Consider the following 55,277-nt stretch of genomic DNA (forward strand, 5'->3'; position numbering starts at 1 on the left):
GGCTTGCTCCTCCGAACCGTCCGGGTCGTTGAACAGCATCTTCAAGCCATCCTCCGTGTAGACGAACTTGTTCGCGACGTAGCAATTCCGTCTGCTACGCAGTTGGTCGTACCGGCTACGCGCCGGTTCCGCGATCGCGCCCTGCCAGCCATAGAGCGTCTCCAGCAGCAGCGTGGTGCTGCCGGCCGGACCACCCGTGGCACCGAACTCGACGAAATAGCCGTTCCGCTTCTCGCCGAGTTCAAACAGCACCCAGAGATCCTGCAGCAGCGGGGCGCTCGAAAGCGCCGCTCTGCGGGCCGCGAACATCAGGAACTCGATCGGTTCGGCATGAGCCTCATGGCCCCGACCGATGAAATTCTTGATCTCCGAGATCGATTCTTCGAGTGTATCTCTCACTCCTAGAACCGATCTGAAGATGACCCTGAGTTCATTTTCCACGACCTGACTCCCCCTTGCGATGTTCTGCGATCACCGCGCGCCGGACCCCGTGTGGCCGGTCCCTCGAGACGCGGTTGTTTCTATCCTGCGCGGTGCCGCCCAAGAGCGCTCGTCGACGCCAGTGCGGGCCGTCTCTTCTGCGCAACGACGGCCCGGGCTTGCCAGGACGCTCCCACACCGGGGGGCCGGATCCGCCTTCGGCATTCGGCCGCCGCGGGGTGACCCGGGAACCTTTTCGGCCGACGATCATAGATCGGCGCAACCTTCTGCTTCCCGGCCCGCGCGGTCTCATGCCCGTGGATGGGGGCGGGAGGTCGAGCGACGGGATGCGCGCCAGCCTGGACCATCCGGTGCTCCATCGATCTTGATCCCTACGGTCATCGGCTGGAGCTATCGTTTCTCTCTGTCGGCTACACGCGAAACACCACCCCGCCCGGAAGATCCACCAAACCCAGTTGTTTTTATCTTGTTTTTATCTTGTTTTCGTCAGAATACGAGGCTATTAACGTTTTTTACCAAGCGTTACACGACTAAAATTCAAGTCATTTCAAACTACAAATAAATTTCTAATCAATAGATTTCTCCGACCGAGCGGCGATCTGCGATCGACCTCTTGCAGAGGATTAGGAGCGAGTCAATGATGCAGCGGATCGAGTCAATGTTAACTTTGACAATCCTGGCCGGTCTTGCAGCCGGTCCGGTCCACGCCGCCGATGCGTGCGACGCGCTCACGGCCCGAGTGATCCGCGATACCGGCGCCTCGCTCGCCGGCCGGGCCGGCCCCTACGCGGTGTTCCGGGCCGAGGATGCCGAGCGGATGAGCCTCGATTGCCGGGCGCCGGCGCGGATCACCGTCGCCTCGCGCGACCGGGAGCCGCCACGGGCCTACTTCATCCTGGTCGGCCGCGCGGCCCGTGCCCTCGCCGGGGCGGATGCCGCCGCGGCCGAGGTGCTGACGCTCAACCTCCATCAGGCCAGCTTGCTCGCGCAGGCCCCCCGCCGCGGCAGCTCCGGCCCGGCCTTGATGCTGTGCGAGACCGGCTCGCGGACCGACGCGCTCCGGGACGATCTCACGGTCTGTCGGGTCGCGCCCCGCACCAAGCTCGCGCGGACCCGCCGCGCGGGCTAGGGCGATGGCCCGAGATCGGGATCGGGCCCCGATTGCAAGGCGGCCTGGAACGGCGCTAGACCGGCCGCATGTCGAATCCCGAAACATCCGGCCCCGTGGTCCAGGTCGGCGGCGCGCGCTTCGCCAACCACCTGCCGCTCACGCTGATCGCCGGCCCATGCCAGCTCGAGGGTCGCGGCCACGCCCTGGAGATCGCCTCAGCGCTCAAGGCGATGGCGGCGGATCTCGGGATCGGGCTCGTCTTCAAGACCTCCTTCGACAAGGCCAACCGCACCTCGGGCAGCGCCGCCCGGGGCGTCGGCCTTGACGAGGCGCTGCCGGTCTTCGCGGAGATCCGCGAGAGCCTCGGCCTGCCGGTGCTGACCGACGTGCACGCCGCCGAGCAATGTGCCCGGGTCGCCGAAGCGGTGGACGTGCTCCAGATCCCGGCCTTCCTGTGCCGCCAGACCGACCTGCTCCTGGCCGCCGCCGCGACGGGGCGGGCGGTCAACATCAAGAAGGGCCAGTTCCTGGCGCCCTGGGACATGAAGCACGTGGCCGCCAAGGTGACCGAGGCCGGCAATCCCAACGTCATCGTCACCGAACGGGGCGCCTCGTTCGGCTACAACACCCTGGTCTCGGACATGCGCAGCCTACCGATCATGGCGCAGGTGACGGGCGGCGCGCCGGTCGTGTTCGACGCGACCCATTCGGTTCAGCAGCCCGGCGGCCAGGGCGCCAGTTCGGGCGGCCAGCGGGAATTCGTCGCCGTGCTGGCCCGGGCCGCGGTGGCGGTGGGCGTGGCCGGCGTGTTCATCGAGACCCATCCCGATCCCGACCGGGCGCCCTCCGACGGCCCGAACATGGTGGCGCTGAAGGACCTGCCGGCTCTGCTCGACCAGCTCATCGCCTTCGATCGGCTCGCTAAGAGCCGCGCCGCCTGAAACGGGGTATCCAAAGGGCGTGCCCTTTGGTGGGTCGTCAGGGCAAAGCCCTGACCGATTCCAAGGATCCGCCCTGGACCCGCGAAAGGGCGCGCCCTTTCGAAACCCGGATCAGGCGTGCGTCAGAACGTGGATCCGGAGGGGCTGGATGAGGTCGTAGCCCCCGTCCGCCACCCGCTCGGCCGCCCGATCGAACGCCGCCTCCACGATCGGCCGCTGCGCTGCGATCACCGCCGCACGAGCGGGATCCACCGCGCAGACCCGGGCCAGGAAGGCGTCGAGGGAGGCGAAGCGCTCCCGCCGTTCGATCGTGACCTCGCGGCGGCATGCCAGGGTGCCCCGGGCCAGGGCGGCCGCGATGGCCTCCTGCGCGGCCGCCCGGACCGCGGTCTCGTCCTCGATGGGCCGGAGGGCGTCGAAGAAGCTCCCCGCCGCCAGGGGCTCCACCACGACGAGGCGGCCGCCCGGCGCGAGCACGCGTGCGGCCTCGACGAGGGCGGCCGCGGGGTCGGGCACGTGATGCAGGGCGTTGAGCAGGACGGCGCCGTCGAAGCTGGCATCTGGGAAGGGCAGGGCCTCCCCCGTCGCGGCTTCGAACCGTGCAGCCGGCACCGCGGCCCGGGCCGCGGCGAGCGCCGCCGCGCCGGGATCGATGCCGGTCACCGCCGCGCCGTCTTCCGTCAGCCGCTTCGCGAGGGTCCCCCCGCCGCATCCAATATCGAGGATCCGCTTGTCGGGGAGCGGCGCGAAGGTCTCGCGGATCAGGGTTAGGGCATCCATCGAGCGCTCCTCCACCGAAACCCTCTTACAGCCAGCGCGGGCCGAAGGCGATGTGCGTCGGCCGAAGCCGCCGACCGTCCCCGCACCGCATCAGGCGATGCCGGACCGGACCGGCAACCCTGGTTCGGAAACTCTTCGCAAGGTTTCGGCCCCCGCGCCGGTCGAGGCGGCGAGGCTGCGGTGGCAGCCCCGTGGGGCGTTAAGCATGAACCGGCATTCAGAAAACCGCCTGTGTGCGGATCCGCACGTCAAGACATGCGAGAACTTGGAACTGACGCGGGGTGGCTACGTTATTGGGGCATGTTCGATCGAGGATCGAGAAGGAACATTATGCGCAAGATCGGTATCATCGCCACCGCCGCCGTCCTGGCTCTCGGCAGCGTCGCCGCCACCACGGGCGCTGAGGCGCGTCCCTACGGCTTCCACGGCGGATACGGCGGGTACGGCCACGGCTACTACCGCGGCGGCCGTCGCGGCATCGGCACCGGCGCCGCCATCGGTCTCGGCATCGCCGGCCTTGCCGCCGGTGCGATCGCCGCCGGCGCGGCCCGCGATTCCTACTACGGCGGCGGTTACGGCTACGCCCCGGTCTATGGCGGCTACGCTGCTCCGGCCTACGGTTACGGCGCGCCGGGCTACGCGGCACCGGGCTACGGCTACTACGGCTACGGCTACTGACTTAAGCGGTCCTGACGGGATCGAGGGGCGGCCGGCGCGAGCCGGTCGCCCTTTCTCGTTTGTTCGCCCAATGCGGGAGCCGGCGGTCGCGAGGTCTCTGGCCGATCCCCCGTCAGCGGCCCCGATAGGGCGGCACCCCGGGATCGGGCAGCCAGACCGTCTTGGGCGGTTCGCCCGTCTGCCAGAACACGTCGATCGGTATGCCCCCGCGCGGATACCAGTATCCAGCGATCCGCAGGTAGCGGGGCTCCAGGAGATCGCGGAGCCGCTTGCCGATGGCGACCGTGCAATCCTCGTGGAACGCGCCGTGGTTGCGGAACGACCCGAGATAGAGCTTGAGCGATTTCGACTCCACCAGCCAGTCGCCCGGCACGTAGTCGATCACCAGGATGGCGAAGTCGGGCTGGCCGGTGACCGGGCAGATCGAGGTGAATTCGGGGGCGGTGAAGCGGGCGAGATAGTCGGTATCCGCGTGGGGGTTCGGGACCCGGTCGAGGCGTGCCGCGTCCGGGGATGTCGGAAGCGGCGCCGGCTGGCCGAGCTGTAGAGTCTCAGGTGTCGTCATGGGGCGCGTATAGAACGCCGCGGCGCCCCGCGCATCCCTCGCCGCCGCGGCGATTGCTCCAGGCCGCCGAACGGATGGCGGCCGCAGCGCCGCGTTCGCACCGGAATGGGCCGACTCACAGGCCGACCACCGACCGGTGCTTGCCGCCGAACGCGGCTTGACGGATAAGCCGCCGCGATGCGCCGCAGCCCCACTTTGCGCGCGCGCCGACCCGCGGCCCCGCGAGAGGACGTTCCATGACCGCGATCACCAATATCAGCGCCCGCGAGATCCTCGACAGCCGCGGCAATCCGACGGTCGAGGTCGACGTCATCCTGGAGGACGGGTCCTTCGGCCGCGCCGCCGTGCCGTCCGGGGCCTCCACGGGCGCCCACGAGGCGGTGGAGCTGCGCGACGGCGACATGAACCGCTTCCTCGGCAAGGGCGTGCTGAAGGCGGTCGAGGCGGCGCAGACGGAGATCCTCGACGCGGTCGGCGGCATGGAGGCCGAGGACCAGGTCGCGGTCGACGAGGCGATGATCGAGCTCGACGGCACGCCCAACAAGGCGCGGCTCGGCGCCAACGCCATCCTGGGCGTGTCGCTGGCGGTGGCGAAAGCCGCGGCCGAGGCCTCGGGCCTGCCGCTCTACCGCTACGTCGGCGGCGTCCAGGGCCGGGTGCTGCCGGTGCCGATGATGAACATCATCAACGGCGGCGCGCATGCCGACAACCCGATCGACTTCCAGGAATTCATGATCCTGCCGGTGGGGGCGGACTCGATCGCCGAGGCCGTGCGGATGGGCTCGGAGGTGTTCCACACCCTCAAGGGCAAGCTGAAGAAGGCCGGCCACAACACCAATGTCGGCGACGAGGGCGGCTTCGCCCCGAACCTGCCCTCGGCCGAGGCGGCCCTCGACTTCGTGATGGACGCGATCAGCGCTGCCGGGTTCAAGCCGGGCCAGGACATCGCCCTGGCGCTGGACTGCGCCGCCACCGAGTTCTTCAAGGACGGTGCTTACACCTACGTGGGCGAGGGCACGACCCGCGCCATCGAGGCGCAGGTCGACTACCTCGCCCAGCTCGTCGCCACCTACCCGATCGTGTCGATCGAGGACGGCATGTCGGAGGACGACTGGGCCGGCTGGAAGCTCCTGACCGAGAAGATCGGCGATCGCTGCCAGCTCGTGGGCGACGACCTGTTCGTCACCAATGTCGAGCGCCTGTCCCGGGGCATCGCGGAGGGCACCGCCAACTCGATCCTGATCAAGGTCAACCAGATCGGCTCGCTCACCGAGACCCTGGCGGCGGTCGATATGGCCCAGCGCGCCGGCTACACCGCGGTGATGTCGCACCGCTCCGGCGAGACCGAGGATTCGACCATCGCGGACCTCGCGGTCGCCACCAATTGCGGGCAGATCAAGACCGGCTCGCTGGCCCGCTCGGACAGACTGGCCAAGTACAACCAGCTGATCCGGATCGAGGAGGGCCTCGGCCCGCAGGCGCTCTATGCCGGCGCGGCGGCGCTGAAGCAGCTCGCGCGCCGCTGATCCTGCGGGGCGCGCCCGGCCTCAATCCGGGAGCGTCCAGACCCGCTGGGGCCGCGACAGGCCGCGCAGCTCGATCGTCCCCACCGGCTGGAGCGGCCGGGCGCAGCGCTGGGCGAAGGACTCCGACACGAGGAGCGCGTGGCCGAGCGCCGCGCACTGGCTCTCGATCCGGCTCGCCTCGTTGACCGCCCGCCCGATGATGGTGAAGTCGAGCCGGCGCTCGGTCCCGACGTTGCCGTAGATCACCGTCCCAAAATGCACGACGCATTCGGCCGCGAGTTCCGGCAGCCCCGCGGCGCGGCGGCGGGTGTTGAGCGCCGCGTTGGCGGCGAGCGCGTCGGTCGCGGCCTCGAGGGCAGCGCCGCAGACTGGGCAGGGGAGGGTGCCGGCGTCCGGGACCGGAAAGATCGCCAGGAACCCGTCGCCGAGGAATTTCAGGATCTCGCCGCCGTGTCGCTCCACCGGATCGCCGAGGGCGTCGAAATGCTCGTTGAGCCACGTCACCATGTCGGCGGGATCGGCCCGGTCGGACAGGGCCGTGAAACCGCGCAGGTCGGTGAGCAGGATGGCGGCCGGCACGGCGCGGCCCTCGCCCCGCCGGATCTGACCGTCGAGGACCCGTTCGGCGGTGGAGCGACCGAGATAGGTGGCCGACACCTCCCGCAGGGTGTGTGCCAGGCCGATCTTGGCGATCGCCAGCGTCAGGAACGGCAGGACGCCACTGATGGTGGACAGGTCCGCATCCGTGAAGCCGGCGGGCAGGCGGGTACAGAACGAGATCGCGATTCCCCGCAACGCGGTTCCGGGGGCGAACTCGACGATGTGGAGGGCGTAGTCGACCCCGCCCTGTGACCCGAGGTCCCGCAGGACCGGAAAATCGAGTTCGCGTTCGGGGGCGTCGAGCCGCCAGCGGCCGAACGTCTCGCCCTTCTCCACCAGCGCGTAGACGGGACTGAGCAGCCAGTCGCTCTCCTCGTCGGCGCCGTGCGGACTGGCCACGAAGGACATCCCCTCGCCGGCATGCCAGTTCAGGCTGACGCCGCGCAGCGTCGGGTCGAGGGCCGGGGCCATCACGCTGACGCGCCAGAGGGGGATGCCGGCGCCGGCCAGCGCCTCGCAGAACCGAACCAGCAGGCCGTCGTGGTCGTCGGTCGCCGTGGCGTGTTCGGCGAGCCAGCGGCGCAGATCCGTCATGTCCATCCGTTCGGCTCGCCCTTCGCTCCCACCTGCCGCACCGCGCCCCGGTTCATAGCCGGCCACGACACGCGGGCGAGACGTTCCCTTAACCTTTCCGCCCGAGGATCGCGCCATGGTCGTCCGCCGCCGAGTCAGAATGGTCGTGTTGCCGCTGGGTCTCTGGACCCTGTCGGCGCTCGTGGTCGGCTATTTCGTGTGGCAGGCCGAGAGCGGCAACCGCGGCCTGGAGGCCAAGAAGGCCCTCAAGATCCGGGCCTACGGCCTCAATCAGGACCTGGCGGCCGTGAGGGCCGAGCGCGCCACCTGGGAGCGCCGGGTCGCCCTCCTTAAGAGCGACCAGATCGACCGCGACCTCCTGGAGGAGCGCGCGCGGATCGTCCTCGGCCGGGTCCACGCCAACGACGTGGTCGTCATCACGCCCTGATCGGCCGGCCCGCCGCCTGCGCGGGCCGCGAAACCCCTCTGACAAGAGAGGCTTCCTGTCAGAGCGGCAGCCCTCGCTTTCCATCCGACGCTGTCCTACACCCCCACGCAGTCGCGTGGAATCACGGGGAGAGCGCCGATGGACGCCGCCAAGGAGCCTGCCAGGGACGCTTCGTCCGCGCACCCGCAGGCCGCGAGCCCGCAGGCCGCCGAGGCGCACAAGCCGGCGCCGAACATGCCGCAATTCAGCCGGGAGGATGACCTCCACGCCTATCACGAGATGCTGCTGATCCGGCGCTTCGAGGAGAAGGCCGGCCAGCTCTACGGGATGGGCCTGATCGGCGGCTTCTGCCACCTCTATATCGGCCAGGAGGCCGTGGTGATCGGCATGCAGATGGCCTCGGTCGACGGCGACCAGGTCATCACCGGCTACCGCGACCACGGCCACATGCTCGCCTGCGGCATGGACCCGAAGGGCGTCATGGCCGAGCTGACCGGGCGCCGGGGCGGCTACAGCCGCGGCAAGGGCGGCTCGATGCACATGTTCAGCCGCGAGAAGCAGTTCTTCGGCGGCCACGGCATCGTCGGCGCGCAGGTCTCGCTCGGCACCGGCCTCGCCTTCGCCGACCATTACCGGGAGAACGGCAAGGTCAGCCTGACCTATATGGGCGACGGCGCTGCCAACCAGGGGCAGGTCTACGAGAGCTTCAACATGGCGGCGCTGTGGAAGCTGCCGGTCGTCTACGTGATCGAGAACAACCGCTACGCCATGGGCACCTCGGTGGCCCGGGCCTCGGCGCAGACCGACTTCTCGAAGCGCGGCCTCTCCTTCGGCATCCCGGGCGAGCAGGTCGACGGCATGGACGTGCGTACCGTCCGCGAAGCCGCCACCCGGGCGATCGAGCATGCCCGCACCGGCCAGGGCCCGTACATCCTGGAAATGCAGACCTACCGCTACCGCGGCCATTCCATGTCCGACCCGGCCAAGTACCGGACCAAGGACGAGGTCTCGAAGATGCGCGACGAGCACGACCCGATCGAGATGGTGCGCAAGCGCCTGCTCGAACTGCACGGGGTGCCGGAGGCGGATCTCAAGGCCACCGACGCGAAGGTGCGCGAGGTCGTGAACGCCTCGGCCGAGTTCGCCACCAACGACCCCGAGCCCGATCCCTCCGAGCTCTGGACCGATATTTTGTTGGATGCGCACGCCTAGCGCATCCCCGGAACACTGGCCGCCCCGACCAAATAAACGATCGCAGAGCTGAGCATGGCGACCGACATCCTGATGCCCGCCCTCTCGCCCACCATGGAGGAGGGCAAGCTCGCCAAGTGGCTGAAGAAGGAGGGCGATCCGATCAAGTCCGGCGACGTGCTGGCCGAGATCGAGACCGACAAGGCCACCATGGAGGTCGAGGCGATCGACGAGGGCGTGCTCGCCAAGATCCTGATCGCGGAGGGCACCGAGGGCGTGGCGGTGAACACGCCGATCGCCGTGATCGCCGGCGAGGGCGAGGATCCGGCGAGCGTCCAGTCGGGCGGCGGCGCCAAGCCCAACGGCGCCGGCGGCCATCCGGCGCCGACCCCCGACATGCAGGCCGAGGGCATGGCCGACAAGGCCGCGCCCGCCGCCAAGACCGGCGACGACGCCCCGAGGGCGCCCGCGGCCCCGGCCGTCATCACCACCAAGGCCCAGGAGCCGGTGATGGCGGAGTTCCCGGCCGACACGCCGATGGTCACCCAGACCGTCCGCGAGGCCCTGCGCGACGCCATGGCCGAGGAGATGCGCCGGGACGGCGACGTCTTCGTGATGGGCGAGGAGGTCGCCGAGTACCAGGGCGCCTACAAGGTCACGCAGAACCTGCTGCAGGAATTCGGGCCCCGGCGCGTGGTCGACACCCCGATCACCGAGCACGGCTTTGCCGGCATCGGCGTCGGCGCGGCTTTGTCCGGCCTGAAGCCGATCGTCGAGTTCATGACCTTCAACTTCGCCATGCAGGCGATCGACCACATCATCAACTCGGCGGCCAAGACCCTCTACATGTCCGGCGGTCAGCTCGGCTGCCCGATCGTGTTCCGCGGCCCGAACGGTGCCGCCGCCCGGGTCGGCGCCCAGCACAGCCACGACTATTCCGCCTGGTACTCCAACGTGCCGGGCCTCAAGGTGATCGCCCCGTACACGGCCTCCGACGCCAAGGGCCTGCTCAAGGCCGCGATCCGCGACCCGAACCCGGTGATCTTCCTCGAGAACGAGATCCTGTACGGGCAGAGCTTCCCGGTGCCGCAGCTCGACGACTTCGTGCTGCCGATCGGCAAGGCCAAGGTCCACCGCACCGGCAGCGACGTGACCATCGTGTCCTTCGCCATCGGCATGACCTACGCCCTCAAGGCCGCGCAGGCGCTGGCCGAGCAGGGGATCGAGGCCGAGGTCATCGACCTGCGCACGATCCGCCCGATGGACACCGACACGGTGGTGGAATCGGTCAAGAAGACCGGCCGCTGCATCACCGTGGAGGAGGGTTTCCCGCAATCCGGCATCGGCGCCGAGATCGTGGCCCGCCTGATGGTCGACGCGTTCGACTACCTGGACGCCCCGGTCCTGCGCATCACCGGCAAGGACGTGCCGATGCCCTACGCGGCCAACCTCGAGAAGCTGGCGCTGCCCAACGTGGCGGAGGTCGTCGAGGCAGCCAAGAGCGTCTGCTACAAGTGACCGGCGCGCGGGCGCCGGTCGCCCGCCCCGGCCCGGATCGAGGAACAGCCGGCGCGCCATGAGCCAGGATTCCAGCACCACCTTCGCCGAACTCGCCATCCCGCCCGACGCCCGGGAACAGGGCGGCATCGAAGTGCTGCGCGCGGCCGTGGTCGACGGCGCGGTCAGCGTGGCGCTGCGACGCTCCTTCGACGATCCCGCGACCTGGGGCCGGCTCCTGGCCGACCTCGCCCGGCAGGCCGCCTGCGCCTACGCGCTGGAGACCGACATGTCCGAGGAGGAGGCGGTCGAGCGCATCCGCGCCGGCTGGGAGGCCGAGGGGCTCGACCCCGGCGGCCTCAACTAGCGATGGCACAGGCCCATGGCTGAGGCAGCGATCCGGCAGGCGACCTACGCGGATCTGGAGGCGGTCCCGGACCATCTCGTCGCCGAGATCATCGACGGGGTGCTGGAGACGCATCCGCGGCCGAGGCCGCGGCACGGCATCGCCGCGGCGCGCCTGTCGGGAGAGCTGGATCGGCCGTTCGCGCGCGGCCGTGGCGGTCCCGGCGGCTGGATCTTCATGATCGAGCCGGAACTTCACCTCGGATCCCAGGTGGTCGTGCCCGATCTCGCCGGCTGGCAACGCGCGCGGATGCCGACCGAACCCGAGGAGGCCTTCATCACGACCCCGCCCGACTGGGTCTGCGAGATCCTCTCGCCGTCCACGACCCGCCTCGACCGGGGTCCGAAGCGCCGCATCTATGCCGAGTCCGGGATCGGCCATCTCTGGCTGCTCGATCCGGCGGCGGGCGTGCTGGAAGGCTTCGCCCTCGCGGACGGGCGCTGGGTGCTCCTCGCCACGATCCAGCGCGGCGAGATCGTGGCACTGCCGCCCTTCGACGCCGTGCCGTTCCCCCTCGACGACCTCTTTCCCTTCGCCGATCCGGCCGCCCCGGCCTTGCCCGAGACCTGATGCCATGCCGATCAACGTGCTGATGCCCGCCCTCTCGCCGACCATGGAGAAGGGCAACCTCGCCAAGTGGCTCAAGAAGGAGGGCGATCCGATCAAGTCCGGCGATGTGCTCGCCGAGATCGAGACCGACAAGGCCACCATGGAGGTCGAGGCGATCGACGAGGGCGTGCTCGCCAAGATCCTCGTGCCCGAGGGCACCGCGGACGTGCCGGTCAACGACCTGATCGCCATCATCGCGGGCGAGGGCGAGGACGTGTCGGCGGCCGCCGCCGGCGGTGCGCCGAAGGCGGCCCCCAACGGGGCGGCGCAGGCCGAATCCAAGGCCAAGCCGTCACCGGCCGACCAGAACACCACGCCGGGCGGCGGCCACATGTCCTACGAGCGGGTGAACGAAGCGCCGGAGGGCGCGCAGCCCGGCAGCACTTCGGAGCAGAGCACCGGCGGCCGGGTCTTCGCCTCGCCACTCGCGCGCCGGATCGCCAAGCAGGAGGGCGTCGAACTCGGCGCCGTCCAGGGCAGCGGCCCGCACGGCCGCATCATCGCCCGCGACGTGCAGGCCGCCAAGGCCTCCGGCGCGACCAAGGCGCCCGCGCCCCAGGCCGCCGCCGAGGCGCCGAAGGCGGCCGCCCCCGCCCCGAAACCCGCCCCCGCGGGCGGCGCGCCGGCCGGTCTCACGGTCGATCAGGTCCGGGGCTTCTTCGCCAAGGATTCCTACGAGGAAGTGCCGCTGGACGGCATGCGCAAGACCATCGCCAAGCGTCTGACCGAGGCGATGCAGGTGGCCCCGCACTTCTACCTGACGGTGGATTGCGAGCTCGACGCGCTGATGAAGCTGCGCGAGACGCTGAACGGCTCCGCGGCCAAGGACAAGGACGGCAAGCCGGCCTTCAAGCTCTCGGTGAACGACTTCGTCATCAAGGCGATGGGCCTCGCGCTCACCCGCGTGCCCGCCGCCAACGCGGTCTGGGCCGAGGACCGGATCCTGCGCTTCAAGCAGGCCGAGGTCGGCGTCGCGGTGGCGATCGACGGCGGGCTGTTCACCCCGGTGATCCGGCGGGCGAACGAGAAGACGCTGTCGACCATCTCCAACGAGATGAAGGACTTCGCCGCCCGCGCCCGCGCCAAGAAGCTGAAGCCCGAGGAATACCAGGGCGGCGTCACCTCGGTGTCGAACCTCGGCATGTTCGGCATCAAGCACTTCACCGCGGTGATCAACCCGCCGCAATCGAGCATCCTGGCAGTGGGCGCGGGCGAGAAGCGCGTCGTCGTGAAGGACGGGGCGCCGGCGGTGGTCCAGGTGATGACCGCCACCCTGTCCTGCGACCACCGGGTGCTCGACGGGGCGCTCGGCGCGGAGCTGGTCTCGGCCTTCAAGGGGCTGATCGAGAACCCGATGGGCATGCTGGTGTGACGGGCGACTCTGCTATGATCGCGTGAGCGTTCAAGGGAGCGTCGCGTGTCCGAAATTACGGATCTCATCCTGCCGGTTCTTCAGCGGATGCAGAGCGATATCGCCGAGGTGAAGCGCGATGTCGCAGCGATCCGGACGACGCTGACGGGGCATACCGAGAAGCTCGAAGAGCTGGAGATCTACGTCGCCTACGAGACCGGCCTCGGCACGCAGGCGAAGGCCGATCTCCAGGCGATCAAGAAGACGATCAAGGCCATGGAGCAGCGGCTAGGCGCGCTGGAGACCTCGCCCTGATCGCCGCGTCAACGACGGTGCGGGCGCGCGCCACACAGCGGAGAGCTGAGACACGATGTCCGACACCTACGACGTCCTCATCATCGGCGCCGGCCCCGGCGGCTACGTCACGGCGATCCGCGCGGCGCAGCTCGGCTTCAAGACCGCCGTGGTCGACCGCGAGCATCTCGGCGGCATCTGCCTGAACTGGGGCTGCATCCCCACCAAGGCGCTGCTCCGCTCCGCCGAGATCTACCACTACTTCCAGCACGCCGGCGATTACGGCCTGACCGTGGAGAAGGTCGGGTTCGACACCGCCGCGATCGTGAAGCGCTCCCGCGGGGTCTCGGGCCGGCTCAACGGCGGCGTCGGCATGCTGCTTAAGAAGAACAAGGTCGACGTGATCTGGGGCGAGGCCGCAATCGACAGCGTCGCGAAGGGCAACCAGCCCGGCCAAGTCACCGTCTTGGAGAGCAAGCGCGCCGAGCCGCCGAAGGGCGCCAAGGGCGCCGGCACCTACGGTGCCAAGCACATCATCGTGGCGACCGGCGCCCGCCCCCGCGCCATCCCCGGGATCGAGCCCGACAAGAAGCTGATCTGGACCTACTACGAGGCCATGGTCCCCGAGACGATGCCCAAGAGCCTGCTGGTGATGGGCTCTGGCGCGATCGGCATCGAGTTCGCCTCGTTCTACCGCACCATGGGCGCCGAGGTGACCGTGGTCGAGCTGCTGCCGCAGATCCTGCCGGTGGAGGATTCCGAGATCGCAGGCCTCGCCCGCAAGCGCTTCGAGAAGCAGGGCATCAAGATCCTCACCGGCGCCAAGGTGACCAAGGTCGAGAAGGGCGCGGATGCGGTCACGGCGACGATCGAGGGCGGCGACGGCAAGACTCAGCAGATTACCGCCGAGAAGTTGATTTCGGCGGTGGGCGTCGTCGGCAACATCGAGAAGATCGGCCTGGAGAAGCTCGGGGTTAAGATCGACCGCGGGATCGTGGTGACGGACGGGCTCGGCCGCACCAACGTGCCCGGCCTCTACGCCATCGGCGACGTCGCCGGGCCGCCGATGCTCGCCCACAAGGCCGAGCACGAGGGCGTCCTCTGCATCGAGACCATCAAGGGCCTGCACACCCACCCGATGGACAAGGCCAAGATCCCGGGCTGCACCTATTGCCAGCCGCAGATCGCCAGCGTCGGGCTGACCGAGGCCAAGGCCAAGGAGCAGGGCTTTGCCGTGAAGGTCGGCCGGTTCCCCTTCGCGGGCAACGGCAAGGCGATCGCGCTGGGCGAGCCGGACGGGCTGATCAAGACCGTGTTCGACGCCAAGACCGGCCAGCTGCTCGGCGCCCACATGGTAGGCGCCGAGGTGACCGAGCTGATCCAGGGCTACGTGGTGGCGATGAACCTGGAGAGCACCGAGGAGGAGCTGATGCACACGGTGTTCCCGCACCCGACGCTCAGCGAGATGATGCACGAGAGCGTGTTGGATGCGTATGGGAAGGTGATCCATACGTAGGCTGGATAAGCCTGCTTCAACGGAGCCCTACAGCGCTCAGTTGGCCGTTGGGCTACTGTCAAACTATTGCCTCGGAACCCACAATTGGGGGGCGTTCCGGGGCATTTTTCGTGCAGACTGTGACTACCAACGGACCATAGCCGAAGCCTGAGTCAACGATCCCGATACAATAGAATGCAGATCAGATCAGGCATCTGAACGAAGGACCAGCCGACGATACAGAACGGGCCTATGACCCGTAGAACATCGTTCTAAAATGCTCTGTTCCTAGCCCTCAAGCTGTGAGAACGATGCATCGCAATCTCTACTCGTCGAACGCGAGGAGAGTTGGCGGAGTGATCAGAGTGCATCCAAATCGATGAACACTTTAATCAAGCTAAAAGCTTGACAGGCTGAAAATATCTACAAATAGTAGTGGATACAAGCGAGACTACGCCTTCCGAAGCCACCGAAGCATACCCGGCCGGCCTGCAAGGTGGCATTCATAAACTTAGCTTCATTAATGGCCAGTTAATATGAGAATAGATCAGGCCGACCACGAAATCGCTTTCCTTATCACGAAGATTGAGAGCGATCAGCTTGATCTACAGCCTAATTTTCAAAGGGGAGAGATTTGGTCAGAGCCTAAAAAGCGACGCCTTATCGATAGCGTCTTACGCAGGTGGTATATTCCACCAATTCACATAGTTGTTAACGACGATTTGGATAGAGAAGAAATTCTTGACGGACAGCAAAGATTGCGGGCCATACATGAATTCTTTCAAAATCACTTTCCTGTCGATGGAAATACGGCCCCTTCAGACAATAACATATTGCGACTAGATGGACTGTACTATAGTGAGCTGCCTACGGCGGTCAAATCACAATTTAACCGCATCCTTATTTCAACTATTAGGCTGAGAGATTATAAAGCAGGCGAGCCCGGAGAGCTTTTCTTTCGACTTAATCAACTGTCATCGCTTACCGCAGCCGAACAACGCAATGCTCTATTCGGACCAGCGCGAGACCAAATTAAGCAATCATCGGAGCTCTTGGAGGATAGACTTAGTGATAAGTCGATCGGGTTTACCAATTCGCGAATGAACTACGATGACGTTTTGAGTAGACTGGCGCTATGTATTGAGATTGGCGGCCTCAACAACAAAATTACATCGACATTGCTCGAAAATCGATATCGAAACAACGATTTATTCGACGAAAAAATTGTTGCTATTATATCTAACAGCGTCAAGCGCTTTACTCGGGCCATTAAGTCTTGTGAGTCTAGTATTAAATTCAATAAAGCGACTACATTTTCCTGGATTTATTTCATAGCGGACAATAGATGGCCTAACAATGACCCTGTTGCCGAGAAATTTGCTGAATTTATGGCCGCGTTCGAGATAGCTCGATCAGGAACGCTCAGGCTGAATCGGAGCGATATTCGGATAAAATCGCTCGTTAATAGATTTATGAAAGAGGCCTATCCGCTGACAAGATTGTTTTCAGACAAAGCAACGTCAAGGGTTAATGATGCTTCGTCTGTTATAGTTCGCGATTTATGCCTCAATGCAACTATGGCGTGGTATGGGCCACAGAACTTTCGTAAGTTGAGGCATTTTGAACGAAAATCCGACGCCCTCCGTATGTTGGAGGGAACATACAGATTATACAAGGATCGCGAAAGAGATATAAGACTAGAGCGCGAGGCTATTATTTATGGATGGGGAGATTTCTCGTGAAGAGAATATCTGCCGTCGATAGGCAACGAGCTCTGGCAAAAAGAACGTTTAAACAATGCCCTGTAATAGTCAAATTGTCGATCCACGACCATAGAGAATTTGAGGATGTTGAATTAAATCTGAATAGCGGGTTTATAGCATTGTGCGGAGGGTCCGGTGTTGGCAAATCGTCGATTTTGGAGATATTGAATTGCCTGTTGATCTCTTCCGCTGACCTGGATGCCCGGGGCTTAAACGCAGATTCGGCAGCTTTAAATCATCAGTACGTGTCGAGCACAAAGACTACATATTCAATAACGATCTAGATTTGGCAGGAGAAATTAGTAAACAGGAGGGTTTCTGGCCAGAAGTTAAGTTTATAACGCTATATGATCGAACAGATGATATCCTGGCGGCTTTCGAAATTCGAGATCGGGGCAGCATCATTGAAGGTTACGATCCAAAATCATTTACACCATTTCAGCTGGATAATTTATCCCGCACAATTGGAAAGCGTTATGAAAGTCTGATTGCATACGAAATTGAAGATGAGATGCGCCCTGATGGTGTGATCCCGTACTTCCTAGCTACCGTGTCAGGTGCCAGCTATGATGTAACTTCTATGGGGACCGGCGAATTATCTGTTGTTTATATTTCTTGGCTAATGGACTACATCAAAGATCATTCGATTCTATTAATAGAAGAGCCAGAGGCAATGCTAACTCCGACAGGTCATCTGTCTGTGTTCGATATAATAAAGGCTGGCGCCCTCACTCGGCGGGCCGCCGTTGTATTGACAACAAATTCTAGTAATATTGTCAATAATATGGATACCGCTCAACTGATAGCTCTGCGTCGGCGAGAGGCTCGAACTCGGTGTCATCTTGTCGGCGGTGATAAGACTGCTTTACTTCAATCTCTTGGTTACGCCATCAACAAGTCGCTTATATTATTTGTCGAGGACAAGCTGGCTGAACTCGTAGCCTCTGATTTGATATCCCGATTCAACGTACAAATCACCAAACATATCGAATTCGTCATACCTGGCGTTGGGTTCGGAGACATAAAGAAAGCTATTACAAATTTCCCGACGCTCGGATCATTTTCTATCATCGGACTCCTAGATGGGGATATGAAAGCCGAAGCATTGAGTTGGGCGAAGAAAGATATCTGTTGTTTTCTACCCTTCGAAAGAAGCATGGAAAGAGAATTTCTAGATTTGATAGCGAGTGATGTTTCGGGATTTGCCTCGCTGCCAGGACGGTCTTCTGATGCTGTCGAATTAGCATTGTCGCAATCGCATGGGCAAGAAGTACATGACGAATTTCATGATTTCCGTATTTATCTATCTCTTACTGTTGAGCAACTAAGTAAGCACTGTACTCAACATTGGCTACAGCAGTCAGCTAGCAAAGTTAAATACGATGAATTTACAACCACCCTTGAAGCCATGATACGTCTGATGAGACCAACTTTGACAATTTAATTCATCGTTCAAAATGATGGGCAGCCGGCATATATTCTTAAAGGTGTAGTTGTATGCAGCATAACCAGCGAATAGCTCGATGCTGATTCAATGAGTCCCCACCTCCACCGGCTCCGCCTCCTCCAGCGCCGGCACATACGCGCACCATTCACAGATCCCCCGCTCGGCCCCCCGCTTGGCGTTCCGCTGCGAGCAGAGCGGACACACCAAAAGAATCAGCCGCGCGCCGGAGCGCAGGGCCAGCCCGCGGCCGCGGAACGTGACCTCGGTGGCGCCGTCCCCCGCGGGACGCTCCCGGATCCAGGCGCTCACGACGCGCCGCCCCCGGCCGACCTGTCACCCGGCCCCGCGCGCCAATAAAAATCCGATCCCATCCGCATGGCGAAGCCGCCCCCCAGCGGTGCTGCCCAGTCGATCACACCGGGATAAGCGGTCAGCCGGCGAATGGCTCCGCTTCCGGCCGTGCATCGGACCGGGATGCGCACGCGGACGAACGCCCGTATGACTCGCCACCACACGGAGCGGGAGCGAGGCGGGATCCGATGCAGGACGAGCGAGCCGGGGCGGACGGCCTGCCCACCTACGCCGACGTGGCGCGCGCCGCCGAGCGCATCGCCGGAACGGCGCACCGCACGCCGGTGCTGACCTCCCGCACCGCGGACGCGATGACCGGCGCGAAGCTGTTCTTCAAGGCCGAGAATCTGCAGCGGGCCGGGGCCTTCAAGTTCCGCGGGGCCTACAACGCGATCAGCGCCCTGCCGGAGGCGGTCCGCGCCCGCGGCGTGCTGTCCTTCTCCTCGGGCAACCACGCCCAGGCCATCGCCCTGGCGAGCCGGCTCCTCGGCATCCCCGCCACGATCATCATGCCGGCGGACGCCCCCGCGGCGAAGGTCGCGGCCACCCGCGGCTACGGCGCCGAGGTCGTCCTCTACGACCGCTACAGCCAGGACCGGGAGGCGCTCGGCCGGGAGATCGCGGGGCCGCGGGGCCTGACCGTCATCCCGCCCTTCAACCATCCGGACGTCATCGCCGGGCAGGGGACCCTGGCGCAGGAGCTGATCGAGACGGTGGGGCCGCTCGACGTGCTGGTGGCCTGCCTCGGCGGCGGCGGCCAGCTCGCGGGCTGCGCGCTGGCCGCGGCGGAACTGTCGCCGGGCTGCCGGGTGATCGGCGTCGAGCCCGAAGCCGGCAATGACGGGCAGCGCTCGTTCCACGCGGGCCGAGTGGTGACGATCCCGGTGCCCCGGACCATCGCCGACGGGGCGCAGTCGACGGCGCTGGGCGACCTGACCTTCGCGATCATCCGCGCCCGGGTCGCCGAGATCGTGACCGTCTCCGACGCGCAGCTCGTGGAGACGATGCGGTTCTTCGCCGGCCGCATGAAGCTCGTGGCCGAGCCGACCGGCTGCCTCGCGGCCGCGGCGGTGCTGCAGGGGCTCGTGGATGTCTGGGACAAGCGCGTCGGCGTGGTGATCAGCGGCGGCAACGTCGACCTCGCCACCTTCGCCCGTCTGACCGGCGAAGCGGCCTGACCGCGCCGAATGCCCGGCAGGTGTGACCCGGCGGCGGTGGACCGACCGCAGACGGATGCTTATCTTGTCTCTGTCAGAATGCGCGCTCCCGGGCTTTGAACCCGGATGGGCGGGAGGGTGACGATGTCCGTTGGTTTCAAGGTTCTCTCGCTGACCGATCGCGCCGCCGATCGGATCAAGGCGATCATGGCGGAGGCCGACCGGCCGATCGCCGGACTCCGGGTCGGGGTCCGCAACGGCGGCTGCGCCGGGATGTCCTACACGATGGAGTATGCCGAGGCGGTCAAGCCCGGCGAGGACGTGGTCGAGGATCGCGGCGTCCGGGTGTTCGTCGATCCGAAGGCGGTGCTGTTCCTGCTCGGCACCGAGATGGATTTCACCACCAGCAAGCTCGCGTCCCAGTTCGTGTTCAACAACCCGAACCAGACCTCGGCCTGCGGCTGCGGCGAGTCCGTGGCGATCACCCCGGTCTCGGCCGACCGGCTGCCCGCCCCGGTCTGAGCGGGCCGGAGCGGCCGCGCGTCAGGCGACCTGCGACAGCGCCTCGGCGGTGTCGTCCACGGCGCGGTTGCGGCCGCCGCGCTTGGCCACGAACATGCACAGGTCGGCCCGCTCCAGCAGCGCGGCCGGCGTGTCGCCCTGGCGCAGAACCGCGACGCCCAGCGAGACCGTGATCTTGCCCAGCGACTCGCCGGTGGAGCGCTTGACCAGCTCGCGCCCCATCACGCTGGCCCGGACCGTCTCGGCCACCTGCCGGGCCAGGACGCGGTCCGCCTCGGGCAGGATGATCCCGAACTCCTCGCCGCCGAACCGGGCGAGCTGCGCCTGCCGGCCGGCATTCTCGCGCATCACGATCGCCACGAGCCGCAGCACCTGATCGCCCGTCAGGTGGCCGTACAGGTCGTTGAAGCGCTTGAAGAAGTCGATGTCGAGGATGATCAGGCTCATCGTGCCGGCGCGCAGCCGGGCGGCCTCGATGGCCGCCTTCAGGCTCTCCTCGAAATGCTTGCGATTCGAGAGGCCGGTCAGCGTGTCGGTGAGGCTCTCGAGCCGGGTCGCCTCGAGCTTCTCGCGGAGGGTCTCGATCTCGCTGCGGGTCTCGCGCAGACGCGCTTCGAGGACCCGGTTGTTGACCGCGACCTCGCGGGTGGTGGAGACCAGCGTCGCGACGATCTCGCCGAGCCCCGCGCCATTGGGCAGGCCGTCGGCGAGATCCTGGGCGAGTCCGCGCAGGGATTCGCCGTACTGCGTCGTGGAGCCGAGCGACAGGTCGAGGATCTCGGTGACCGCCGCGATCTCGCCCAGGACCACGCGGCTGATGTCGCCGGTGGCGTTCTCCAGGCCGTGCCGGTTCAGGTAGGTCTCGTGGAGGTCGTCGATGTCGGCCTCGGTGAGCGCCCCCTTCTCGGTGGTGAGGCGCTTCACCGCGTCGCCGAGCAGCGGCAGTTCCGCCGACACATAGGCGTACCAGACGGCATAGGCACGCGGGGTCGCCGAGGGGCCGTAATCGCGAATCAGGTCGTGGGTCCGCTTCGCCAGCGCGAAGCTGCGATCCCGATCCGAATGGCTCTCATGGCTCATGCCCGTCCCGCCGCCCTCGGCCTACCGACGCTTCGTCGCATAGTGGCCCGAAGACCAGACTACGGCAGCCTGGTAGACAGAGAGTTAAAGCCGTATTCGCGGGCCTTATTTATCTTTCTTCGCCGAGACTGGACGAAGCAGGAAGGCCGGAACATGGGCGCCGAGGCCGATGGGCGTCTCGCCGTCCGCCTCGTTCCGGCGCCCGCGCTCGTCGCGCACCCGCTCCGCGCGGCCGGATTCGCGCCGCGGCTCCGGCAGGGGACGGGTTTCGGCCCGCGGCGCGGACACGGCGCCACGGGTCTCGGCCCGGGGTGCGGCCGCGCCGCCACGGGTCTCGGCACGCTGCGGCGACGCACCACCGCGGGCGCCGCGCGCCTTCGGGCGGTCTGCGGCGGGGACGGAGGTGCCTCCGCCGGCCTTGGCCGAGCGCGCCCCGCGGCGGGTATCGCCCGAGCGACCGCGATGGCGGGTGCCGGTATCGGCGGAGGGATCGGCCACCGACGACAGGTCGCCGTCGAACCACGGGATCGGCTGGCCGATCAGCACCTCGATGGCGCCGAGGGAGCGGGAATCCTCCGGCGAGGCCAGCGTGTAGGCCGTGCCGGACCGGCCGGCGCGGCCCGTCCGGCCGATCCGGTGGACGTAGTCTTCGGGGTGATGCGGCACGTCGAAGTTGAAGACGTGACTGACCGCCGGGATGTCGAGCCCGCGGGCCGCCACGTCGCTGGCGACCAGCAGGGCGGTCTCGCCGTTCCGGAACGCGTCGAGGGCGGTGGTCCGCGCCCGCTGGTCCATGTCGCCGTGCAGGGCCGCCGCGTCGAAGCCGTGGCTGACCAGCGACTTCTGGAGCAGCGCGACATCGCGCTTGCGGTTGCAGAAGATGATCCCGTTCTTGAGCTCGGCCTCGCCGCGGATCAGGTCGCGCAGGCGCTCGCGCTTGGCATGGCCCTCGGAGCCGGTGGCGACCAAACGCTGCGTGATCGTGGTGGCGGTGGAGGCGGGCCGGGCCACCTCGACCCGCTGGGGATTGTGCAGGAACATGTCCGCCAGCCGCTCGATCTCCGGCGGCATGGTCGCGGAGAAGAACAGGGTCTGCCGGGTGAACGGCACCATCTTCACGATCCGCTCGATATCCGGGATGAACCCCATGTCGAGCATGCGGTCCGCCTCGTCGATGACCAGAAGCTCCACACCGGTCAGCAGCAGCTTGCCGCGCTCGAAATGGTCGAGCAGGCGGCCCGGCGTGGCGATCAGCACGTCGGTGCCGCGCATCAGCTTGGCATCCTGATCGGCGAACGAGACCCCGCCGATGATCAGCGCCACGTTGAGCTTGTGGTTGGTGCCGTAGCGGTCGAAGTTCTCGACCACCTGGGCGGCCAGTTCGCGGGTCGGTTCCAGGATCAGCGTGCGGGGCATCCGGGCGCGGGCGCGACCGTTCTCCAGCAGGGTCAGCATCGGCAGCGTGAAGGCCGCAGTCTTGCCGGTCCCGGTCTGGGCGATACCCAGGACATCGCGGCGGGCGAGAACGTGCGGGATGGCCTCGGCCTGGATCGGCGTCGGCTCGGTGTAGCCCGCCGTCGCGACGGCGTTCAGGACTTTCTCGCTCAGTCCCAGGTCGGAAAAAGGCATCTGCGTTCAGGAACCGTTGCGCGCCCGGCCGGCGCGATGGACACCGTCGCGGCAACGGCTGGGAAGGATCGCGCGGGGCGCTGGTACGCTCCCGGGGCCGCGGGGCGCATGCTGACCGTCAGTTAGGGGCTTGGCGCGGCTTGTCAATCTCGCAATGCGCGGCGACGCGCCGCGACGCACAGGCGATCCGGGCCCGATCAGGGCCTGAGCCGGTCGGAGACGGGCCGGCGGCGGGGATCGGGCCGCGTGGCCCGTGCGGCCCCCACACCATCCGGGATGGCGCCGGTCGTCTCCGGGTCGGGCGGGACCGGAGCCGCCGTGGCGAAGATCCGGCTGGGAGGATCGCTCAGCTTGTTCCACCGGGCTAGCTGAGAGGCGCCGGCGACCGCCAGGAGACCGGCGACAGCCGATACGCGCAGCGACCAGCCGAGGAGCGTTCCCCGGCGAACCGGATTCCTCCGGTCCAGGTCGACGGCCGCACCGGCGGGCCGCCGCCTGCCGAAGGCTTTCGAAGCCCGGTCAAGGCGGATGTGCATGGGCGACTCGCTCCGCCGAACGCGCGCCAGGCCTTCGGCCGCGCATCGTTGGGCACCATGGTTAACCACAGCTTTACGCCGGGCGGCGGTGAACGATCAGACGGGGCGAACCTCATCCGCGCGGCGCGGTACGAGATCGCCGTCACTTGACCAATATCGAGCGTGAATCCTCTGATTTTATCGCCATAAACAATCTCCATGAAGACTATTCAGACCAATTTATAATAAATATAAGCTCCCGATTGGCGGTAACTCGATGATAGCGCACCGGATGTCGGCCACTAGTCTTCATGTTTTGTTGACGCTCTGCGGCTAGTCTGAGAACACTTGTTGCAGGAAAGCGACAGATCTTGGGACCGGGAACGCCTAGAAGGCTGTCGGCTCCAGCTAACCCAGGACCTTTGGAATCATGAAGAAGCTTCTCCTTGCGTCGACTGTGCTGGTCGGCGTCACCGCCGCGGCCTCGGCGGCCGATCTGCCGCGCCGCGCAGCGCCGCCGCCGGCTTTCACGCCGGTGCCGGTCTTCACCTGGACGGGGTTCTACTTCGGTGTGAACGCCGGCTACGGCTTCGATGCCAACAGCCGCAAGACCACCAACTACTTCCTGCCCTACGGTTCGGTGGTGAACTCGGCCGGCACCAACGCGGTGGTCAGCGTCAACAACCGCAACAACAACGACGGCTTCACCGGCGGCGGGCAGATCGGCTACAACTATCAGTTCACGCCGGGCTCGGGCATCGTGGTCGGCTTCGAGGCTGACGCGCAGTACGTCGACTTCGCCCGCCGCGCCGACGGCACGCTGAACTACACCGGCTTCGGCGATCCGGGCGTCGCCTTCTCGCGGCCGCGCGCCTATGTCGCCACCAGCGGCAACGGGCTCGACTACTTCGGCACCGCCCGCGGCCGTCTCGGCTACGCCTTCGACCGCACCCTGATCTACGGCACCGGCGGCTTCGCCTATGCCTCGGGCCAGGACGATCAGAACTTCGCGGGCAACCGGTTCCGCGACAGCTTCCGCACCGGCTACGCGGTCGGCGGCGGCGTCGAGTACGCCCTGCCCACCGATTCGTTCCTGAACTTCTTCAAGTCCTCGGCCGTGACGCTGAAGGTCGAAGGTCTGTACGTCAGCCTCGATCGTCAGAAGAACGCCGCCTCGGGCATCTTCTACAATTATCTGCTGCCCCCGAACGGCACCGCTTACCTCAACGGCGCCGCGGCCAAGACCGAGTTCGCGGTCGTCCGCGCCGGTGTGAACTACAAGTTCGGCTCGTACTGAGATCGAACGTCGGAGCCGGGCATCCCGGCTCCCTGGACGGGGTCCGGCCGAAAGGCCGGGCCCCTTTCGCGTTCCGGGCCCGATGCCGCTCGGGCGGGTGCGACATGCCGGGCCGGAACCGGGCCGGCATCGGGCGATTGAGCCCCCGGCGCCCCAGCCGGATAGGGCGCGCGGAACGATCGTCGATGCGAAGCCGAATCCTTGTCCTGTCGCTGACAGCCCTCTGCCTTGCGGTGCCGCAGGCCCGCGCTCAGGACGCCTCCGTGATCGGCCGGGGTACGGTGCTACCCGGGACGGGGCCGGGCACTGCGACCGACGGTGCCGGAGCCGGACGCCTGATGGAGGCCGCCAGCGCCGAGGATGCCGCCAAGCGTCAGGGACTCAAGCCAGTCGCCTTCCTGGCCTCCAAGATGATCGGCGTCGAGGTGCGCAACGCCGCCGGCGACAGCGTCGGCAAGATTGACGACCTCCTGATTGCCGACGGCGGTACGCTCAAGGCGGTGGTGATGGATGTCGGCGGCTTCCTCGGGCTGGGGAGCAAGCGCATCGCGGTGGAGCCCAGCGCCCTGGTGCTGCGGCCCGGCGGCAGCCGCTTCTCGGCGGTTCTCAACATGAGCAAGGACACCATCTCGGCGGCCCAGCCCTTCGATCCGGCAAAGGCGATCGCCGCGCATTAGCGCTCTGCCCGGGCTCTGCTCGCCCGCGAGACGCAGCTTCGGGATGTTCGCGATCTCGCGTCGGACCACCGCGACGCGCCGCCTCCGCGTCATCGGCGTGCGGCGCAGCCCGGCATGCTGAAACGCCGCGGCCGCGCGAGACCATTCCTCAGATGTCGAGATCGGCCCCCTCGGCGAAGGCGGCGCGCTCGCTGATGAAGGCGAAGCGGGCTTCGGGCTTGTTGCCCATCAGGCGCTCGACCGTGTCGCCCGTCGATTCCCGAGCCTCGTCGAGGATCGCGACGCGCAGGAGCGTGCGCTTCTTCGGGTCCATGGTGGTCTCCTTGAGCTGGGCCGGCATCATCTCGCCCAGGCCCTTGAAGCGCCCGATCTCGACCTTGCCGCCCTTGAACACCGTCTTGGTGATCCGCTCCCGGTCGGCATCGTCCCTTGCATAGGCCACCTTCGAGCCCTGCTGGAGCCGGTAGAGCGGCGGAATCGCCAGGTACAGGTGGCCGCGGTCGATGAGCTTGGGCATCTGCCGGTAGAAGAAGGTGATCAGCAGCGAGGCGATGTGGGCGCCGTCGACGTCGGCGTCCGTCATGATGATCACCTTGTCGTAGCGCAGATCGGTCTCGCGGAAGGCCGATCCGGTCCCGCAGCCGAGCGCCAGGGTCAGGTCCGAGATCAGCTGGTTGGCGCCGAGCTTGTCCCGGGAGGCCGAGGCGACGTTCAGGATCTTGCCGCGCAGCGGCAGGATCGCCTGGGTGGCCCGGTCGCGGGCCTGCTTGGCCGAGCCGCCGGCGGAATCGCCCTCGACGATGAAGATCTCGGAACCCGCGGTGCCGGCGGCCGAGCAATCCGCCAGCTTGCCGGGCAGCCGCAGCTTGCGGGTCGCGCTCTTGCGGGCGACCTCCTTCTCCTGGCGGCGGCGCAGACGCTCCTCGGCCCGGTCGATCACCCAGTCGAGGAGCTTGTTGGCCTGGGCCGGGGAGGCGGCCAGCCAATGGTCGAAGGCGTCGCGCACCGCCGTCTCGACGATGCGCTGCGCCTCGACGGTGGCGAGCTTGTCCTTGGTCTGGCCCTGGAACTCGGGCTCGCGGATGAACACCGACAGCATCGACGCGCAGGTCGCCATCACGTCGTCGGTGGTGACCGCCATCATGCGCTTGGCCTGGTTCACGCGCTCGGCGTGCTCGCGTAAGGCCCGCAGCAGAGCGACCCGCAGGCCGGCCTCGTGGGTGCCACCCTCGGGCGTCGGGATGGTGTTGCAGTAGGAATGCGAGAACCCGTCCTCGGCGACCATCCAGGCCACCGCCCATTCCAGGGAGCCGTGCGAGCCCGGTTTGGTGATCTTGCCGGAGAACATCGCGTCGGTGACGAGGTCCTTGCCGTCGATGTCTCGGGCCAGGTAGTCGCGCAACCCGTCGGGGAAGCGGTGCACGGCCTCGGCCGGCACGCCCTCCAGCCCTTCGAGCAGGGCGGGGGCGCAGCGCCAGCGGATCTCGACGCCGCCGAACAGGTAGGCCTTGGAGCGCGCCATCTTGAACAGGCGGCGCGGATCGAACTTCAGCGAGCCGAAGATCTGGGCGTCGGGATGGAAGCGGACCCGCGTGCCGCGGCGGTTCTGCACCCGGCCGACCAGCTCCAGCGCGCCCTGCGCGTGGCCGCGCGAGAAGGTCTGGCGGTAGAGGGTCTGATTGCGGGCGACCTCGACCTCCAGGAGATCCGACAGGGCGTTGACCACCGAAATGCCGACGCCGTGCAGACCGCCGGAGGTCTCGTAGACCTTCGAGTCGAATTTACCCCCGGCATGCAGCGTCGTCATGATGACTTCGAGCGCGGACTTGCCTGGAAATTTCGGGTGCGGGTCCACCGGGATGCCGCGGCCGTTGTCGGTGACCACCAGGATCCCGGATTCCTCCAGCTCCACCTCGATGAAACTGGCATGGCCAGCCACCGCCTCATCCATGGAATTGTCGATCACCTCGGCGAAGAGGTGGTGCAGCGCCCGCTCGTCGGTGCCACCGATATACATGCCGGGCCGGCGCCGGACCGGCTCCAGCCCCTCCAGCACCTCGATGTCGGAGGCCGTGTAGCCGGCCTCGGGCTCGGCCGCCGCGATGGCCGGCACCGAGGCCGAGGCGGCCAGGCGCCGTCGCGGCTCGGGCAACCGGGCGGCGGGGGTGGCCGCCTTCCCACCCGGCCCCAACAGGTCGCGCGCCGGGTCGCTCACGCGCGGCCTCCGCGGGCGCGGCCCATCGGCCGGCTCGATCTCACGCGGACTGTTATGCGGTCGTGGAGCATGCGCCTTCATCCCCGCACGATAGCGGAACAAAACAGAAACATCAAAGCCGGCCGCCCCGGGGGCGACGCGGCGTCACCATCGCATGCTGCGGCGCCGCGAGCGAGGGGCACAGCGGCAACGGCGCTTCCGAACGCGCCGCCGGCCGTCATCGCGACGTTGCACAATGATGGGTTAAGGTTTTCCCGTGACGCGCACGATCAATCTCAGCAGATCGCCACCGGAACGGTTCGAAATGGTCGACGTTATTGGCGGAGACAGAACTTGACCGTGGTCAGGGAGCCGCAGTCGATGACCAATGCCGCGATCGAGTCCCGCCGCCTCACCCTGATCCGTTTCGAGCACGCGGCCGGCGCCGCCTTCGGGTGCGAGGACGAGGCGGCCGGGGTACAGCCCGCCCGGGCCTTCGTGACCGCCACGACCCTGGCGCTGGCCACTCTGGCGACCGCGGTGGTGGCCACCCTCAGCTACCTCGTCTGATCCGAGCCGGACCCGCCGGCTCAGGCGGTCCCCGATTTCTTCGCGGGCGCCTTCTTGGCCGCCGGACGCTTCGCGGCTGCACTCTTCGCCGTCCCCGCGGCCGAAGCCGGTTTCTTGGCGGCGGTTTTCTTCGCCGCCGGCTTGTCGCCGCCCGTCGCCCGGGCGGACGTCTTCCGCGCCGATCCGCGCTTGGCCGGCTTGCCACCCCCCGCGGCACGCTTGGCATTCACCAGGGCGATCGCCTCGTCCAAGGTCAGAGCCTCGGCCGCCATCGTCTTCGGAAGCGTGGCGTTCACCTCGCCGTCCGTGACGTAGGGGCCGTACTTGCCGGCCTTGACCACGAGGTCGCGCCCGCTGGCCGCGTCCTGGCCGAGGGGACGACCCGGATCGGCAGCCGGGCGGCCACGGCCGCCGCCCTGCTCCTTGGCGACGATCAGGTCGATGGCGCGGTTACCGCCGATCTCCAGCACGTCGTCGTCCTTGCCGAGATTGGCGTAGGTCTTCCCGTGCTGCACGTAGGGCCCGAACCGGCCGAGATTGGCCAGGATCGGCTCACCGGTCTCGGGGTGGCGCGCCACCTCCCGGGGGAGGGCGAGCAGGGCCAGGGCCTTGTCGAGGCCGACCTCGGACGGCGAAAGCCCCTTGGGCAGCGACGAGCGCTTCGGCTTGGCAGCGTCCTTCTCGGTGGAAGCCTCGCCCAGCTGCACGAACGGGCCGAACCGCCCGTCGCGGAGCGTCACCGGCAGGCCGGTCGCGGGATCGCTGCCCAGCACCCGGACGCCCGGCTGGCCACCCTCGGCGGACGAACCGTCGCCGTCGCCATCGACACCCGAGGCCGAGAGCTGGCGGGTGTACTTGCACTCCGGATAGTTCGAGCAGCCGATGAAGGCGCCGAACTTGCCGAGCTTCAGCGAGAGCTGGCCGGCGCCGCAGGTCGGGCAGGTGCGCGGGTTCGAGCCGTCGCCCTTGTCGGGGAAGATGTGCGGGCCGAGGAGACCGTTCAGCGCCTCCAGCACGTCGGTGACGCGCAGCTCCTTGGTCTCGCCGATCGCCGCGGAGAAATCGCGCCAGAAATCGCGCAGCACCGCCCGCCAGTCGATCTCGGCGTTGGAGACCCGGTCGAGCTGCGCCTCCAGATCGGCGGTGAAGTCGTACTCGACGTAGCGCCGGAAGAAGCTCTCCAGGAAGCCCGTGACGAGCCGCCCCTTGTCCTCCGGCTGCAGCCGTTTCTTCTCGATCTTGACGTACTCGCGGTCGCGCAGGGTCTGCAGCACTGCCGCGTAGGTCGAGGGCCGGCCGATGCCGAGTTCCTCCATGCGCTTCACGAGGCTCGCCTCGGAGTAGCGCGGCGGCGGCTCGGTGAAATGCTGGGTCGAGGCGATGCGCTCGCGGGTCAGCGGGTCGCCGGCCTTCATGGGCGGCAGGCGGCGGCTCTCCTCGTCCTCCTCGTCGTCCTTGCCCTCCTGATAGAGGGCCAGGAAGCCGTCGAACTTCACCACCTGGCCGGTGGCGCGCAGGTCGATCTGACGGGGGCCGACCTTCGCCGTGACGTCCACGGTGGTGCGCTCCAGCTCGGCCGATTCCATCTGGCTCGCCATGGTGCGGGTCCAGATCAGCTCGTAGAGCTTGGCCTGCTCGGACTCGAGGTGGCGCGCGACCATCTTGGGCAGGCGGCCCATATCGGTCGGCCGCACGGCCTCGTGGGCCTCCTGGGCGTTCTTGGCCTTGACGCTGTACTTGCGCGGCACGTCCGGCACGTAGCGGTCGCCGAACTCCTTGGCGACGACCCGGCGGGTGTCCTGGATCGCCTCCGGCGCCATGTCGACGCCGTCGGTCCGCATGTAGGTGATGATGCCGACCGTCTCGCCGCCGACATCCACCCCCTCGTAGAGGCGCTGGGCGACCCGCATGGTCTGGGCCGGGGCCATCCCGAGTTTCCGCGATGCTTCCTGCTGGAGCGTGGAGGTGGTGAAGGGCGGCTGGGGGTGGCGCTTGGCGGGCTTGGCTTCGACGCTGGCCACCTGGAAGGTCGCGAGTTCGAGGTCGCGCTTGAACGCCGCGGCCTCCTCGCCCGTCCCGACATCGAGACGCTGGATGCGCTTGCCGTCCGCCCCCACGAGGCGGGCCTCGAAGGTCCCGCCCGCCGCGGTCGTCAGGGTGGCGATGAGCGTCCAGTACTCGCGCGGCTTGAACCGCTCAATCTCCATCTCGCGCTCGACCACGAGGCGGAGCGCCACGGACTGCACGCGCCCCGCCGAGCGGGCGCCGGGGAGCTTGCGCCACAGGACCGGCGAGAGGTTGAAGCCGACGAGATAGTCGAGCGCCCGGCGCGCCAGGTAGGCGTCGACCAGCGCCTGGTCGATCTCCCGGGGCTTGCGCATCGCCGCCTCGACCGACGACTTGGTGATGGCGTTGAAGGTGACGCGCTCCACCGGGATGCCCTTGAGCGCCTTGCGGGCGTTCAATGCCTCCAGGACGTGCCAGGAGATCGCCTCGCCCTCGCGGTCCGGGTCGGTCGCCAGGATCAGCTTGTCGGCGCCCTTGACCGCCTTGACGATCTCGCTGACGCGGCTGGCGCCCCGGTCGGCCAGCTCCCAGACCATGTGGAAATCCTGCTCGGGATCGACCGAGCCGTCCTTGGCCGGCAGGTCGCGGATATGCCCGAAGGAGGCGATGACTTCATAGTCGCGGCCGAGATACTTATTGATCGTCTTGGCTTTGGCCGGCGACTCGACGACGACGACTTTCATTCAGACCTCTGCCCCTCGACGGAGCCTGGCGCGACGGACGAATTCTGTTCGAAATTCGCGTGGGACGTTTGCCCGCCGTCGGGCCGGGGCCGCGCGCCGGGGACAAGTGGGTTACGGGGGACGGGTTGTCAAATGGCGGGGGTGACGCAAGCCTCGCCCGAGGGACTCGTCGTAAGCCCCGCGCACGGCTTATATGAACGGTGCGCGATGGCGATCACCTACGATCCGGCCAAGCGCAGTCGGACCCTGGTGGAACGCGGGCTCGACTTCGAGGATGCGGCACTGGTGTTTGCGGGCCGGACATTCACGTTCGAGGATGTCCGTCAGGATTACGGCGAGGTCCAACTCGTCACGGTCGGCTTCCTAGCCGGCCGCATGACGATCGTGATCTGGACACCGCGAGAGCAGGACCACCACGTTTTCTCGATGAGGAAAGCCAATGTCAGGGAGCAGAAGCGCTACGCACCGCTCATCCGCTGAGGTCCCGGTGCAAAGCGACCTCGCCAAGGTGGACGCGCACGCGATCACGCCGGAGGAATACGACGAGATTCCCGAACTGACGGACGCGATGCTCGCGCGGGCCGACTTCCATGTCGGCGACCGCTTCGTGCGGCGCGGCCCGCCCGACCTTATCCCTGGACTGGCGGACGAACCAGTCATGGTCCGCCTTCTTCCGGAAGTGGTGGCGCATTTCCGCGCCATGGGGCCCGGATGGCAGGCCCGCGTCAACGCCGTGCTGATGGCGGCGGTCGAGCGCGAGCGCGGGGAGACGCCGCGCTGAGCGGTCAGATCCCCGCGTACCACTCGTAGCCGCGATCCTCCCAGTAGCCGCCGCTGCCCTGGCCGATCTCGGCGAGGGACTCCACCATCTCCACCCGCATCACGTACTTGGCCTGCTTGTAGCCGAGCTGGCGCTCGACCCGCAGGCGCAGCGGCGCGCCGTTCGAGACCGGCAGCGGCTTGCCGTTGAGGTCGTAGGCCAGGATCGTCTGCGGGTTGAAGGCGTCGTAGAGGTCGATGCTCTCGTAGTAGCGGATCGGTGTCCCCGTCTCCTCGGGCTCCGGGGCCGGGCTGCCCTGGCCCCAATCATCCGTGGGGGCGTCAGTCTTCGGCGCATCGGTGGCGGTCGGCGCGCCGCCCCAATCGTCGGCGGCGGCGAGCTGGACGTACGCGTCGCGGACCGCCCCCGGATGGGTCGGGCGCCACAGGGACGCGCCCTGGCCGCGCCCCTTGCCGCCGCCCTTGGGGCCGGCCTCGACCTCCAGCGTGTCGGCGCAGTGGAACACGGCGTAGCGCGCCTGCGGCTTCAGCCCGGCCTTCTTCAGCACCTCGGCGAGCGGCACGCCCGACCATTGCCCGATGCAGCTCCAGCCCTCGACGCAATCGTGGCGGGTGATCTGGGTGCGGGCGGGCAGGGCGCGCAGGTCCGCGAGGCTCAGCGACAGCGGCGTCTGGACGAGCCCGTCGACGGAGAGCTTGAAATCCGAAAACGTCTGCGCCGCCAGGGCGCGGTAGGCGCGGTCCGGCGGGTCGATCGTGCCGTTCGGCTTGAACCAGGGCGAGATCATCGCGGCCGGGAATTCCCGGGCCAGGGTCGCGGGGGACATCAGCAGGCGCTGGACGTACGCGTTCGCGTCCTCGCCGACCTTGAGGGTGCGCTGCCCCTCCTCGGTCCCGGCGAACCTGTCGCAGCCGCCCAGCAGCGCGGTGCCCAGCAGGCCGGCGCCGGCGGTGAGGAGCTTGCGGCGGTGGAGGATCATCGGGCGGTCTCCCGGTCGCGGCCGAGGCTGAACCAGCCGGTGATCATGCCGCGCATGTTGTTGACGAGGCCGGAGACGATCACGAGCACCACGTGGACCACCACGAACAGCACGATCAGCCCGGCCGCGATGAAGTGGATGCTGCGCGCCGATTGCCGGCCGCCGAACAGCTCGGTGAGCCAGGGCCAGGCGGCATCCATCCCCGGCGACATGGCAAGACCGGCGAGCACCATCGCGGGCAGCAGGCCGAGCACCAGGACGAGGTAGGTCAGCTTCTGGATGACGTTGTAGCGCTTGGCCTCCGTGCCCTCGGGGAAGCGCAGGAGCAGGTGCTCCTTCACGGAACCGCCGAAATCGCGGATCTGGTCGCTCTCCGGGATCAGGCGCCGGCGGAGCTGGCCGCTGAACAGTCCGTAGAAAAGATAGACCGCGCCGTTGATCACCAGGAGCCACGCGAACAGGAAGTGCCAGCGCCGCCCCGTGGCGAGGTCCTGGTCGGCCGGCAGGGTCGCCCAGGATGGGAAGGCGCGCTCGACTTCGGTGCCGCCCTGCTTCGACAGGCCGAGCACGCCGGTGGTGTCGAGGGTGTGGGAGCCGACCGTCACCACGCCGCGATTCGTGCCGTCACGTCCCTGCTCGCTGGTGATGGCGAGCGCCGGCGTGTCGAAGGTCGAGGTCGCGCCCCAGTAGAGGGCGGGGTGGGCGTTGAAGATCTGCAGGCCGCTCATCAGCAGCACGAGCAGCACCGCGGCGTTGATCCAGTGCGCCAGCCGGATCACCAGCGGGTGGCGGTAGAACCAGCGCCGCCCCGAGCGGTCGACGGTCTCGGGGGCTTCAAGGGTAGGGGAGGCGGCCACGTGTCGGGATCCCGGTTGGCGTCGCGGGGCCGGGACATCTCCGAATCCCGACTGTACCGGCAAATACGTGGCGCAGGCTGCGCCGGTTACCATCCGCGGGAAAAAACGCCGCAGGCGGTTCGCCTCGCCGAGCGACCAGCGTCACACGCGAACGGGTGAGAACCAGCGACTCACCCGCGCCCGCCCCACCCCGCAGGGGCGATCACACATCTCAATCCGGCACCGACGCTGGCGGCAGGGCGCAACAGGCCCCCCTCTCCCGTGCGGGCTACGATATTCACATATCTTCATTGGAGGCGGCCGGACACACGCGCGTCTCCCTCCCCCCTCTGCGGGGGAGGGTGGCTCCCGAAGGGGGTCGGGAGAGGGGAGCAACGCTGCCGGTTAGGACGCAAGCCTTCATGCCGGTCGCTGCCATATTCTGAACCCGGGTTCCCCTCTCCCGACCCCTGCTGACGCAGGGGCCACCCTCCCCCGCAGCGGGGGGAGGGAGGGCGCGCGGGATGCCGGGACCGCCCCTCCGAGTGACCGGACGAGCCGGCAGAAACCTCCAACCTGTGCAGGTCATAGCCCGCGTGGGAGCAGAACCCGCTTCGGCCTTTACCGACATGTCTGACCATCGCAGCCTTGCCCGCGGAGCGCGCCGCACCTACACCCGGGCCTCATCATGATGACGACGCCTCCGCCCGCGCCCTTCCCGCACCGGCACCTCCTCGGCATCGAGGGCCTGACCCGGCCCGACATCGAGGTTCTGCTCGACGCCGCCGATTCCGCCGTCGACATCTCGCGGCAGGTCGAGAAGAAGCGCGCGACGCTCCGGGGCCGCACGCAGATCAACCTGTTCTTCGAGCCCTCGACGCGGACGCAATCCTCCTTCGAGCTCGCCGGCAAGCGGCTCGGCGCCGACGTGATGAATATGTCGGTGGCCTCGTCCTCGGTGAAGAAGGGCGAGACCCTGATCGACACCGCCGCGACGCTGAACGCCATGCGGCCCGACATCATCGTGGTCCGCCACGAATCGGCCGGTGCCGTGCATCTGCTCGCCCGCAAGGTCGATTGCGCGGTGGTCAATGCCGGCGACGGGGCGCACGAGCACCCGACCCAGGCGCTCCTCGACGCGCTGACCATCCGGCGCAACAAGGGCCGGATCGAGGGCCTTCAGGTGGCGATCTGCGGGGACGTGCTGCACTCGCGGGTGGCGCGTTCGAACATCATCCTGCTCCAGGCGATGGGCGCGCGGGTCCGCCTGATCGCCCCCTCGACGCTGCTACCGGCTGGGATCGAGCGCTTCGGCGTCGAGACCTTCACCGATATGCGGAAAGGCCTCGTCGGCTGCGACATCGTGATGATGCTGCGGCTGCAGCGCGAGCGCATGAACGGCTCGTTCGTCCCCTCCGTGAAGGAGTATTTCCGGTATTTCGGCCTCGACGGCGAGAAGCTGGCGCTGGCCAAGCCCGACGCCCTGGTGATGCATCCGGGGCCGATGAACCGCGGCGTCGAGATCTCCTCCGAGATCGCCGACGGGGCGCAGTCGCTGATCCGCGAGCAGGTCGAGATGGGCGTGGCCGTCCGCATGGCCGTGCTGGAGGCGCTGGCCCGGCACCTGCCGAACGAGTAATAGGCCGTCGTCGCGCGCCAGATCCGAAATCCGGCGCGAGATCCGACAAGCGTCTACCGCTTACTGAGAACGCATATGAAATACCCGTTGTGCCAATCGCTATATTGAAATTTCGATTGCACTGGATGATTTCCATCTTGTGTCGATCTAATTTCAACCATATAAGAAAGATTCAGCCCGGATTGATTAAGACCCGCGATCGTTCCAGTGCGGACTTGCTCAAAATTCCAATCGTCAACGATGAAGCTTATTTCGTCATCGAAGGATGGCATGGCGAGAAGCAGCCCGTCGCGCTGATCCTCGGCGCTATGAGGTCCATCGAAAAAATAGATATTGAATTTTCCGATAGCTGAATAGTCTATTTTTCTGAAGTCGGCCTCGATAAATCGAAAATCTATATTGTCATTCTTGTACAAGTTGACATTCTGCATGAAAAGGTCGCGAGGCCCCCCCGAACAGCGACCAATTGTCGACGCAGGTAACTTTCGCCTTGTTCCCATACATCGCCGCGCAAACCGTGGACCCAGCCCAGGTGCCGATTTCGAGATAACGGGCATCAGGCAGCGAAGACAGCAGATTGTTTATAAAGATCCTATATTTTTTCCCAGACATTCCCTCCATAAGCAGGACAGGATCGGACAATTTATGCTGTAGGGCAAATGATTTTCTTAAAGCAAAGTCTATCAACAATGCACTTAGTGACGACTTGCTGTCGCCGTGTGTCGACAAAGAAAATTCTTCATGCACACCAGTCATCGGTTATCGGCCTTATATTTTCCTGTTAATTAAAATCATCGATTTAGCTATGTCGAGAGGGGCTTTTTATTTGACAGCACTGGCCATTCACTCGATCCTGGACTTGTGTATTACAGCGCCAGACTTAAAGGTCGACGTCCGAGGATAACGACGCGCGTTCTCTTCGGCAGAATGACCGAGGCGCCACAGAGGATCGCTGTTGCGACCGCGCTCGTTGGAGCATCCTTGCGCGACGATCGATGCCGAGACATCTGTCGGCCCAGCGATTGATCATCCTTCACTTGCATAACACAGGTTTGGAAGCCCAATCATCTGACGTGGCCATCGAAACGTCTTCTGCTTCAGCTCGGCATGCGACCTTTCCCCGAACTTAGCCTTCGCTCGTCGTTCAAGACCGGACAACCAGGGCATTGGTCTTCTGACACAGAACTCTCGGCACGGCCAGTGCTTCAAAGACGTGGCAGCCAGCGGTCCAGAACAACTTCAAATTAAGTCACGGAAGACACCGTTGCGAATTTCTATTTCTCAAAGATGTCTCATTATTAGACATCCCAAAATCGAAAATTTAATCTATGATGGACAGAATGATGGCCGATTTGTATTCAGCCGGCCCATGGCAGGCTCAATATTTTCTTGAAAGTTCATTTTTAGTTTACATGCAGTGAAATCTCATAAATCATCAATTTCTTGCTACGACAAATAATCAATCTATGTCCAAGGTATGTTGGAGAAATTTTCTGAGAATTACTGTGCCGCCTTTCAATTTAACGCTCAAAATCTGCTCGTTTGTCGTGGTGTATGAATTTCGTTCGCCATACAGATTCCCGTCTGACGCGCGACCGCCATGCGTATCGCCCCATGGACGCTTTATAACGCCTTCGACCCAGCTCTTTTACAATGTTCGGCACAGCGATCCCGGCACGACGGGGCGCGCGCTCCTCCCCCTTGCGGATAGGGGAAAGCGACGATTTTTCGAGGCCTCGGCATCAAGCGGAGACATAGGATCCGCTCAGTGAACCGTTCCGATCGCGACCCGATCCCACCACCTCGAAGGGCCGCGCCTTCGACCGTCACCCCTCGCCGCCGACGCGTCCTGCATGATCCGGCGTCGAAACGCTCGACTGTCGGAGCTTCCGGTCACTGTCGATCCCGCATCGGACGATGGGAAGGATGATCCTAACGGGAGTCGCAACCGCCCCCGACCGTACGCCGAGGCTGGTTGCGGCAAAGCTCCCAGGGATCCGTCACATCAAGAGCCGGACAAAGCGCAGCTGCATTCACCCGCACCGCTTGCCCCCGACGCGGTCGTGGCGCAATTTCCTGCCGAATTCCGGTCCCAATCCCTATAGAACGGACCGAGCCAACCTGCAGATCGCTTCATGACCGCCTACACGCTCGCCGACCTCGCCGCCCTTGTGGCGAGCCGCGCCGGAACCGATCCGGCCACCTCCTACACGGCCAAGCTCCTGTCCGAAGGGCCCGCCAAGGCGGCCAAGAAACTCGGCGAGGAGGCGGTGGAGGCGGCTATCGCCGCCGTGCAGGGCGACAAGACCGGCCTGATGAACGAGGCCGCGGATGTCCTCTACCACTTGTTGGTGCTGCTCCGGGCCGGCGGGGTCGAACTCGAGGCGGTCATGGCCGAGCTGGAGCGCCGCACGGCGCAGAGCGGAATCGCCGAGAAGGCCGCGAGGCGCCACGCGTGAACGCGGCCGCGCTGCCGGGCTCGGTCGAGGCGATCCTCGAAGCGTCGGACCGGCTCTCGCCCTATCGCCGCTTCAGCCGGGAGGAATGGGCGCAGCTGCGCGCCGACACGCCGCTGACCCTCAAAGCCGAGGATATCGAGCGGCTGCAATCGATCAACGACCCGATCTCGGTGGAGGAGGTGGAGGCGATCTACCTGCCGCTGTCGCGCCTCCTCGCCCTCTACGTCGCGGCGACGCAGGGCCTGTTCAAGGCGACGCAGCGCTTCCTGCTGGCCGAGCGCGAGACAAAGGCCCCCTACATCATCGGGCTCGCCGGCTCGGTGGCGGTGGGGAAGTCCACCACGGCCCGCATCCTGGCCGCCCTGCTGGCGCGCTGGCCGAACACGCCGAAGGTCGATCTCGTCACCACCGACGGCTTCCTGCTGCCCAATGCCGCGCTCGCCGCCAACGGCCTGATGGAGCGCAAGGGTTTTCCCGAGAGCTACGACACCGCCGCCCTGCTGCGCTTCCTCCACGACGTGAAGGCCGGCCACAAGCGCGTGACCGCGCCGCTCTACTCGCATCTCGTCTACGACCGGGTGCCCGGGGAGGAGCGGGTGGTGGAGAGCCCCGACATCCTGATCGTCGAGGGGCTGAACGTGCTCCAGCCCGCGCGCCTGCCCCGGGACGGCACCGCGATCCCGTTCGTGTCCGACTTCTTCGACTTCTCGATCTATCTCGACGGCCACGAGGACGACCTGCATCGCTGGTACGTCACCCGGTTCATGAAGCTGCGCCAGACCGCGTTCCGCGATCCGCGCTCGTATTTTCGCAAGTATGCCGGAATCCCGGAGGCCGAGGCGCTGGACATCGCCGACCGGCTCTGGACGACGATCAACCTGCTGAACCTGCGCGAGAATATTCTGCCCACGCGCCAGCGGGCGAGCCTGATCCTTACCAAGGGTGCCAGCCACCGGATCGAGAGCGTGGCCCTGCGGCGGCTGTAGGTCGATCCGAGAACAGGCCGCTCCGGCCCCGCTTCTCTCCCTCCCCCGCAGAGGGGGGAGGGAAGGTGCTTGGCAGATACGGACCTTGCCACCTACGCGAACGGAAATTCCGCCTCCGCCACATACGGCCCGCCCCCGGTCGAGTCCCGCGCCGAGAACAGCGTCACCCGGTCCACCGCGAACGTCAGCGGTGCGAAGACCGGCGCCTGCGAGAGGTACATCGCGGCTGCCTCCGGGTTCGCGTCGCGCCGGAGCCGCGCCAGGGTCACGTGCGGGGTGAACTTGCGCCGTTCCGGTTCGACGCCAGCCCGCCGGACCAGACGCTCCTGCTCGGCCTGGAGATCGGTCAGCGCCGCATCCGGGCTCACCGCGGCGTAGAGCGCCCGCGGCTTGTCGCCGCCGAACAGGCCGAGGCCGGCGAGCGTCACCGTGAGGGGAGGGCGCGCCCGCATCTCGGAGAGCGCCTCCAGGACCTCCTCGGCCACCGTCGATTCGACATCGCCGATGAAGCGCAGGGTCACGTGGAAGTCGCCCGGGGCGATCCAGCGGGCGCCGGGCAGGCCGCCCTGATGGACCTTCAGCGCCTCGGCGACCGCTTGCGGCACGGCGAGGCCGGTGAACAGGCGCGGCACTACCGCGACGCCCCCTGCCGGAGGCCCCCCAAAAAGTTCTCCACCGTGGGCAGGATGTGCGCCGCGATCGTCTCGACCCCCTGGCGGTTCGGGTGGAGCCCGTCGTCAAGGTGCTGCGCCGGGTCGCCGATGATACCATTCAGGAAGAACGGGTAGAGGGTCAGGTCGTAGCGCTTGGCGAGCATCGGGTAGATCGCGTCGAACCGCGCCTTGTAGTCCGGCCCGAGATTGGGCGCGGCCTGCATCCCGGCGAGCAGCACCGGGATCCCCCGCGCCTTCAGCCGCTCGATGATCGCCGCCAGAGCCGCCTCGGTCACCTTCGGATCGGTGCCGCGCAGCATGTCGTTGGCGCCGAGTTCGAGGATCACCCCGGCGGTCCCGTCCGGCACCGACCAGTCGACGCGGTCGAGTCCGCCGGTGGTGGTGTCGCCGGAGACCCCGGCATTGGCCACGGTCACGTTTGCGCCCCCGGCCTTGAGCAGGCGCTCCAGCACGGTGGGGAAGGCGGCGTCGGCCGGCAGCCTGTAACCGGCGGTGAGGCTGTCGCCGAGGGCGACGAGCCTGACCGGTCCGCCCGGGGCCGCCCGGGGGGCTGTCATGAAAGGGACCATCACGAGGGCTAGCGCTGCGGCAAACAGGGGTGTGCGGCGGAACACAGCGGCGCCGTCATGGCGTGGCCCCAATGCGGAACCCATATCGCGGTGCACCCGCGGCCCGTGCAGCCAAGATCGAAGCCAACCGAGGACCTCGCGCGCCATGCTCGTCATCGCCCACAGATCGGCTCGCCCGTGAGCCAAGGCAAGGTGCTCCGCGAGCCGGCGATCGCGCTGTCCGACATCGATCTCAGCCTGGGCCGGGGCGCTGCCCGGGTCCATGTCCTGCGCGGCATCTCGCTGACCGTCGGCCGCGGCGAGGCGGTGGGTCTCGTCGGCCCGTCCGGCTCGGGCAAATCGACGCTGCTGATGGTGATGGCCGGCCTCGAGCGGCCGGATTCCGGCGGCGTGATCATCGAGGAGACCGACCTCGTCCGCCTCGACGAGGACGGGCTCGCCCGCTTCCGGGGCCGGCGCATCGGCATCGTGTTCCAGGCCTTCCACCTCGTGCCGACCATGACGGCCCTGGAGAACGTGGCGCTGCCGCTCGAACTCGCCGACCGGCCCGGCGCCCTGGACCGGGCCCGCGCCGAGCTGGAGGCGGTCGGCCTCGGGCACCGGCTGCACCATTACCCGGCGCAGCTCTCCGGCGGCGAGCAGCAGCGCGTGGCCATCGCCCGGGCGATCGCCCCCGATCCGGCGATCCTGGTGGCCGACGAGCCCACGGGCAACCTCGACGAATCCACCGGCCGCCAGATCGTCGATCTCCTGTTCCGGCTGAAGCGTGACCGTGGCGCGACGCTGGTTCTGGTCACCCACGACAATGGCCTCGCCCGCCTGTGCGACCGCACCGTGCGCCTGCGCTCGGGGCGGATCGAGGAGGCGGTGGCGGCGTGATGGCGGCATTCGAGCGCGACGGTCTGTGCGCATTCCCTCCCCCCTCTGCACGCAACGATATTCAGATCTCTGGATTCGGCACTGACGCTGGCGGCGGAGCGCGACGCGCCCCCTCTCCCGTGCGGGAGAGGGTTGGGGTGAGGGACGAGAAATTTCAGGATCAATCACGGGATCGATGCGCCGACGGGTCGCGCGACGTTCTGAGAGTTCTCGTCCCTCACCCTGTCCCTCTCCCGCACGGGAGAGGGGACCGGCGTTTCGTTCTGCGGCTGCAGCCCCGCCCGCGGTATGTTGATCCATTCGCCTCTACGGAGGAGGGGGGTCTAGTGGGCACCCTCTGCATCAGCAAAAGTGGGGCCGAGACGAAGTCCCAGCCCCACTCCCTTCGGGGGCTTCCCTCCCCCGCAGAGGGGGGAGGGGGTGCGCGGCATCCCGGCTCGGTATAGCGCCATGCACGGTACCCTTTCCCGTCCCCAGCCCAACAATCCCCGCCGCATCCCGCTCACCCTGCGCCTGGCCTTGCGCGAATCGCGCGGTGGCCTCAGCGGGTTTGGGGTGTTCCTCGCCTGCATCGCCCTCGGCGTCGCGGCGATCGCCGGGGTCGCCTCGATCTCGCGCTCGCTCTCGGACGGTCTCGGCCGGGAGGGCCGCCGGATCCTCGGGGGCGATCTCGCCTACAACCTCATCAACCGCGAGGCGACCGACTCGGAGCGGCAGGCCCTGGCGCGGGAGGGCCGCCTCGACGTGGTCGCCTCCCTGCGTGCCATGGCGGCGGCGAACGGCGACGCGGCCCTCGTCGAACTGAAGGCCGTCGACCCCGCCACCTATCCGGCTGCGGGCGAGCTCGTCACCGATCCACCGGGCCGGCTGGCAGAGCTGCTAGCCGAGCGGGACGGCGTGCCGGGGGCGCTCGCCGATTCGGCCCTGCTCACGCGCCTCGCCGTCAAGGTCGGCGATCGGATCGCGCTGGCCGGTCATCCGGTCACGATCCGCGGCACCATCGTGTCCGAGCCGGACAAGATCGCCGGCGGTATCGGCTTCGGGCCGCGGCTGATGATTGCGGAGCCGACACTGCGTGCCACCGGCCTCGTGCAGCCCGGCAGCCTCAACCGCTGGAGCTACCGGATTCTCCTGCCCCCCGGCGCGTCGGATGCTGACCTTGACGCCGCGCAGGGCCGGATCCGTGCGGCGACGTTGGAGGCGGGATGGGAGATCCGGTCCCGCACCAATGCCGACCCGCGCTTTTCCAAGAGCATCGAACGGTTCACCCAGTTCCTGACCCTGGTGGGGCTCACCGCGCTGATCGTTGGCGGCGTCGGCGTCGGCAACGCCGTGCACGCCTTCGTGGAGCGCAAGCGCCCCTCGATCGCGACCCTCAAGAGCGTCGGCGCCCCAGGCTCGCAGGTGGTCGCCCTCTACCTGACCCAGGTGATGCTGATCGCCGGCCTCGGCACGCTGATCGGCCTTGTCATCGGCGCGAGCCTGCCCTTCCTCCTCGACGCGCTGTTCTCCGCCGACCTGCCGCTGCCGCTCAACCCGACCCTCGCCCCGGGGGAGCTGGCCCTCGCTGCCGCCTATGGGCTGATCACCGCCTTCGCCTTCGCGATCACACCTCTGGGCCGCGCCCACGATGTGCCGGTCTCGGGCCTGTTCCGCGATACGGTCGACCCGGCCCGGGTGCGCACGCGCTGGCGCTACCGGATCTGGCTGGGCCTGAGTCTCGCGGCCCTGGTTGGCCTGTCGGTGGCGACCGCCTTCGACCGGCGCGTGGCGCTGATCTTCATCGCGGCCGCCGCCATCGCCTTCGGCCTGCTGCACGTCGTGGCGCTCGGCCTGATGGCGGCGGCCCGCCGCCTGCCGCATCCGCGCTGGCCCGCGCCCCGGATGGCGCTCGCCAACCTCCACCGCCCCGGGGCGCTGACGCCCGCCATCGTCCTGTCGCTCGGGCTCGGGGTGACGCTGCTCGTCACTCTCAGCCTGATCGACGCCAATGTCCGCCGCACGATCAGCGCGACCCTGCCGGCCCGGGCGCCGAACCTGTTCTTCCTCGACATCCCGTCCCGCGACGCCGGCGCGTTCCGGGAGTTCCTGGCCCGCGCGGCGCCGAACGGGAAGATCGAGGATGTGCCGATGATGCGCGGCCGCATCGTCGCCCTGAACGGCGTGCCGGCGAGCAAGATCCGCCCGCCGGAGGACGCCGCCTGGGTGCTCGACGGTGACCGGGGCATCACCTACGCCGACACGGTGCCGGAGGGTTCGAGCCTCACCGACGGCGCGTGGTGGAGCGCCGAGCAGGGCACCAAGCCGCTCGTCTCCTTCGAGACCGACCTCGCCCGCCAGCTCGGCCTCAAGCTCGGCGACACGGTGACCGTCAACGTCCTCGGCCGCGACCTCACCGCGACGATATTCAACCTGCGCCGGGTGGAGTGGCGCAACCTCGGCATCAACTTCGTGATGGTGTTCTCGCCCGGCACCTTCCGTGGGGCGCCGCACTCGGACCTCGCCACGCTCACGCTGCCCGGGGGCGTCGATGCGGGGGCCGAGAGCCACATCCTGCGCGATGTCGCCAAAACCTTCCCGTCGGTGAGCGCCGTGCGGGTGAAGGACGCCCTCGACGCGATCGGCGACCTCGTCGGCCGGCTGGTCCTGGCGATCCGCGGGGCGAGCGCCGTCGCGGTCCTGGCGAGCCTGTTCGTGCTGGCCGGCGCCATCGCGGCCGGGCACCGGGCGCGGCTCTACGACGCCGTCGTGCTCAAGGTGCTGGGGGCGAGCCGCTCCCGCCTGCTCTCGGCCTACGCGATCGAGTACGCGGCCCTGGGATTCGCCACGGCCCTGTTCGGCCTCGCCGCCGGGACGCTCGCCGGCTGGGTGATCGTCGCCAAGGTGATGCACCTCGATTTCCGGCTGGACCTCTCCGGGGCGCTGGTGGCGGCGCTCGCCGCGGTGGCGCTCGCGATCCTGCTCGGGCTCCTCGGCACGTGGCGGATCCTGGGGCAGAAGCCGGCGCCGTATCTGCGGCAGATCTGAGTGCCCGATCGACGGACGTGCGCGGTCGTGCGCATCGCGTCATGGTTTCGAAGGGTCGAGACCTTTCGCGGGTCCAGGGCAGAGCCCTGGAGAACGCCTCAGGGCTCCGCCCTGAGAACCCGCCTAAGGGCTGAAGCCCTTTGGAAACCCGGGATTCCGGGGCGAACAGGCCGCGTGCCGCGCTTGCGCACGGTGGTCGTGCCGCGCGAGAATCACCGCGGGCAACCAGAGATGGCCGTGTTCGCGCGTGGCATAAGGAAGCCGTTAAGACTTGGCGCGAAGCCTTCCTCATCACGGGGGCGCGGCAACCCGCAGTCGAACGCGCGGCCACGGGGCCGGAAAGCATTTTAATCCCGGGCCAGATGGACAAAAATACATGGTTCGGACACGGAAAACCGGTCCGGCAACCGTGGCCGGGCACTTGTGCCGGCGACGCGGCCGCAACATATTCCTGTCCGAGGCGCCAGTCCGGCGCCAGAGGTCCTGCGTGGGCCTCGCCCGAAACACCACGCTGAGAGAGCCTCCGCAAGGAAACTCCCATGGCATTCGAGAATAGCCCCTTCCGGTACGGCGCCCAACAGCGGCCGGCCGGCTATGCCGGTACCCAGGTCGAGGTCGACCAGGGCCTGCGTGCCTTCATGCTCGGCGTCTACAACAACATGGTCGTGGGCCTCGGGATCTCCGGTCTCGTCGCCCTCGGCCTGAACATGGCTTCGGTCGCTGCCTATCAGGGCACGCGCCCGATCCTGACCCCGTTCGGCCAGACCCTCTACCAGAGCCCGCTCAAGTGGGTCCTGATGCTCGCCCCCCTGGCCTTCATCTTCGTCTTCTCGATGAAGATGGACCGGATGTCGGCCTCCTCGGCCCGGACGATGTTCTGGGGTTTCGCGGCGGTGATGGGCGCTTCGATGTCCTCGCTGCTCCTGGTCTTCACCGGGGGAAGCGTCGTTCAGGTGTTCTTCATCACGGCGGCGGCCTTCGGCTCGCTCAGCCTCTGGGGCTACACCACCAAGCGCAGCCTCTCGGGGATGGGCTCGTTCCTGATGATGGGCCTGATTGGCATCATCCTGGCGTCGCTGGTGAACATCTTCTTCGCGTCCTCGGCCCTCCAGTTCGCCGTCTCGGTGCTGGGCGTGCTGATCTTCGCGGGGCTGACCGCCTACGACACGCAGAAGCTCAAGGAGATGTATCTCTACGGCGGCTTCGACGGTGAGATGGCGGCCAAGATGTCGGTCAACGGCGCCCTGACCCTCTATCTCGATTTCATCAACATGTTCCAGTTCCTGCTGAGCCTGATCGGCGACCGTCGCTAAGCCTCACCAGAACCGCGGATGGAGGAAACCCCGGCGGGAAACCGCCGGGGTTTCTTTTTGCGCGCCCGGATGGCGGGATCCCGCTATCTCTCCGTCATGCGCGAAAAACTCTCCGGCCTCTCGGCCTTCCCGATCACCCCGAGCGACGCTGCCGGCCACGTCGACGCCGTGGGCCTGCGCCGGCTGCTGGAGCCCCTGGCGGCGGCCGGCGTCGGTTCGATCGGCCTGCTGGGCAGCACCGGGACATACGCCTATCTGACCCGCGCGGAGCGTCGCCGGGCGGTGACCATCGCCGCCGAGGCCGTGGGCGATCGCGTGCCGCTCCTGGTCGGGATCGGCGCGCTGCGCACCGACGAGGCGATCCAACTGGCGCAGGATGCGCGCGCGGCCGGCGCAGCGGCAGGTCTGCTCGCCCCCGTCTCCTACACGCCCCTGACGGACGACGAGGTTTTCGCGCATTTCGCGGCCGTGGCGGGGGAGGGCGGCCTGCCCCTCGTCATCTACGACAATCCGGCCACCACGCATTTCCGTTTCTCACCGGACCTGATCGGCCGGATCGCGCGCCTGTCCGGAGTGGTGGCCGCCAAGTGCCCGGCACCCGAGCCGGCCGCCGCTGCGACCGGCCTCACGGCCCTGCGCAGCGCGGTCCCGGCGGGTTTTCCCATCGGATTCAGCGGCGACTGGAACGTGACCGAGTCGCTGATCGCCGGCGGCACCGCGTGGTTCAGCGTGGCGGGCGGCCTGTTCCCCCGGACCTGCCTGGCGATCGTCCGGGCTGTCGAGGCGGGCGACGCGGCGCGGGCCCGCGCCCTGAACGCGGAGCTCGAACCGCTCTGGGCGCTGTTCCGGGCGCATACCAGCCTGCGCGTCGTCTACGTCCTGGCCGATCTCCTCGGCCTCTGCCGCGCCGAGCCGCCGCGCCCGATCCGGCCGCTGCCGCCGGAGGTCCGGGCCGAGATCGCCGCGACCCTCCGCCGGATGAGCCTGGCCTGACGCAATTCGGTCAGACCGCCCGGGACGCCGGCTCCAGAACGGCGATCACCCGGGCGAGTTCGGTCCCACGCTTCAGGATCTGGCCGCTCGCCGCGATCACCGCGTAGGCGCCCTGACGGCGGGTGAGCCGCGGGTCCTTCTCGATCCGGTAGAGCGGCATCTCGGAAGCGCGGCGGTAGATCGAGAACACTGCCTTGTCGGGGCGGAAGTCGAGGGCATAGTCGCGCCACTCGCCGGCCGCGACCTGCCTGCCGTACAGGTTGAAGATCACGCGCAGCTCGTCCCGGTTGAAGGCGATCTGCAGAGGGGCCGCGCGGGCTGGAAAGGGGATGACGTGTCCCGCCGCCTCGTCGGGCCTCGGCCCGGCGCCCGTCCTCTCGGTCATCATCGCTCCCGCGTCGTCGGTCCTTTGCCGAATGATGGGCCTCGCGGCAGCGGCCCGCAAGGGTGGTCCGGCAGACCCCGTGTCGCCGAAGACACACCCAAGCGACAAAAAACATGGTTCCGCCCAATTCGCGCCTTTCGCGGGCCGCGTTGCACGGGCACAACATCGATTGAACCTCGCCGAGCCCCGCCCCTCCGGCGCCCGCGACCCAGCTCCCCAGCCATCGGTCGCCGATCGGGATCCCAGGACCCGGCACTCCGAGGTTTCGAGACCCAAGACTTCAGGCCGCCCACCCGGGCGGCCTTTTTTCGTTTCGGTTCGTTCCGGGATACGGGTATGCCACGCCCATCATGGGGCCGCCCGCCTTCGACGACGCCTTCGTGCACGATCTCGACGCGCTGTTCGCGTGGCGCCGGGACGTGCGCCGTTTTCGCGCGGATCCGGTCGGCGCGGACCAGCTGCAGGCCTGTCTGGCGGCGGCGCACAGGGCCCCCTCCGTCGGCAACAGCCGGCCCTGGCGGTTCGTGCGGGTCTCGGATCCCGGGCGCCGCGCGGCCGTCACCGAGAGCTTCACCCGCTGCAATGCGGCGGCGGCGGCGGCCTACGATGCCGTGCGCGCGGCGGAGTACCGGGCCCTGAAGCTCGCCGGCCTGCGGGAGGCGCCGGTGCATCTCGCGGCCTTCTGCGATCTGGCGACCGAGACCGGCCTCGGCCTCGGCCGGGCCAGCATGCCGGAGACCCTGGCCTATTCGGTGGTCGGGGCGGTGCAGTGCTTCTGGCTGGCCGCCCGGGCGCGGGGGCTCGGCGTCGGCTGGGTCTCGATCCTGGACCCCGCTTCCGTGACGGCGATCCTGGCGGTGCCGGACACGTGGCGGCTCGTCGCCTATCTGTGCGTCGGCCATCCGGTGGAGGAGCATCGCGACCCGGAATTGGAGCGCCACGGCTGGCAAGCCGAGGACGCCCGGGGCCGCATCCTGTTCGAGCGCTGAGCCGACGCACCGGCCAGACGGGAAGTCTTGCCCGTCCCGTCACCGGACGATTTACGTTGCTGCTTTACCGTGAGCGCGGGTTTCGGGGCGCAGTCCCGCATCAACCATAGCTTTTCCTGGAACGGCAAGCTCGGCCGTGACTTACTCGGCCGCAGGGATATCTGCAGGGATATTGGCTTGTCGAGGATCACGAAGATGCCAGGTCGGGTCGCGGCTCTATTCGGTTTGGCCGGCGCGATGCTGGCCGGTTGTTTCGGTGCGGCGCAGGCCCGCGAGGTCGTGCCCTTTCAGAACGGGGTCGCCCCGGGCTCGATCGTGATCAGCGTCTCGCAGCGCAAGCTCTATCTGGTGACCGGCGACGGGACGGCGATCCGCTACCCCGTGGCGGTGGGCAAGCCCGGCAAGCAATGGTTCGGGACCGCGTCCATCGACGGCAAGTACGTCGCCCCAGCCTGGTCGCCCCCGGCCGAGGTGAAGCGCGACAACCCGCGCCTGCCGAGCCTGATCGCCGGCGGCTCGCCGCACAACCCGATGGGTGCCGCCGCGATGACGCTGGCCGGCGGCGAATATGCCATCCACGGCACCAACCGCCCGAGTTCGGTGGGCACCTACGCGTCCTACGGCTGCATCCGGATGTTCAACCAGGACGTGGTCGACCTATACGGACGCGTCGATGTGGGCGCGCAGGTCTATATGACCCGATGAGGGTCGATCGCCTTCAGCCGGCCGGCGGTGCCGTCGCCTCGACGGCCGTGAAGGTCTCCAGGATCCGGTAGGTGTGCTCGGCGCCCGCCGGCACGCAATACGAATCGCCGGCGGCGAGCGCCACGGTCTCGCCCCCGACCACCAGCTCCGCCCGGCCGCTGACGACGTACCCTACGGTCTCGTGGGGGGAAGTGGTCATCGGCTTGTCGGCGTTGGGCTCCTCGGCCCGCCACATGCGCATGCCCAGCCGCTCGCCCCGGGCCAGGGTGATCTCGCCGTGCGGCCCCGCGGCCGCGCTCCGGGCCGATACCTTCGTCGCCATCGTGTCGTCTCCTGCCGGTGAGGCAGGGGAACGGGCACCGGGCAGCCCCGTTCCGAGCGTCCGCGGAACCGCACGCGCGGCCCGACGCCTCATGGCATCCCGGACCGCCGCCCCGTGTCCCGGGATCGGCGATCGGGAGCGGCCGGGAATGACCGACCGCGGAGCCTCAAAAATCGACCGCGAGCCCCTTCACCTCCCAATCGTCATAGCGCACCGGCTCCAGGCCGCCGCGGCCCTTGCGCTCGGGCGTGGCGCTGATCGCCGCGGCGCGGGCATCGATGGCCGCCCGGCGCGCGGCCGCCTCGGCGAGGGCGCGCTCCGCCGCCGGGCTGAGCGGGCGGGGCTCGGCCGCGCCGGCGTTCGTATCCTGTGCGTTCACGTCGTGTCCCTTCGCGTCTGGCATCGCGTCTTGCATCGCGCTCGCTCGGGTGTGAGGGCATGGGTCCGAGAGATTTCGGATCTGGAGCAGAAGTGGCATCGCGGGACATGGGCCGCAACACGCGGGACGGCGCTTCGACGGGCACGACCGGTCCGGACACGGCGGGTTTAGGCGCGCGACGCGCGGCGATGCAGGCGGTCGCGGCCCTGATCGGGCAGGAGCGGGCGCCCGCGCTGGACGATGCCCTGGCCCAGGCGATCCGCGCGGAAGCGCTGGCGCCGGCCGATGCCGGGCTGGCACGGGCCATCGCGGTGGCGACCTTCCGGCGCTACGGGCTGATCCGCACCGCCCTCGCGGCGCGGCTGGAGCAGGGGCTGCCCACGGCCAAACCGCAGCTCACGGCTTTGCTGGCCACCGCGAGCGCCCAGATCCTCGATCTCGCCGTGCCCGACCACGCGGCCGTCGACCTCGCCGTGCGGCTCGCCAAGGGGGACACCCGCACCGCCCACCTCGCCGGCCTTGTGAACGCCGTTCTGCGCCGGATCGCCCGGGAGCGCGACGCGATCCTGGCCGCGGGCGCGGACGCGCTGGCGGTCAACACGCCGGACTGGCTCGCCCGGCGCTGGGTCGCGGCCTACGGGCCGGAGCGTGCCGCGGCGATCGCGCGTGCGCATCTCGCGGGGGCCGCCATCGACCTGACGCCACGGGGCGAGCCCGCCGAGTGGGCCGAGCGGCTCGGCGCCGTGACGCTGCCGACCGGCTCCCTGCGCCTGGCCGAGAACGGCCCGGCGATCCCCGACCTCCCCGGATTCCAGGAGGGCGCATGGTGGGTCCAGGACGCCGCCGCCGCGCTCCCGGCACGGCTGCTGGCACCGCGTCCCGGCATCCGGGTGCTCGACCTCTGCGCGGCGCCCGGCGGCAAGACCCTGCAGCTCGCCGCCGCGGGGGCGCACGTCACCGCCGTCGACCGCTCCGCGCCCCGGCTGGAGCGGCTGCGCGAGAACGTCGCGCGCCTCGGCCTCGACGTCGAGATCGCGGTCGCCGATGCCCTCGCCCTGGAGCCGCAGGACCACGATGCGGTGCTGCTCGACGCGCCCTGCTCGGCCACCGGCACGATCCGGCGGCACCCGGACGTGGCCTGGACCAAGGCGGAATCCGATATCGGCCGCCTCGCCGCGCTCCAGGCCCGGCTCCTCGACCACGCGGCCGGACTGGTGCGGCCGGGCGGGTCTCTCGTCTACTGCACCTGCTCGCTGGAGCCGGAGGAGGGTGAGGCGCAGGTCGCGGCCTTCCTGGCCCGCGAACCCCGGTTCACGCGTGTTCCGGTGCGCCCCGAGGAGGTCGGCGGCGCCACCGGGCTGATCGACGCGAACGGCGATCTGCGGACGCTGCCGTGCCATTTCGCCGAGGTGCCGGGCGCCCGCGGCGGCCTCGACGGGTTCTTCGCGAGCCGGCTCCAGCGCGCGGGGTGAGGGGGGGGCTCTGCTGCGCCTGTTCGACGGGACGCACGTACTCCCGCGCGCTCTCGCACGCGTGGACTACGATGATCACGCGTCCTCAATGGATAAAGAGCCAACTCCGCCGGATCTCCCTCCCCCCTCTGCGGGGGAGGGAGACGCGCGGTTCGCGCTTTTTCCCCAGAGGAGAAGCGTGAACATCGCGCCCGCACAGGGGAGCCACATGGTCTACTCTTGACAACATTCCTATTTTGTGCTCATTAGCCGCCACCTGTCCGCGGCGGTCCGGGAGCGATCCCGGTCCGTCCTTCGGGGGCCCGCCCGGTGGCTGACCGGACGGGTCCGGGGACGGGGCGGTGCCCGCGTCGGTGGCTCTCAGCCGCCATCGCCCCGGGCGGCGTGACCGATACGGGGCGTGTCTCGGATCCGGGCGGAGAAACACCGGGCCAACCCGGCGGGGCTGCGGAAATGCCCCCGCGCCGACCCTCCTCTGGGCCGACCCCAAGGGACCTGCGGACCCGTCCATTACGAGACGGGCAAACGGCTGGAAGGCCACAGACTCACTGCGGGTTCCGGAGGTGCGTGCACCTCGTCCGAGACCGTCTGCAGAGACGTCGCAGGATCGGGCGCGCTGAAAAGCACCGCGACGAGAAAGACGGCACCGGCCGGGGCCCACGCCCGGTCGATGCCGCGGGCGCCGCGGGGATCGGATCCCGCGCGTTCTCTCACCACCTGGGTTCCCGCGGCGTCCCGCGTCCCGCGTGTTGCTTCTTGGGCCATGCCCCCGGCGCCGCAGGCGCGCGGGGACGATGATGCGCATCTTGAGGACAGGCTGGGGCAGGCACCGGCGCGCAGGGATGTGCCGCACCGTTGTTCCCACGCCCAAAAAATCGGTCTACACGGCCGCTCCCCTGAAACCGCTTACCTGCCGCGTATGCAGGACTGAGCCCGGAGACGTTTGATCCATGCCGATTCTCACCTTCCCCGATGGCAACACCCGGGAGATCGCCGCCGGCACCACCGGCCGCGCCGTGGTCGAGGGCATCGCCAAGTCGCTGGCCAAGCGCACCGTCGCCATGGCGCTCGACGGCACGGTCGCCGACCTCGACGATCCGATCGCCCACGATGCCCGCATCGAGTTCCTCGACCGCACCGACCCGCGCAGCCTGGAGTTGATCCGCCACGATTGCGCCCACGTGCTCGCCGAGGCCGTCCAGAGCCTCTGGCCGGACACGCAGGTGACGATCGGCCCGGTGATCGAGAACGGTTTCTACTACGATTTCTACCGCGAGACCCCGTTCACGCCCGACGATTTCCCGGCCATCGAGGCGAAGATGCGCGAGATCATTGCGCGCGATGCACCCTTCACGAAAGAAATCTGGACGCGCGCGGACGTGCGCGCGCTGTTCGAGGGCAAGCAGGAAAAGTTCAAGGTCGAGCTGGTCGACGCCATTCCCCCCGGCGAGGATCTGAAGATCTACCGGCAGGGCGAGTGGTTCGACCTCTGCCGCGGTCCGCACATGACCTCGACGGCCAAGGTCGGCACCGCCTTCAAGCTGATGAAGGTCGCGGGCGCCTATTGGCGGGGTGATTCGAACAACCCGATGCTGACTCGCATCTACGGCACCGCCTGGGCCGCCCAGGCCGATCTCGACGGCTACCTGCACCGTCTGGAGGAGGCCGAACGCCGGGACCACCGCCGCCTCGGGCGCGAGATGGACCTGTTCCACTTCCAGGAGGAGGGGCCGGGCGTCGTCTTCTGGCACGCCAAGGGCTGGACGATCTTCCAGGCGCTGATCGCCTACATGCGCCGGCGCCTGCGCGGCGACTACGCCGAGGTCAACGCCCCGCAGATCCTCGACAAGTCCCTGTGGGAGACCTCCGGCCACTGGGGCTGGTACCGGGAGAACATGTTCGCCGCGCAGTCGGCCGGCGAGGAGGCCGAGGACAAGCGCTGGTTCGCCCTCAAGCCGATGAACTGCCCGGGCCACGTGCAGATCTTCAAGCATGGGTTGAAGTCCTACCGCGACCTGCCGTTGCGCATGGCCGAGTTCGGCGTGGTCCACCGCTACGAGCCCTCGGGCGCCATGCACGGGCTGATGCGGGTGCGCGGCTTCACGCAGGACGATGCCCACGTGTTCTGCACCGAGGACCAGCTCGCCGACGAGTGCCTCAAGATCAACGACCTGATCCTCTCGACCTACGCCGATTTCGGCTTCGACCAGATCGTCGTGAAGCTCTCGACCCGGCCCGAGAAGCGCGTCGGCTCGGACGCCCTCTGGGACCACGCCGAGGACGTGATGACCCGGGTGCTGGCGCAGATCGAAGAACAATCGGCGGGCCGGATCCGCACGGAGGTCAATCCGGGGGAGGGGGCCTTCTACGGGCCCAAATTCGAGTACGTCCTGCGCGACGCCATCGGCCGCGACTGGCAATGCGGCACCACCCAGGTGGACTTCAACCTGCCCGAGCGGTTCGGCGCCTTCTACATCGACGCCGACGGCGCGCGGAAGCCGCCCGTGATGGTGCACCGGGCGATCTGCGGCTCGATGGAGCGGTTCACCGGCATCCTGATCGAGCATTTCGCCGGGCATTTCCCCCTCTGGCTGGCGCCGGTGCAGGTGGTGGTGGCCACGATCACCGGGGAGGCCGATGCCTACGCCCATGAGGTGATCCGCGCCCTGGATCGCGCCGGCCTGCGGGTCGAGGCGGATCTGCGCAACGAGAAGATCAACTACAAGGTGCGGGAGCACTCGCTGGCCAAGGTGCCGGTGCTCCTGGCGCTGGGCAAGCGCGAGGCCGAGGAGCGGACGGTCTCGATCCGCCGGCTCGGCAGCCAGCAGACCCGCACGCTGCCGCTCTCGGAGGCGGTGGCGGCCTTCCGGGAGGAGGCGACCGCCCCGGACATCCGCCGGGCTCAGGCGGTGGCCGAGGCCGTCCCGACCAGCGACACGGTTCTGGACGGGCATCACGGCGTGCAGGACGCCCCCTGATCCGCCCTCGGCGGCTGCCAAGCCCCCGGGCTTCGACTGTCGAGGCAGTCGTGATATGCTGTTTTCGCGGAGATATTATCGCGAGAACATTCTAAAAACGGCGTTTTATTGAATCTTTTGACGTCTAAACGGTGTATTGATACCAAGTCCGGCGTATTGAACACCTGCACGGGATTGTCGCGTGATCCGCGAAATCAACCTCTATCGTTGAAGGTCGCACCGCATCGTCAAGGTTGGCGAAAGGAATCCCATTCTAGATACCTCGGGGATCAGTTTCCATCCGGATTTCAGTCGGCCGCCGCAGGGCGGGCGACGGCGGGACACGAGGGGACCGGGATGACGGCGCGATCGGAGGACGATGCGGCGCGGCTGATCGGGCGTGGCGGACGGCCGGTCGGCAGCTGCCGACGCCGGAGGCCCGGTCGCAGCCCCTGCCTCGGGCCCGGCCTTATCGGCGCCCTCGACAGCCTGCCGCACGGCCTGTGCCTGTTCGACGCCGCCGATCGCCTGCTGTTCGTCAGCGCCGGCTACAGGCGCCTCTTCGGCGGCCCATCCCGGCGCGTCAGGCCCGGCCTGCAGGCCCGGGACGTGAGCGCGCTGAGCCTTGTCGGGGATCGGCGCGCGGGTCAGGATCCTGCCGATCTCTGGGCCGCGCGTCGGCGCTCCGTCGTGCAGGGCGGGTCCGGCTCCGCGCTTCAGACCCTGCCGGACGGGCGCCAGATCGCGATCACGGTCCAGCCGCAATCCGGGGGTGGCTGGGCGGCCCTGTGCGAGGACGTGACCGAGCGCCGCCGCACGGAGACACTCCTGCGCTACATGGCCCAGCACGATCCGCTCACCGGGTTGCCGAACCGCTCCCTGTTCGCGGCCCGGCTCGACCGGGCCCTGGGGAGCCCCAGCGGTGAGAGCTGCGCCCTGCTCTGCCTCGATCTCGACAGCTTCAAGCCGGTCAACGACGATTACGGCCATGCGGTGGGGGACGCGCTGCTGCAGCGACTGGCCGAGCGGCTGCAGGGGGAGCTCCGCGACTCCGACATGGCGGCCCACCTCGGAGGCGACGAGTTCAGCGTGCTCCTGGCCGGGACCGATCCGGCACCGGCCCTGACCTTCGCCCTGCGTCTCCAGGACAGGCTGGCACAGCCCTACGACCTCGGGGCGGGGCGGCGGGTTTGCATCACGGCCGCCATCGGTATCGCCTGCGCCCCCCTCCATGCCACCCGGGCGCCATGCCTGACGGAGCGGGCCGACGCGGCGATGTACGAGGCCAAGCGGACCGGCCGCCCCTGCATCTGGGACGCCCGTCTCCTGCCCGGATCCATGTCGGCGCCCGGGGACCATCGGCCGAACCCCGAACGATGACGTCCGGCGCATCCCCCGAACCGAAGCCCCGGATTGGGGCCTTGCCGCACGGCGTCCTGGACCGGGCGGAGGTCCTTCGGGGTAAGGCCCCGCCCGGCGCGTCCGGTGGTCGCATCGTCGGCTTGGGCCGATCGGGTGGATAAGGGTCCCCGTCCGACCGGAGCAAACCGGGTCTCGTCCGGAAAAGTCCGACATTCACGCGCGATATCCGGCCTCGGTGCGGAGCCTTCAACGCCCGGAAGGACCCATGACCCGTCTCGCCTGCGCTCTTCTCCTGGCCGTCCTCGCCACCGGTGCCGCGGCGCAGGAATGGATCGATACGCGCTCCCTGACCTGCGCCGCGCTTCAGCAGCGCGTCGCCCGGGGCCGCACCGTGATCCTCGCCCGGAGCGCGACAGCCTACGAGACCGTCCATCTGGATTCAGGATCGTGCAGCCTGGACGAAACCGGCGCCCCGGCCTTCGAGCCATCCGTCGACGTACCGTCCTGCCTGGCCGGATGGCTCTGCAAGCAGCGCAACAGCGACAGCGGCCAACGCTGAGGGTGTCTGGATCGTCCGGACGGGTTCGTATCGCAGCCGGACGCCTCAGTGCGCCTTCTCGTGCTCCGCGAGCCCGACGGACTTGTAATCGTAGGTGGGATAGAACTCGGTGCGGTACGCCCCCCAGGCGGTGTCCTCCAGGACGCGATTGACCTCGCGGAGCCGAGCGGCGGGCAGACGCAGGGTGATGATCTGCCCGATCCCCATCACGACGTTCCAGGAAACGACCTCAATCCCGGGCGGCGGGAAGGCCTTGTAGAAGCCCTGTTTGGCGAGTTGCGCGTTCAAGTCGGCCAGCGGGCGCGACTGGTCGTGGCGCAGGAAAACCGTCAGCAGGATGGCATTGTCCGGCGTCGCCGCGGCGGAGCCGACCTGAGGTGGCGGCGCTGTCTGCGCGACCGCCGGGGCGATGGTGACAGGCAATGCCAGCATCGCCGCGAGTAGTCCGACCGCACCTGTCGTCCGTCCCATCGGGTTTCCTCGGCCGAGCGCCTATGCCGGTCGGGCGTCAACGCAGACGGGGGGCCGCGCTATCCCGGACCGCGCCGATCAAA

Annotated in this window: 53 protein-coding genes and 1 pseudogene; 36 read left to right on the forward strand and 18 right to left on the reverse strand. The window is 67.7% G+C overall.

Annotated features, from left to right (window positions below; all coding sequences use genetic code 11):
* Positions 1-441 (reverse strand): annotated as a pseudogene (locus tag MKK69_RS11870) (methyltransferase); the annotation flags it as partial.
* A gap of 658 nt (positions 442-1,099) precedes the next feature.
* Between MKK69_RS11870 and MKK69_RS11875 the strand changes: the two are divergent.
* Both MKK69_RS11875 and kdsA read left to right on the forward strand, forming a co-directional pair.
* Complete coding sequence (locus MKK69_RS11875; protein WP_243968058.1) at positions 1,100-1,570, forward strand: hypothetical protein; 471 nt, start codon at positions 1,100-1,102, stop codon at positions 1,568-1,570.
* 68 nt (positions 1,571-1,638) lie between these two features.
* A complete protein-coding gene (gene kdsA / locus MKK69_RS11880) occupies positions 1,639-2,493 on the forward strand; it encodes a 3-deoxy-8-phosphooctulonate synthase (RefSeq protein ID WP_243968059.1) in 855 nt (284 codons plus the stop codon).
* Between the two features lie 111 nt (positions 2,494-2,604).
* On the opposite strand, the gene MKK69_RS11885 is transcribed toward kdsA, so the two are convergent.
* Positions 2,605-3,288, reverse strand: coding sequence for a class I SAM-dependent methyltransferase (locus MKK69_RS11885; RefSeq protein WP_313900848.1), 684 nt, complete (start codon positions 3,286-3,288; stop codon positions 2,605-2,607).
* Positions 3,289-3,603: 315 nt separating this feature from the next.
* Here MKK69_RS11885 and MKK69_RS11890 point away from each other — a divergent pair, with 315 nt between their 5' ends.
* On the forward strand, positions 3,604-3,951 hold the full coding sequence (locus tag MKK69_RS11890) for a hypothetical protein (RefSeq protein ID WP_243968062.1): 348 nt from the start codon (positions 3,604-3,606) through the stop codon (positions 3,949-3,951).
* 112 nt (positions 3,952-4,063) lie between these two features.
* Here the strand turns inward: MKK69_RS11890 and queF are convergent, their stop codons facing one another.
* Positions 4,064-4,516 (reverse strand): preQ(1) synthase, encoded by a 453-nt coding sequence (gene queF, locus MKK69_RS11895; RefSeq protein ID WP_243968063.1) that lies wholly within the window; start codon positions 4,514-4,516, stop codon positions 4,064-4,066.
* 236 nt (positions 4,517-4,752) lie between these two features.
* On the opposite strand from queF, the gene eno reads away from it, so the two are divergent.
* Positions 4,753-6,042, forward strand: coding sequence for a phosphopyruvate hydratase (gene eno, locus MKK69_RS11900; RefSeq protein ID WP_243968064.1), 1,290 nt, complete (start codon positions 4,753-4,755; stop codon positions 6,040-6,042).
* A 21-nt stretch (positions 6,043-6,063) separates the two neighbouring features.
* Here the strand turns inward: eno and MKK69_RS11905 are convergent, their stop codons facing one another.
* Positions 6,064-7,242 carry an adenylate/guanylate cyclase domain-containing protein gene (locus tag MKK69_RS11905; protein WP_243968065.1) on the reverse strand — a complete coding sequence of 393 codons (1,179 nt, stop codon included), beginning with the start codon at positions 7,240-7,242 and terminating at the stop codon, positions 6,064-6,066.
* A 109-nt stretch (positions 7,243-7,351) separates the two neighbouring features.
* On the opposite strand from MKK69_RS11905, the gene MKK69_RS11910 reads away from it, so the two are divergent.
* The 11 genes from MKK69_RS11910 to MKK69_RS11955 all read left to right on the forward strand — a co-directional run bounded on the left by MKK69_RS11910 (position 7,352) and on the right by MKK69_RS11955 (position 17,713).
* On the forward strand, positions 7,352-7,663 hold the full coding sequence (locus tag MKK69_RS11910; RefSeq protein WP_243968066.1) for an FtsB family cell division protein: 312 nt from the start codon (positions 7,352-7,354) through the stop codon (positions 7,661-7,663).
* Positions 7,664-7,801: 138 nt separating this feature from the next.
* Positions 7,802-8,875, forward strand: a complete 1,074-nt coding sequence (pdhA, locus tag MKK69_RS11915; protein WP_243968067.1) for a pyruvate dehydrogenase (acetyl-transferring) E1 component subunit alpha — start codon at positions 7,802-7,804, stop codon at positions 8,873-8,875.
* A gap of 54 nt (positions 8,876-8,929) precedes the next feature.
* Positions 8,930-10,372: a pyruvate dehydrogenase complex E1 component subunit beta gene (locus tag MKK69_RS11920; protein WP_243968068.1), complete on the forward strand. Its 1,443-nt coding sequence runs from the start codon at positions 8,930-8,932 to the stop codon at positions 10,370-10,372.
* A 58-nt stretch (positions 10,373-10,430) separates the two neighbouring features.
* Positions 10,431-10,718 (forward strand): DUF5076 domain-containing protein, encoded by a 288-nt coding sequence (locus tag MKK69_RS11925; RefSeq protein WP_243968069.1) that lies wholly within the window; start codon positions 10,431-10,433, stop codon positions 10,716-10,718.
* Between the two features lie 15 nt (positions 10,719-10,733).
* The gene (locus MKK69_RS11930; protein WP_243968071.1) at positions 10,734-11,327 is read left to right on the forward strand and encodes a Uma2 family endonuclease; all 594 of its coding nucleotides are present in this window, start codon (positions 10,734-10,736) and stop codon (positions 11,325-11,327) included.
* 4 nt (positions 11,328-11,331) lie between these two features.
* On the forward strand, positions 11,332-12,738 hold the full coding sequence (locus tag MKK69_RS11935) for a pyruvate dehydrogenase complex dihydrolipoamide acetyltransferase (protein ID WP_243968072.1): 1,407 nt from the start codon (positions 11,332-11,334) through the stop codon (positions 12,736-12,738).
* Between the two features lie 45 nt (positions 12,739-12,783).
* A complete protein-coding gene (locus MKK69_RS11940) occupies positions 12,784-13,032 on the forward strand; it encodes a hypothetical protein (protein WP_243968073.1) in 249 nt (82 codons plus the stop codon).
* Positions 13,033-13,087: 55 nt separating this feature from the next.
* Positions 13,088-14,527: a dihydrolipoyl dehydrogenase gene (lpdA, locus tag MKK69_RS11945; RefSeq protein ID WP_243968074.1), complete on the forward strand. Its 1,440-nt coding sequence runs from the start codon at positions 13,088-13,090 to the stop codon at positions 14,525-14,527.
* 515 nt (positions 14,528-15,042) lie between these two features.
* A complete protein-coding gene (locus MKK69_RS11950; RefSeq protein WP_243968075.1) occupies positions 15,043-16,248 on the forward strand; it encodes a DUF262 domain-containing protein in 1,206 nt (401 codons plus the stop codon).
* Entirely contained in the window at positions 16,230-16,553 is a 324-nt protein-coding gene (locus MKK69_RS31325; protein ID WP_409564800.1) for an AAA family ATPase, read from the forward strand. The genes MKK69_RS11950 and MKK69_RS31325 overlap by 19 nt, the downstream gene beginning before the upstream one ends.
* 2 nt (positions 16,554-16,555) lie before the next feature.
* The gene (locus MKK69_RS11955) at positions 16,556-17,713 is read left to right on the forward strand and encodes a hypothetical protein (protein WP_243968076.1); all 1,158 of its coding nucleotides are present in this window, start codon (positions 16,556-16,558) and stop codon (positions 17,711-17,713) included.
* Positions 17,714-17,800: 87 nt separating this feature from the next.
* Here the strand turns inward: MKK69_RS11955 and MKK69_RS11960 are convergent, their stop codons facing one another.
* The gene (locus MKK69_RS11960) at positions 17,801-18,025 is read right to left on the reverse strand and encodes a hypothetical protein (RefSeq protein WP_243968077.1); all 225 of its coding nucleotides are present in this window, start codon (positions 18,023-18,025) and stop codon (positions 17,801-17,803) included.
* Between the two features lie 230 nt (positions 18,026-18,255).
* Here MKK69_RS11960 and MKK69_RS11965 point away from each other — a divergent pair, with 230 nt between their 5' ends.
* Positions 18,256-19,245, forward strand: a complete 990-nt coding sequence (locus tag MKK69_RS11965; protein WP_243968078.1) for a threo-3-hydroxy-L-aspartate ammonia-lyase — start codon at positions 18,256-18,258, stop codon at positions 19,243-19,245.
* A gap of 123 nt (positions 19,246-19,368) precedes the next feature.
* Positions 19,369-19,746 (forward strand): HesB/IscA family protein, encoded by a 378-nt coding sequence (locus tag MKK69_RS11970; protein ID WP_243968079.1) that lies wholly within the window; start codon positions 19,369-19,371, stop codon positions 19,744-19,746.
* Positions 19,747-19,767: 21 nt separating this feature from the next.
* On the opposite strand, the gene MKK69_RS11975 is transcribed toward MKK69_RS11970, so the two are convergent.
* Both MKK69_RS11975 and MKK69_RS11980 read right to left on the reverse strand, forming a co-directional pair.
* Entirely contained in the window at positions 19,768-20,826 is a 1,059-nt protein-coding gene (locus MKK69_RS11975) for a sensor domain-containing diguanylate cyclase (RefSeq protein ID WP_243968081.1), read from the reverse strand.
* A 105-nt stretch (positions 20,827-20,931) separates the two neighbouring features.
* Complete coding sequence (locus tag MKK69_RS11980) at positions 20,932-22,455, reverse strand: DEAD/DEAH box helicase (protein WP_243968083.1); 1,524 nt, start codon at positions 22,453-22,455, stop codon at positions 20,932-20,934.
* 945 nt (positions 22,456-23,400) lie between these two features.
* Between MKK69_RS11980 and MKK69_RS11985 the strand changes: the two genes are divergently transcribed.
* A complete protein-coding gene (locus MKK69_RS11985) occupies positions 23,401-24,267 on the forward strand; it encodes an outer membrane protein (RefSeq protein WP_243968084.1) in 867 nt (288 codons plus the stop codon).
* A 185-nt stretch (positions 24,268-24,452) separates the two neighbouring features.
* The gene (locus MKK69_RS11990) at positions 24,453-24,944 is read left to right on the forward strand and encodes a PRC-barrel domain-containing protein (protein ID WP_243968085.1); all 492 of its coding nucleotides are present in this window, start codon (positions 24,453-24,455) and stop codon (positions 24,942-24,944) included.
* A gap of 148 nt (positions 24,945-25,092) precedes the next feature.
* On the opposite strand, the gene parE is transcribed toward MKK69_RS11990, so the two are convergent.
* Positions 25,093-27,159 (reverse strand): DNA topoisomerase IV subunit B, encoded by a 2,067-nt coding sequence (parE, locus tag MKK69_RS11995; RefSeq protein WP_243968086.1) that lies wholly within the window; start codon positions 27,157-27,159, stop codon positions 25,093-25,095.
* Between the two features lie 339 nt (positions 27,160-27,498).
* Here parE and MKK69_RS12000 point away from each other — a divergent pair, with 339 nt between their 5' ends.
* Positions 27,499-27,708, forward strand: a complete 210-nt coding sequence (locus tag MKK69_RS12000) for a hypothetical protein (protein ID WP_243968125.1) — start codon at positions 27,499-27,501, stop codon at positions 27,706-27,708.
* Positions 27,709-27,728: 20 nt separating this feature from the next.
* Here MKK69_RS12000 and topA read toward each other — a convergent pair whose 3' ends face one another.
* Positions 27,729-30,458, reverse strand: coding sequence for a type I DNA topoisomerase (topA, locus tag MKK69_RS12005; RefSeq protein ID WP_243968087.1), 2,730 nt, complete (start codon positions 30,456-30,458; stop codon positions 27,729-27,731).
* Between the two features lie 207 nt (positions 30,459-30,665).
* On the opposite strand from topA, the gene MKK69_RS12010 reads away from it, so the two are divergent.
* Positions 30,666-30,938, forward strand: coding sequence for a BrnT family toxin (locus MKK69_RS12010; protein ID WP_243968088.1), 273 nt, complete (start codon positions 30,666-30,668; stop codon positions 30,936-30,938).
* A gap of 7 nt (positions 30,939-30,945) precedes the next feature.
* Positions 30,946-31,239, forward strand: a complete 294-nt coding sequence (locus tag MKK69_RS12015; protein ID WP_243968089.1) for a BrnA antitoxin family protein — start codon at positions 30,946-30,948, stop codon at positions 31,237-31,239.
* A 4-nt stretch (positions 31,240-31,243) separates the two neighbouring features.
* On the opposite strand, the gene MKK69_RS12020 is transcribed toward MKK69_RS12015, so the two are convergent.
* Both MKK69_RS12020 and MKK69_RS12025 read right to left on the reverse strand, forming a co-directional pair.
* Positions 31,244-32,218: a molybdopterin-dependent oxidoreductase gene (locus tag MKK69_RS12020; RefSeq protein ID WP_243968090.1), complete on the reverse strand. Its 975-nt coding sequence runs from the start codon at positions 32,216-32,218 to the stop codon at positions 31,244-31,246.
* A complete protein-coding gene (locus MKK69_RS12025; protein WP_243968092.1) occupies positions 32,215-33,075 on the reverse strand; it encodes a cytochrome b/b6 domain-containing protein in 861 nt (286 codons plus the stop codon). The genes MKK69_RS12020 and MKK69_RS12025 overlap by 4 nt, the downstream gene beginning before the upstream one ends.
* Before the next feature lie 670 nt (positions 33,076-33,745).
* Here MKK69_RS12025 and MKK69_RS12030 point away from each other — a divergent pair.
* Positions 33,746-34,693 carry an aspartate carbamoyltransferase catalytic subunit gene (locus tag MKK69_RS12030; RefSeq protein ID WP_243968127.1) on the forward strand — a complete coding sequence of 316 codons (948 nt, stop codon included), beginning with the start codon at positions 33,746-33,748 and terminating at the stop codon, positions 34,691-34,693.
* 182 nt (positions 34,694-34,875) lie between these two features.
* Positions 34,876-35,046 (forward strand): hypothetical protein, encoded by a 171-nt coding sequence (locus tag MKK69_RS12035; RefSeq protein ID WP_243968094.1) that lies wholly within the window; start codon positions 34,876-34,878, stop codon positions 35,044-35,046.
* 49 nt (positions 35,047-35,095) lie between these two features.
* On the opposite strand, the gene MKK69_RS12040 is transcribed toward MKK69_RS12035, so the two are convergent.
* A complete protein-coding gene (locus MKK69_RS12040) occupies positions 35,096-35,449 on the reverse strand; it encodes a hypothetical protein (protein WP_243968095.1) in 354 nt (117 codons plus the stop codon).
* Between the two features lie 1,379 nt (positions 35,450-36,828).
* Between MKK69_RS12040 and MKK69_RS12045 the strand changes: the two genes are divergently transcribed.
* Together MKK69_RS12045 and coaA are read left to right on the forward strand one after the other, a co-directional pair.
* Entirely contained in the window at positions 36,829-37,152 is a 324-nt protein-coding gene (locus MKK69_RS12045; RefSeq protein ID WP_243968096.1) for a phosphoribosyl-ATP diphosphatase, read from the forward strand.
* Positions 37,149-38,138: a type I pantothenate kinase gene (gene coaA / locus MKK69_RS12050; RefSeq protein WP_243968097.1), complete on the forward strand. Its 990-nt coding sequence runs from the start codon at positions 37,149-37,151 to the stop codon at positions 38,136-38,138. The genes MKK69_RS12045 and coaA overlap by 4 nt, the downstream gene beginning before the upstream one ends.
* Before the next feature lie 92 nt (positions 38,139-38,230).
* Here coaA and thpR read toward each other — a convergent pair whose 3' ends face one another.
* Positions 38,231-38,770, reverse strand: a complete 540-nt coding sequence (thpR, locus tag MKK69_RS12055; protein WP_243968098.1) for an RNA 2',3'-cyclic phosphodiesterase — start codon at positions 38,768-38,770, stop codon at positions 38,231-38,233.
* Positions 38,770-39,369: an arylesterase gene (locus MKK69_RS12060; RefSeq protein WP_243968099.1), complete on the reverse strand. Its 600-nt coding sequence runs from the start codon at positions 39,367-39,369 to the stop codon at positions 38,770-38,772. The genes thpR and MKK69_RS12060 overlap by 1 nt, the downstream gene beginning before the upstream one ends.
* A gap of 189 nt (positions 39,370-39,558) precedes the next feature.
* Between MKK69_RS12060 and MKK69_RS12065 the strand changes: the two genes are divergently transcribed.
* The 4 genes from MKK69_RS12065 to MKK69_RS12080 all read left to right on the forward strand — a co-directional run bounded on the left by MKK69_RS12065 (position 39,559) and on the right by MKK69_RS12080 (position 45,593).
* Positions 39,559-40,260, forward strand: a complete 702-nt coding sequence (locus MKK69_RS12065; protein ID WP_243968100.1) for an ABC transporter ATP-binding protein — start codon at positions 39,559-39,561, stop codon at positions 40,258-40,260.
* Between the two features lie 450 nt (positions 40,261-40,710).
* Complete coding sequence (locus MKK69_RS12070; protein WP_243968101.1) at positions 40,711-43,287, forward strand: ABC transporter permease; 2,577 nt, start codon at positions 40,711-40,713, stop codon at positions 43,285-43,287.
* Positions 43,288-43,826: 539 nt separating this feature from the next.
* Complete coding sequence (locus tag MKK69_RS12075) at positions 43,827-44,600, forward strand: Bax inhibitor-1/YccA family protein (RefSeq protein WP_243968102.1); 774 nt, start codon at positions 43,827-43,829, stop codon at positions 44,598-44,600.
* 69 nt (positions 44,601-44,669) lie between these two features.
* Complete coding sequence (locus tag MKK69_RS12080) at positions 44,670-45,593, forward strand: dihydrodipicolinate synthase family protein (protein WP_243968104.1); 924 nt, start codon at positions 44,670-44,672, stop codon at positions 45,591-45,593.
* Between the two features lie 10 nt (positions 45,594-45,603).
* Here the strand turns inward: MKK69_RS12080 and MKK69_RS12085 are convergent, their stop codons facing one another.
* Complete coding sequence (locus MKK69_RS12085; RefSeq protein ID WP_243968106.1) at positions 45,604-45,978, reverse strand: DUF2794 domain-containing protein; 375 nt, start codon at positions 45,976-45,978, stop codon at positions 45,604-45,606.
* A gap of 350 nt (positions 45,979-46,328) precedes the next feature.
* Between MKK69_RS12085 and bluB the strand changes: the two genes are divergently transcribed.
* A complete protein-coding gene (gene bluB / locus MKK69_RS12090) occupies positions 46,329-46,967 on the forward strand; it encodes a 5,6-dimethylbenzimidazole synthase (protein ID WP_243968107.1) in 639 nt (212 codons plus the stop codon).
* A gap of 195 nt (positions 46,968-47,162) precedes the next feature.
* Positions 47,163-47,672: a L,D-transpeptidase gene (locus MKK69_RS12095; protein WP_243968108.1), complete on the forward strand. Its 510-nt coding sequence runs from the start codon at positions 47,163-47,165 to the stop codon at positions 47,670-47,672.
* A 13-nt stretch (positions 47,673-47,685) separates the two neighbouring features.
* On the opposite strand, the gene MKK69_RS12100 is transcribed toward MKK69_RS12095, so the two are convergent.
* Together MKK69_RS12100 and MKK69_RS12105 are read right to left on the reverse strand one after the other, a co-directional pair.
* Complete coding sequence (locus MKK69_RS12100) at positions 47,686-47,994, reverse strand: cupin domain-containing protein (RefSeq protein WP_243968109.1); 309 nt, start codon at positions 47,992-47,994, stop codon at positions 47,686-47,688.
* A 166-nt stretch (positions 47,995-48,160) separates the two neighbouring features.
* Positions 48,161-48,397: a DUF1674 domain-containing protein gene (locus tag MKK69_RS12105; RefSeq protein WP_279598335.1), complete on the reverse strand. Its 237-nt coding sequence runs from the start codon at positions 48,395-48,397 to the stop codon at positions 48,161-48,163.
* 83 nt (positions 48,398-48,480) lie between these two features.
* Here MKK69_RS12105 and MKK69_RS12110 point away from each other — a divergent pair, with 83 nt between their 5' ends.
* The 4 genes from MKK69_RS12110 (at position 48,481) to MKK69_RS12125 (ending at position 54,723) form a co-directional block, all read left to right on the forward strand.
* Positions 48,481-49,845, forward strand: coding sequence for an RsmB/NOP family class I SAM-dependent RNA methyltransferase (locus MKK69_RS12110; protein WP_279598342.1), 1,365 nt, complete (start codon positions 48,481-48,483; stop codon positions 49,843-49,845).
* Between the two features lie 950 nt (positions 49,846-50,795).
* Entirely contained in the window at positions 50,796-52,823 is a 2,028-nt protein-coding gene (thrS, locus tag MKK69_RS12115; protein ID WP_243968111.1) for a threonine--tRNA ligase, read from the forward strand.
* 336 nt (positions 52,824-53,159) lie between these two features.
* On the forward strand, positions 53,160-54,182 hold the full coding sequence (locus tag MKK69_RS12120; RefSeq protein ID WP_243968112.1) for a sensor domain-containing diguanylate cyclase: 1,023 nt from the start codon (positions 53,160-53,162) through the stop codon (positions 54,180-54,182).
* A 247-nt stretch (positions 54,183-54,429) separates the two neighbouring features.
* Positions 54,430-54,723 (forward strand): hypothetical protein, encoded by a 294-nt coding sequence (locus MKK69_RS12125; protein WP_243968113.1) that lies wholly within the window; start codon positions 54,430-54,432, stop codon positions 54,721-54,723.
* A 45-nt stretch (positions 54,724-54,768) separates the two neighbouring features.
* Here the strand turns inward: MKK69_RS12125 and MKK69_RS12130 are convergent, their stop codons facing one another.
* Positions 54,769-55,194 (reverse strand): hypothetical protein, encoded by a 426-nt coding sequence (locus MKK69_RS12130; RefSeq protein ID WP_243968115.1) that lies wholly within the window; start codon positions 55,192-55,194, stop codon positions 54,769-54,771.
* Positions 55,195-55,277 lie beyond the last annotated feature (83 nt).

It is taken from the genome of Methylobacterium sp. J-026, from assembly GCF_022829585.1.
Classification (GTDB): domain Bacteria; phylum Pseudomonadota; class Alphaproteobacteria; order Rhizobiales; family Beijerinckiaceae; genus Methylobacterium.

Excerpts from the sequence above, each read along its gene's own strand:
- bluB (WP_243968107.1), top strand. The coding sequence starts at position 46,329 with ATGGGGCCGCCCGCCTTCGACGACGCCTTCGTGCACGATCTCGACGCG.
- MKK69_RS12105 (WP_279598335.1), bottom strand. The coding sequence starts at position 48,397 with ATGCCAGACGCGAAGGGACACGACGTGAACGCACAGGATACGAACGCC.
- pdhA (WP_243968067.1), top strand. The coding sequence starts at position 7,802 with ATGGACGCCGCCAAGGAGCCTGCCAGGGACGCTTCGTCCGCGCACCCG.
- MKK69_RS12040 (WP_243968095.1), bottom strand. The coding sequence starts at position 35,449 with ATGACTGGTGTGCATGAAGAATTTTCTTTGTCGACACACGGCGACAGC.
- MKK69_RS11965 (WP_243968078.1), top strand. The coding sequence starts at position 18,256 with ATGCAGGACGAGCGAGCCGGGGCGGACGGCCTGCCCACCTACGCCGAC.
- MKK69_RS11920 (WP_243968068.1), top strand. The coding sequence starts at position 8,930 with ATGGCGACCGACATCCTGATGCCCGCCCTCTCGCCCACCATGGAGGAG.
- MKK69_RS31325 (WP_409564800.1), top strand. The coding sequence starts at position 16,230 with ATGGGGAGATTTCTCGTGAAGAGAATATCTGCCGTCGATAGGCAACGA.
- MKK69_RS11985 (WP_243968084.1), top strand. The coding sequence starts at position 23,401 with ATGAAGAAGCTTCTCCTTGCGTCGACTGTGCTGGTCGGCGTCACCGCC.
- MKK69_RS11890 (WP_243968062.1), top strand. The coding sequence starts at position 3,604 with ATGCGCAAGATCGGTATCATCGCCACCGCCGCCGTCCTGGCTCTCGGC.
- MKK69_RS11875 (WP_243968058.1), top strand. The coding sequence starts at position 1,100 with ATGTTAACTTTGACAATCCTGGCCGGTCTTGCAGCCGGTCCGGTCCAC.
- MKK69_RS11910 (WP_243968066.1), top strand. The coding sequence starts at position 7,352 with ATGGTCGTCCGCCGCCGAGTCAGAATGGTCGTGTTGCCGCTGGGTCTC.
- topA (WP_243968087.1), bottom strand. The coding sequence starts at position 30,458 with ATGAAAGTCGTCGTCGTCGAGTCGCCGGCCAAAGCCAAGACGATCAAT.
- MKK69_RS11970 (WP_243968079.1), top strand. The coding sequence starts at position 19,369 with ATGTCCGTTGGTTTCAAGGTTCTCTCGCTGACCGATCGCGCCGCCGAT.
- MKK69_RS12100 (WP_243968109.1), bottom strand. The coding sequence starts at position 47,994 with ATGGCGACGAAGGTATCGGCCCGGAGCGCGGCCGCGGGGCCGCACGGC.
- MKK69_RS12085 (WP_243968106.1), bottom strand. The coding sequence starts at position 45,978 with ATGACCGAGAGGACGGGCGCCGGGCCGAGGCCCGACGAGGCGGCGGGA.
- MKK69_RS12075 (WP_243968102.1), top strand. The coding sequence starts at position 43,827 with ATGGCATTCGAGAATAGCCCCTTCCGGTACGGCGCCCAACAGCGGCCG.
- kdsA (WP_243968059.1), top strand. The coding sequence starts at position 1,639 with ATGTCGAATCCCGAAACATCCGGCCCCGTGGTCCAGGTCGGCGGCGCG.
- MKK69_RS12120 (WP_243968112.1), top strand. The coding sequence starts at position 53,160 with ATGACGGCGCGATCGGAGGACGATGCGGCGCGGCTGATCGGGCGTGGC.
- MKK69_RS11980 (WP_243968083.1), bottom strand. The coding sequence starts at position 22,455 with ATGCCTTTTTCCGACCTGGGACTGAGCGAGAAAGTCCTGAACGCCGTC.
- MKK69_RS11990 (WP_243968085.1), top strand. The coding sequence starts at position 24,453 with ATGCGAAGCCGAATCCTTGTCCTGTCGCTGACAGCCCTCTGCCTTGCG.
- MKK69_RS11975 (WP_243968081.1), bottom strand. The coding sequence starts at position 20,826 with ATGAGCCATGAGAGCCATTCGGATCGGGATCGCAGCTTCGCGCTGGCG.
- MKK69_RS12095 (WP_243968108.1), top strand. The coding sequence starts at position 47,163 with ATGCCAGGTCGGGTCGCGGCTCTATTCGGTTTGGCCGGCGCGATGCTG.
- MKK69_RS11925 (WP_243968069.1), top strand. The coding sequence starts at position 10,431 with ATGAGCCAGGATTCCAGCACCACCTTCGCCGAACTCGCCATCCCGCCC.
- MKK69_RS11930 (WP_243968071.1), top strand. The coding sequence starts at position 10,734 with ATGGCTGAGGCAGCGATCCGGCAGGCGACCTACGCGGATCTGGAGGCG.
- MKK69_RS12045 (WP_243968096.1), top strand. The coding sequence starts at position 36,829 with ATGACCGCCTACACGCTCGCCGACCTCGCCGCCCTTGTGGCGAGCCGC.
- MKK69_RS12080 (WP_243968104.1), top strand. The coding sequence starts at position 44,670 with ATGGCGGGATCCCGCTATCTCTCCGTCATGCGCGAAAAACTCTCCGGC.
- MKK69_RS12020 (WP_243968090.1), bottom strand. The coding sequence starts at position 32,218 with ATGATCCTCCACCGCCGCAAGCTCCTCACCGCCGGCGCCGGCCTGCTG.
- queF (WP_243968063.1), bottom strand. The coding sequence starts at position 4,516 with ATGACGACACCTGAGACTCTACAGCTCGGCCAGCCGGCGCCGCTTCCG.
- MKK69_RS12125 (WP_243968113.1), top strand. The coding sequence starts at position 54,430 with ATGACCCGTCTCGCCTGCGCTCTTCTCCTGGCCGTCCTCGCCACCGGT.
- MKK69_RS11935 (WP_243968072.1), top strand. The coding sequence starts at position 11,332 with ATGCCGATCAACGTGCTGATGCCCGCCCTCTCGCCGACCATGGAGAAG.
- MKK69_RS12030 (WP_243968127.1), top strand. The coding sequence starts at position 33,746 with ATGACGACGCCTCCGCCCGCGCCCTTCCCGCACCGGCACCTCCTCGGC.
- MKK69_RS12070 (WP_243968101.1), top strand. The coding sequence starts at position 40,711 with ATGCACGGTACCCTTTCCCGTCCCCAGCCCAACAATCCCCGCCGCATC.
- MKK69_RS12110 (WP_279598342.1), top strand. The coding sequence starts at position 48,481 with ATGGGCCGCAACACGCGGGACGGCGCTTCGACGGGCACGACCGGTCCG.
- MKK69_RS11950 (WP_243968075.1), top strand. The coding sequence starts at position 15,043 with ATGAGAATAGATCAGGCCGACCACGAAATCGCTTTCCTTATCACGAAG.
- MKK69_RS12060 (WP_243968099.1), bottom strand. The coding sequence starts at position 39,369 with ATGACAGCCCCCCGGGCGGCCCCGGGCGGACCGGTCAGGCTCGTCGCC.
- MKK69_RS11905 (WP_243968065.1), bottom strand. The coding sequence starts at position 7,242 with ATGGACATGACGGATCTGCGCCGCTGGCTCGCCGAACACGCCACGGCG.
- eno (WP_243968064.1), top strand. The coding sequence starts at position 4,753 with ATGACCGCGATCACCAATATCAGCGCCCGCGAGATCCTCGACAGCCGC.
- lpdA (WP_243968074.1), top strand. The coding sequence starts at position 13,088 with ATGTCCGACACCTACGACGTCCTCATCATCGGCGCCGGCCCCGGCGGC.
- thrS (WP_243968111.1), top strand. The coding sequence starts at position 50,796 with ATGCCGATTCTCACCTTCCCCGATGGCAACACCCGGGAGATCGCCGCC.
- MKK69_RS12010 (WP_243968088.1), top strand. The coding sequence starts at position 30,666 with ATGGCGATCACCTACGATCCGGCCAAGCGCAGTCGGACCCTGGTGGAA.
- MKK69_RS12130 (WP_243968115.1), bottom strand. The coding sequence starts at position 55,194 with ATGGGACGGACGACAGGTGCGGTCGGACTACTCGCGGCGATGCTGGCA.